Below are 57671 nucleotides of genomic sequence, written 5' to 3'. Positions count from 1 at the left end.
AATAAACTCCTCGGTACGAGCATAACGCTCATCATGTTCTGTAAAAATACCGCCATATTGACGCGCTTCTTCTGCCCACCAAGCCGAAACCACGTTTAGCGTAAAACGTCCGTTACTAATTTGATCAATATTTGCTGCCATTTTGGCTGCTACCGCAGGATTATGAAAACCAGGACGAATCGCGGTCATAATCTCAATTTTTTCCGTAACCGCTGCCAGTGCGGCGGCTGTGGACCAAGCTTCAAGAGAAGCATGCTCCGGTCCTTTAATATCATTTAAATATAATTCAGCGATTAACGTAGTGGAGTAACCCCATTTTTCAGCCGATTGAATGACCTCTTTAGCATATTCAAAGGTTGGCGGCATATTTTCATCATCCACATTTCGTAACCAGCCTCCAAAAATCGGTAACCAAAAACCATATTTCATTACTATTACCTCTCTTTTTAATAATCTAGTTTTCCCATTAGCTAAGTTGGATTTATGTATAAATTAAAAAAACTCTCCTCCAAAGAAGAGAGTTTGATAACCCTCTTCTCATCTTTCAAGCCATATGCTTGATGGAATTAGCACAGTATTCATACGAACCTGCTGCCGAGGTTTCAAAGGGCCAGTCCCTCCACCTCTCTGGATAAGAAGAAAAATATTATTTAACTTTTAATTTAATAAAGTGATAATAGTTTAAATTCAGCAAATTGTCAATCAAATATTTCTATACACTAAATAATTTCAAGTACTTTCTTCTATTCTTGTATTAGTGAGTGAGGTAATCTGACCTCTGCTCTTTATATTCCTTATTCAACACGTAATTTATTACTTAACTCCAAATTGTTCCTTTACTAGCACCGCTTCTTCGGTCGGGCTCAAGATTCCATACGCCTTTCCAACTGAGCCATTTTTCATTTTCCATATTGAGTTATGTTCCGCTACAATATTACCAAAATCGTTATTTAACCAATCAGTCACTATAGAATATCAATATTTTGATTTAATGCAGGAATTTTGAAGCCCTGTTACATTTCCTACAAATAAAAAACACTCACAAGCTTGACACATCAGCATTTGTGAGTGTTTATTTGTTTAAAAATTTCAATAGGTACCTACTTCACTATATCCTCGTTTTCCAAATCCATTGGTAATCAAAATAAAATTAATGTACGGCAGATGGGCGCTCAATGGCTTTATCTGATTCACCGGCATTTTTACGAGCACCTTCTTTGTCTTGTGCCATTTCTTCGACTGATTTAACCTTCAATCGTGCAGCGCCTTTATAATCCTTCGTTGGGATTAGTGATTGGGTGGATAAGTTCTCTTTCGCTTTTTTAATTGCTTCTGTGTACTGCGGAAGCCATTGTTCCCCGGCAACCAGCATTTCATCAACAAGCTGCCAAATTTCTTTCGGATTACACACAGCTCCCACAAGTGGATCCATCATCATTGCTTGACGTAGTAAGAAGTCATTTCCTGTTACCGCAGCTTCTACAGAAAGTCTTTGGACGGAAATACTCACATTACATACAGCCGCAGGTCCAAGTGGTAAATCGCCGATATGGGGCATGTTGATACCATTGCGGTCTACATATCCAGGAGCCTCGATAATCGCGTCATTTGGAAGATTTGAAATTACACCATTGTTAACCACATTGAAATGACCTCTATATACACGGCCGGTTTCTAGTGCTTCAATAATGTAAGATCCATGTTCTTCGCCACGATTTTCTTGATTGTATACCATGGCTGGTTCTTTTAACCAATTTGGAAAATCAGTTTTGAACCAGTTTCTGCCTTCTGTACAGACCCGTAAATATCCACCTGTTTCACCATTTATCCATGTACCAAGATCAATCCACTCATTTATCTCCTCAGGTCGTTTCCGGTACCACGGAACGTATTCACTTAAATGACCGTTTGATTCCGTACTGTAGTAGCCAAATCGTCTTAGCATATCGATTCTGACTTTCTCGGTTACTGAAAACTCTGGATGATTCTTAAACGCTTCCAGCAGTTTCCCTGTGAGATCTTCACCTTTATGCTTGATGCTTACATACCAAGTTTGGTGATTAATTCCTGCACAAATGATGTCGATCTCTTCCTTTTTTAGTCCAAATGCTTTTGCAATTTGTCTGTGTCCGCCTTGCACCCCGTGACAAAGACCAATCGTTCTTACACCGCCATATTTGTTACAAGCCCATGTTAACATCGCCATTGGATTCGCATAATTTAAAAGTAATGCGTCAGGTTCTGCAACTTCACGAATATCTTTGCAAATATTTAACATTTCAGGAATCCCACGTTGCCCGTACATAATACCGCCCGCACAAAGTGTATCCCCTACACACTGATCAATCCCATATTTAAGTGGAATATCGACATCATTTTGAAAGGCTTCAAGACCGCCGATTCGGACAACGGAAAATATGTATCTTGCATCTCTTAAAGCCTCTCTACGATTTTGTGTCGCTTGAATCTTAATATCTAACCCATTTTCATCAATATCTCGTTGGCATAGCTCTGTAACCATATCTAGATTTTGAGCACTAATGTCCGTAAACGCCACTTCAATATTTTTGAATTCTGGTACACCTAGAAGGTCTCGTAGTAGCCCCCTTGTAAACCCGATACTGCCAGCGCCAATGAAAGTAATTTTAAAAGTCATATTAGCATTCTCCTATACTATTTTATATATTAATCCTATCACCATAAGGTAGAAAACGTTTCCAATTTTATAACCTTTCTAGTAAAAAAATGTATAAAATCATAACCTTTTTAAATAACGAATCTCACTGCTGGCTGTGATTATCTACTAAATTTCACTATATCTTGACTGACAGACTTTCTGTATTCAATAGGTGTCATATTTGTGTGTTTTTTAAAGAGATTACTGAAATATTGACGACTGTTAATACCCACATAATAAGATATTTCAATCACTGGAATATCGGTATCGGCTAATAACATTTTTGCTTTTTCCATTCTTAGTGAAGTCAGATATTCCATAATCGTAAATCCTGTCTGTTTTTTAAAAATTCGGTGAAGGTATCCAGGATGAATATTTACCGTGTCACCAATATCCTTCACTTGGATATTACAGTCATAGTTATGATGAAGATACTCAATTGTCTGTTTTACATAAACATTTGCCTGTTGGTGATCCCTTTCATTCTTCCTTTCCTCAATGACCATTCTTGAAATTTGAATGAGAAGTTGTGCTAAATGGAGTTGAATCACTATTTCTTTGTCCTTTTCCTTCTTATCCAATTCGAGAACTAAATTTTTTAAAGTATAGTAGATATCATTAGGATCCTTCAATACAGCATAGGGACGACCAAGTAAAAGAAATTCAGCTAAGTTACTGTTCTCGTTAGCTAAGTCCTTTATTGATGGGAAGCAGCCTTCTTTTGGAATAAAGGAAAATTCAACGTTTAACATCCGGCAAGGAGACTCTTTTTCTACGATTAATCGGTGAGAAACATTAGAATCTAGTAAAATAAAGTCACCTTTTTTCATCGAAATTGATTCATCAAGCGTATCAACGATACATCTGCCATCAATGACATACATAATTTCTACATCTTTATGAGCATGAAATGGCATATTATAACTTTCCCACTGCTTAAAATAATAGGCAAAAACTTTAGGCTGATAATGGTTGGTTACTAATTCACGTTGGTATAAACTAATATAGTTCAAAACAACCTCCGAATATTTTCTAATTTCCGTCTAACAGGAATACTTAACTATTTTCCAGAACCCATCGTAATTCCCTTTACAAAATGTTTTTGCATGAAAAGGAATAAAATTAATATTGGAAGCGAAGAAAGAATAATACCTGCAAATCCTACATTAAAATTCGTTTCAAATGCACTAAACAAGGTCGATTGCATAACAGTAAGGGTTTTCATACTGTTGTCCGATAAAAAGAGCTGTGGCAATAGGTAATCATTCCAAATTTGTAACGATAAAATAATCGTTAGTGCAGCTGCAACTGGCTTTAACATTGGTAATACAATTATCCAAAACGTTCGCATAATGGAACACCCATCGATAAAAGCGGCTTCTTCAATTTCCTTCGGTATTGTTTTCATAAATCCTGCCATGACAAAAATAGCAAATGGAAGACTAGTACCAACATATAGAAATATGACGCCAAAAAGGTTGTTAATGAATCCTAAATTGCTGCCAAGCACAAACATCGGAACAAAAATGACTTGATATGGAATCATGATTCCTGCAATAAAGAACATATATGTCCCATTAAAAAACTTATTTCCACCTCTTACGATTGAATACGCCGCCATCCCGCTAAGTAAAATAAGGAGTAAAACTGCACTTGCTGTAATGAAAAATGTATTTCCAAAGCTTTGGAAAAAATTCAGTGCTTCAAACGCCTGGGTAAAGTTCACCAATTCTAGCTTTTCGGGTAAAGAAAAAGGAGAGGAACCAATTATCTCTTGTGGCGACTTAAACGCGTAAAGGAAAACGACTAAAAATGGGAGTAAATAAAATATTACAATAACAGACACGATACTTTGAATAAGGAATGTTCCCTTGGTGTACTTTTTACTCATGTTATAATTCAACCTCCCTCTTACGCAGCACCTTTAATTGAATGAAAGCAAATATGAGCAGGACAAGAAGAAAGACAACACTCATCGCAGAAGCATAACTGGACTGCTGTGACATGAAGGCAGTGTCATAGATGTGCATAATTGTCGATTTAGATGAATCCCCTGGACCTCCACCTGTTGAGGCGACTATTAATTCATACACTTTTAAACTTCCTGTCGCAATCCCAATGGTACATATTGTTATCGATGGCCCTAACATAGGTATTGTAATATGAATAAACTTTTGCCACCAATTCCCGCCATCCACTGTACATGCTTCATAAATGTCTTTAGGAACTGCTTGAAGTCCCGCTAAGTAAATGAGCATCCAATAGCCAATCCATTGCCAGTTGTTGGCAACAAGGAGTCCTGTTAAAACAGTATTAGGGCTTGAAAAAAGGTTAAAATTGATACTAAGGGCAAATAAGTCATTAATACTTGGTAAGATCGTCCCGTACATTTTTGTCCAGATTTGACCGACTAGAATCGGGCTTAATAAAACAGGTGCAAAAATGATCGTCCGATAGAAATTTTTTGCCTTTATACTGCTATCTAGCATGACAGCAAAAAAGAAAGCTGCAACGTTTTGAATGATTGTATTAAAAATCATAAATAATCCAGTGAATTTAAAAGATTCAATGAACATTTCGTCCTTGAAAATTTCAATATAATTAGTAAATCCAATCCAATTTTTTTCTAAGCTAATTCCATCCCAATCTGTAAAAGAATTATAAATTCCCATTATAAGAGGGATAATCATGGCCACAATAAAAAAAACCAAAGGGGGCAACAGCAATAGAAAGTATTGAATATTCCTAGCATTAACCCTTTTCTTTTTGTGCACAATAGAAGTTGGTTTACTCGAAATCGTGATACTCATCGGCTGAGTATTCTTTCCTTCAAGTCTCATAAACAACACCCCATCACAATAAAAGTAGAGAGGAGAACAATTTCGTTCTCCCTTTTTTTAACCAGTCTTTTATTTGGTAGAAAATTTCACTTTTGATTTGAAATCGTCTGATGCTTTTAGTGCTTTATCCAATGTTTTATTTCCTAATAGCCATTCTGCAATATAATTTCCACTTTGTTCTTGATATGGCCAAGGAATTTGTACGTTACCGAGGTTTGCATCAGCTGCGCCAATGCTTTTATAATTGTTGATATCTTCTACATATGGAGCTTGAACAGCGGAAACCACATCAGGTATTAAGCTTTCTGTTTGAACAATGTCAATGTACTTTTTCGCCATATCCTTATTTGTAGCAAATACTTCTAAAACTTGTTTCACTTCTTTTGGATGCTTTGTTGTCGCACTTGCTGAGAAAGTGTGGTCGGGTTGCATGATGATTTTTGTATTTTTTTCATCCGTTGCTGGAGTTGGGAAAAATCCAATTTCAAGATCGGGATTATTTTTCAACACTTGAGCAGTCGACCACGTTCCGATAATCCACATTGCCGTTTCCTCTTTTGCAAACATTTCAGCTGCCCCTGTGAAATCTAGGCCAAATGGATCTTTGTTGGAATATTTGTATATTTCTTCGAAATGTTCAAACACTGTTTTGAATTCTGGTGAAGTAGCAAATGATACCTTCCCTTTTTGTAAATCATTTCCCCAAGTTGGATTTTTTGAATACACTTCAATGGTTGCAAACTGGTTGAATGAGTTTCCAATCTGGTAATCCTTGAAATGAGAAGTAAATGGTGTAATTCCCTTACTTTTTAATGTTTCAGCTACTGCCATTAACTCATCCCATGTTTTTGGGATTTCAATGTTGTTTTCTGTAAAAATTCTTTTGTTGTAGAATACTCCTTGGAAATTCGATGTATAGGGAACTGCATAATCCTTCCCATCTATCTGCAAGGCTTTTCTGATATCTTCAGGGAATTCACTCATAAATTCCTCTGTAGAAAGGTCCATTAAATGTTCAGTGTATTTCGGATGATCTCCACCTTTAATCATGATAATATCTGGTAATTGTTTCCCGGCAATTCTAGTTTGCATAACTGAACTAAAATCGGTGTCCCAGTTTATGTATTCAAATTCAAGCTTTACATTTGGCAACTCTTTTTCGACGGTTTCTTTAATCATTTTTTCAGTTTCTTTTGTATTCGTGTTATTCCAATCCAAAACCTTTAAGGTGACTTTTCCGTCTTTTGATGTACCTGAAGAGCTTGAACTACAAGCAACAAGGAGTGACCCAATGATTGAAATAATCATGATCAAGTGTACCCATTTAAAACCTTTTTTCATTTTTTAATTTCCCCCTTTTATAATTCATTTGCTAACACATCATTAGAAACAGAAAGAACTTTAATAACTTAATATAGATTTCTACTAGTGAGAACTTGTCTAAGAAGGGTAAATAATAGATTATCATTATCATTAGAGTAAGTAACGGAGTGATAAAACGCTTACATTTTAAAAGATTCTAACCTGTTAAAACATTTATATTCTTAATTTCTAACTTCTAAGTATCTAAGACAGATGAAAGCTAGTTTTATACCTGTTAATCTCTTAGCCTAAACAAATACCTAAGGTTTTAAAATAACTGTTATGTAGGCATTCCCCCTTATTAAACATTAGTTATACTAACGTGTTCAGAAAAATCAGATTAATCTAACTAGGTTTATTATATAGTCACTTTACATACTAGGACAATACAGAATCCTAACCTATTACTTTAAATCAGGTATAAAATCCTAACCTTTACTATTTACTCAAGCCTCATATGGGATGATAGTTTCTTGATTTAATCCCCACTATTCGGTGGCCTTTTCTCACAACAGAAAGAGGATTGCATGTTATTGCAACCCTCACACGTTATGAATGTTTTACTTCACTAATTTCTCATAAAAATTCAATCTTTGCTGCGCATTCTCTTTTATGATTATATCGACATCACTGTCGACGAAGGGTTCTACATTTTCTCCTTGAATTACTTTCATGGCGGTTTCTACGCTTAAATAGCCCATATCATAAGGGTTTTGGGCAATGGTACCAGGGAGGGTTTCGTCGGCAATTAACTTAAGCATCTCGGTCAGACCATCTGGCCCAATGACAGGTATTAAAAGCCCCTGTTTCTCAAACTCCTTGATTACCGGTAATGCGATCGTGTCATGTGAGGTCACCACACCCTTAATATCAGGATGGTCACGCAAAACCATTGAGACCGCCTTATGAACTGCTTTGGGATCATCCGATATTCCCGTTTTGGTAATGGAGATTTCGATTCCTGCATTCTGTAAAGAATTGGTAGCACCTTCGAGTCGCTGCCTAAATACCGGGAAAGATATATCACCACCGATAATGGCAACCTTATCGCCTGGCTGCAGTTGGGAGGCTAAAAAGGCTCCTGCTTTCTTACCTAAGTCGTTATTATCGGTTCCAATATAAGCCTTTTTGTTTTTCATGGGAAGGTCTGTATCTACTAGCAAAATAGGAATATCCGTTAATGTTTCTAATGTCGGTCTAACAAATGAACTGTACGGAGCCGTTATGATAATATCGGGCTTTTCTTTGTATGTCTTAATTAATAATTCTACCTGTTTTTGTGGTGATGCTTCACTTGGTACCATCACTTTGCCATCAATCCCAAAGTCTTTAAACCCTTTCTCCATACCAGCTTTCATAATATGCCAATATTGTGAGTCTGCTGCTTTTAATACAACGACTACAGTGGGCTTTTTATCAGCAAACGTTACGGATATAAAACCTAGAACGATGATAAAAATGACCGTACCAATAACCAACGTAATTTTCCCTTTCTTTAACACGGCAACATCCCCCTCTCTTCTGTGTTAAAGAATGTACCTACACGGTGTTTAAGATGGGATTGATCTGAAATCGAATAGAGAAAGTGGTCCCGTCATCACCCGTTTCAATTTCAATCTGAGCGTCATGCCGTTTGGCTACACTGTAACATATGGCTAACCCCAGACCTGTTCCTGTTTCCTTTGTGGTAAAGAAAGGTGTCCCTAATTTTGATAATACCTCTGGGTTGATACCCTGGCCTTGATCTTTTATTTGCAGAACCACTGTCTCATCGTCTTGAAAGGTTTTAATCGTCAAATTACCATTGGAAGTCATGGCATCTAATCCATTTAAGGCAATATTTAAGATGAGCTGGCGGATTTCTTTTTCGTCCAGAGAGATGTCAGGACATTCTCCTAAGTCCAGCTTAAGCTGTTTATTTGAACGGAACGCTTCTGCTTGAATCAGAGGAGATAAAGCTTCAATAATAGCATTCAAGTTCTGTTTCTTTTTGACACTGATTTTATTTTTAGCTAGATTCAAAAATTCTGTGATAATTGAGTTTGCCCTGTTCAATTCCTCTAGCATTAAATCAATGAAATCAGTAGATAAATTGTCCGCTCTATTCCTAGATAATTGCAAAAATCCTTGAACGGTTGTCATCGGGTTTCTGATCTCATGGGCAATACCTGCGGCCATTTCGCCGATTAAATTTAATCGGTCCAACCGATACATTTCGTTCTCAAGATGGACCCTTTCTGTAATATCATTCAATACGACGAGGGTACATGGCTCGGAATCAATATCAATCATCTCCGTGGACAATAATCCTGAGCGGACTTCCCCGTCTTTCGTTTCATACCTGATTTTCTTATTTCGAATCTTATTTTTTAAATCAATAGGCTTCCCTGATGACTCATCAATAAAATTTTCCCGATTAATTTTTTGATGTATCAATTCGTTACTCCTATAACCAGTGAATTTTGTCCAACTGGCATTGATATCAATAAATGTCAGATCCTTCTGTAATAAAATCGCCTTTAATAAGGGACTGGAATCAAAGATTTTTCGAAACCTTTCTTGAGAACGGAACAGATGGTCGGCCATTCTTTTTCGTTCTTCAATTTCTTTTTGCAGTTTCTTGTTTGACTTGGTCAGCTCGAGCGTCCGCGCTTCGACCACATGTTCCAAATTATGAAATCGCTGTTTTTTAACTTTTTCAATTTCTTTTCTTTCCGTTACATCCCGCACCGTACAAACAAATATCTGTTCATCCTCAATAATGGTGGATGCAATTAATAGATCACCATAGAAACAGCTTTTATCCTTCCGACTGGCAACCACTTCGATGATCTTTCCAACGGACTGTCTAATCGTAGAAATAAATGAGAGGGGTGAATGACATGACACTTCATTCTCCCATTTGGGAAAAAGCTTTAAAACGTGTTTTTCCAGCAATTCCTTGGCCTGATAGCCAAACATGCTAGTGACGGCAGGATTTACGGAAAGAATACAACCTTGATTATCAAACGTGACAATGGTATCGGTTATTGTTTCACTAACGGCTTTCGATAATGCCTCAGTCCGTCGTAAATTCAGGGTGGTTCTATCCAGCCTTTTGTTAACCTTATTCAGCTCTAGTAAATGTCCTAAATCTGTTTGAATAATCGTTTCTTGATGATTTTGATGGATTTTGACAAACTGTTCAATTTTCTTTTTCAATGTTTCGGGCTGAAAGGGTTTAAAAATATAATCAATCGCACCTACAGAGTACCCTTGATGCACATGTTCGATTTCTTGACTAATCGCTGTAATAAAAATAATCGGGATATTTTTCGTTTTTTCTCTCGCCTTTATAAGTTTGGCAGTATCAAATCCATTCAGTCCCGGCATTTGAACATCGAGTAAAATCACCGCAAAATCATGTTGAAGCATGCATTTTAACGCTTCTTTTCCTGAATGTGCGCTAATTAGATTGTAGTTTGGTGAATTGAGCACTGCCTCTAATGCTAAAAGGTTTTCTGGATGATCATCCACCATTAAAATATTCACCTTTTGAGAAGGCGTTTTATTTAACTTTTTGATAGAGCCTTTCGGGTCCATCAAATTCTCCGTAACAGTCTTCATAACGTGTAAATTTAACCCCCTCTCTTTTTCCTAAACCAAGAAAACCTGACGTACTTAGGCTTTCATATATTAATTGATGAACATCATTTTGAAGGTTCTTATTAAAATAGATGAGAACATTTCGGCATATAATGATATCAAACTCGTTAAAAGAATGATCGGATACTACATTATGCTGGGCAAAAATCATATTCTTCTGAAGAAATGGGTGGAAACAAACCTTATCGTCAATGGCTTTATAATATTCAGAAAAGGCCCGTTTCCCTCCTGCTTCAATATAGTTTTTAGTATAGAGCTTCATTTCTTCTAACGGAAAGGTACCTTGATTTGCTTTTTCGAGAATATTCTTATTTATATCAGTTGCATAGATTCTTGTTTTATCGTAAATGCCCTCTTCATGAAGGAGTATCGCCATTGAATACACTTCCTCACCGGAAGAACAGCCGACATGCCAAATTTTAATAGAAGGATAATCCTTTATTAAAGGAATCACATTTGTCCGGATACTCTTAAAAAAGGATGGATCCCGAAACATCTCCGTCACATTAATGGAAAAATCGGAAAGAAATGTTGCCATCACACAAGGTTCACGAAGGATTTTTTCCTGCAGCGCGGATATACTTGAAAGTCTCTCAATGTGAACGCGATGGTTAATTCTCCTTTGGATAAAAGGAAAGGCATAGTTTCTGAAATCATACCCATAATATCGAAAGATTGCCTCAAGTAATAAATCGATTTCAATTCTCTCGACCTCTTCAGTCTGAACTAGACTACTAGTTTCATGAAATTTAACATGTGCGATTTTCTAGCCCTCCTTCGTAAACAGCCATACTTGCATTAATGAGAACAACTGTTCTAAGTTGATTGGCTTGCTAATATAGTCGGTAGCTCCAGCCTGCAGACATTCTTCTCTGCTGTGTTTCATCGCCTTTGCTGTAAGGGCGATGATCGGTATCGTTTCAAATATATTTATTCTACGAATATGTTGGATGGCTTCAAACCCATCCATTTCTGGCATCATAATATCCATTAATATCAGGTCCGTATTCGGATGCTCCTGTAAAACCTGCAGCGCTTCCCTGCCGTTTTCTGCAACCAAGATCTCCATATCATAATTCTCTAACGCAATCGTTAATGCATATACATTACGAATATCATCATCGACGATAAGGATCTTCTTGTTTTTCAGAATCGATTTCCCATGTTTGAGCATTGAACCTTCCTTTAAAACTTGATCATCATTGTTTACTAAATAGTTAGCTTCCATACTGACCGCGGCTTCCGTCCGAGCCGTAGAGATATTTACGATGTTGTTATTCATTTGACGATTCGGCAAATATAACGTAAATGTGCTTCCATTCCTAATCTCACTTGTAACTTCTATAAACCCGCCCAATAACTGAGCAAGTTCCCTGCAAATTGAAAGACCTAATCCCGTACCGCCATATTTCCTGCTTGTCGTCCCATCTGCTTGTTTGAAAGCATCAAATATACTCTCTTGTTTTTCTTCCTCAATTCCAATACCCGTATCAATCACAGAAAAAGCAAACATTCGTTCAAGTCGCTGTTCTTCTCCTTTGTTGCCGGTGATGTTTTTCATCACACTGTTGATTTGTAAGGAGACACTGCCACTTTCCGTAAATTTAAACGCATTGGCTAGAAGATTTTTTACTATCTGCTGCAGTCGTTGCTCGTCCGTAATGATCGTCATTGGTAATGCTTTGTCTATTTCGATTGAAAAATGAACTTTCTTCTTGTTCGCAATGGGTGAGAATTGACGGTAGATGATATCTCTTAACTGATTCAATTCTACTTCTTTTGATATCACATCTAGTTTACCAGACTCTACTTTGGCCAAATCTAATATATCGTTGATTAAATTCAATAAATCATTTCCGGAAGAGTAAATGGTTTTAATGTATTCCTGTTGTTTATTTGTCAGATTCCCTTCTCCATTTTCAGAGAGGATTTGTGCTAGAATGAGCAAACTATTGAGAGGCGTTCTTAGCTCATGTGACATATTAGCTAGAAACTCGGTTTTATATTTAGAACTAAGCTCCAGCTGCTGTGCTTTTTCTTCCAGTGCCGCACTGACTTCTTGTATTTCGAAGTTGTGTTGTTTAGATGCTTCATACTGTTCCTCTAGTTTCTCATTAGTTGTCCTTAGCTCTTCTTGCTGCATCTGGAGTTCCTCTGATTGGGCCTGTAGTTCTTCTGTAAGGGCTTGTGACTCTTGCAATAATTGTTCTACCTTCATGTGGTTGATAATACTATTAATCTTAATTCCTAAATTGTTATTCACTTTTTCAAGCAGCTTTATTTGTATTGGGGTTAACGTCTCAAAAGAAGCAATTTCAATCACTGCAAGTACTTGTTCTTCAAATAATACGGGTAAAATCATTATTGTTTTAGGAGAAGCTTTTCCCAGACCTGAACCGATTTTTAGATAATCGTCCGGAACTTCATTTAGATGGATGGGGCGCTTTAAAAGAGCACATTGCCCAATCAATCCCTCTCCTAAACGAAATTGCTTTCGTTCTTCTTCCTTACCCAAAGAGGCGAAGGAAGACAGTCTTGTTAAATACTGGTCACTTTTGTTAACTTCTTTTAAATAGAAGACTCCGTAGCTCGCTCCCACCATAGGTATCAACTTAGTGATGAGCATTTCGGCTAACATCTGCACATTTTCTACTTCCGGATACATTGTTGCAATTTGAGCTATTTTTCTATTCAGCCAGCTCAACTCTTCTGCTTCTTCTTTTACTTCTTTCTCGATTCTACTATGTTTCTCAAGTGCTTGGGCCATTTTATTAAAGGCTACCGCGATTTCACTCAGTTCCCCTTTTGAGGAGATCTCAATTCGTGGTAGTGTATCAAAATCACTAGCCGCTGCCTGTTTCATCACGTCTGTTACCTTGTTAAGGTTGTTGCTGGTGCTTTTTATGATCCATATGGCAAAACTTATTCCAATGATTAAGCCGATTACAAGGTATATGTAAATATTTTCAACAGCCCAATTATAGGTATCTTTGGAACGTAACAATTCATTCTTCAACCCTTGTTCTTGTATGCCATGAAGTAGCTCGGCCATTTGATCCATCCTCTGACTGGTTCGTTCCATATCAGTCAAAAAAGCAGAAGTAAGTTCAGCGTTAGGATTGATTTTTCTTTCCATCAACGCTTGCTCGCCCATATTTCGATAAGATTCATGTAAGCTTTTAAATTTACTAATGAGTTCTTGAGATTTCTCTTGGGTGTCCCTTTTCTCCAGTGATTCAATCGCAATTTGTAAACTTGAATTTGAATTTTTCCATGCATTCGTCAAATCCATATTGAGTGCAGCTTCACGATTGTTTAACAAGGCATTTAACACATTTGATGATAAGGACGTTTCATCTTTGAGCGTGGAAGCAATTTCAATTCTTTCATTTAACTCATTAATCACAACATTCATCTTAACCGTTGATTGTTCTAGCATGTTCATTAAGATCATCACAATAATCGTAATAAACAAAAGTAATGACCCTATGCTCGTATAGAGCTTCGTACGAAATCTCATAATGCCTCCCACTAGTAGAATCATATTGTTTCATTCCTAAATTACATAGACTAGTAAAAATTTTCTCATTTTTAATCATACTTTATAATCCTTACTATCGTCCATATGATATTTTAGTAAGTTATGAAGTCACCTTAAAGTAACCACCCTTGAGTGCAAACATACATTTTAAATACAATAACTGCTTCTAAAACAAAAAAACTCACAATAGTATTTGTGAGCAATTAACATTATCTTATCACTATTCACCTGACTTTGTAATTTCTTAAAAATTCAAGATAAAAATAACAGCAGTTGCCGCAACACGAATTAATACTTGTCTTTACCCTATCGTAGGTTTTTCAACCTCCGTATATTTTAGCATGTCAGGTCCGCCAAATTCAGAAATAATAACCGTTTTCATTTAGGAGTTCCTCTCTTTCTTTACTTCAGATAAATCACTTATTACCATGGGGTTCCTATTAAAACGAATATGAGCCAAGCAAGTCCTGGTCCAAGAGCAATGAAAAGACCTGCGATCATCAAGAGCTTTCTGAAGAATAAACGTTCATTCACACCTTGTACGTTTGCCATAATAAGTGCGCCGTTTGTAGAGAATGGGCTGATGTCAACAACACTAGCCGCAACCGCAAGAGCAGATACAACCCCGATTGATGACATAGTAGGATCTTGCAAGATAGGTGCTGAGAGCGGGATAACAGCAGCTAAGAAGCCTGTTGTCGAAGCGAATGCTGAGACAATCCCTCCTACATAGGAAGCCATTAGGGATGCCATTACAGGATTACCAATAGCGGCAATTTGATTCGTCATAAACTCCATTGTTCCTACCTTTTCCATAACACCAACATAAGTCATGATTCCGCAAACCATTAGCATGACGCCCCAAGGCATTTGTTTGATGATATCCCCTTGGTCTTTAGGGGCCATTAATGCCAATACAAGGCCAATCATCAATGCCCCAAAGCCCATATTCATTTTGAACGCCAGAGCCAATGTAATTAGGAGTCCGATTCCGAACAATGTGGCAATTTTATACCAAGTTGCACCATAATCATTCGTTTTGATCACTGCAGAATTTCCGCCTTCAACCGCAGCAGCTACTTCCAATACAGACCTGTTATTGTGGTGTTTAAGCAATCGAAGTCCTCCGAATGCGAGGAACACAACCACAGAAATCAATACGTAGAAAATAAAGCAGTTGATAAAAAGCATGATTGGTGAATGAGGAATCTTTTCAGATTCCATGATACCGTTTACAACTAAACCGAAGATATTTAATGGTGAGAAGGATCCGGCATACATTCCGGTAGAAATTAACGTACCCATCAAGATTGGATTAATTTTGTGCTGGAATGCTAAGCGTAAAGCGATTGGGAATAAAATTGGGCCAACTGCAACAGTAGAGGCTCCTACTGCAGACAGGAGTGCACTCAGGAAGAACAAGACCCATGGAAGCAGACCAACGTTTCCTTTTACTAACTTAAGTCCACCTGAAATGATCAGGTCGAGTGTTCCGTTTTTCAGGGCAATTGCGAATAGATAGGTAACCCCTGCAAGAAGAATAAACATATCTACTGGGAAAGCTGCGTAAAGGTCATCTATGGATAACCCACTAACATATGTACCGACGATAAATGCAGCAACAATGCCCAATACTCCCATGTTAACTGATATAACCGATCCGATGATGAACATCGATAATAAAACAATAAGAGTAATAATTTCTAAACTCATAGATTTCGCCTCCTAATTAAATTATGTAATTGCGTATTTTGTTTATCTTTTGAAACTTATGATTATAATAAAAAATGTTTTAAGCGCTTACATCTATTTAGAAAAATAATTCCCTATCAATTGATAGAATATAAGTTCTTGGGAATAAGATCTATACCATTCTATCATTTAATTACTCCAATTTTGGTGGTATACAAGATTTCCCTTATGGAAAAAGGATTTAACAACAAAAAACATAAAATAAATTAAATTCCTATCAATCCCCCAAACCTAATTTGAAGTTTATAAATATTCTGTCTATTATCACTATATTATTTTGTGTGTTTACTGTCAACAGTCTACAGTAAAAAAATAAACCTAAGTGCTTTATAACGATTTAATTTATTTATTACCAGGTTATACCTTCGATTTGCTAAAAACCTTCATCACCCGTTTCTGTGAAGCAATAAATACTAGTGGATATCCTATAACTAATAAAAACAGAATAAGAGAAATAATTCCATGCCAATGAAAATGTATCCAAAAATAGCCCCCGAAGGAACCAATTAGGCTTGATCCCAGGTAGTAAAATAGAAGATATAGAGAAGACGCCTGTGCTTTGTTTTGGGTGGCATGTTCACCAACCCAGGAACTCGCTATGGAATGGCTGGCAAAAAAACCGAACGTAAAAATAGAAATCCCCGCAATTTTCCCAATTAATGAGGGAACAAGAGAGATAAGAGCCCCTGCCAACATAATAGCCATTGATAGTTTCAAAATAGTGGAATAACCATATTCATCTGCCTTTTTCCCCATATAAACTGAGCTGTAAGTCCCACAGATATAGACGATGAAGATAAAACCTACATGTGTTTGGCTCAACGCATAGGGAGGCTCTACCAGCAAGAATCCAATATAGTTATATAATGTTACAAAACTCCCCATTAGTAAAAATGATAGCAATAATAACGAGATTAATTGTTTATTATTCAGATGTATCTTATAAGCCAGACAGACAGATTTTAAGTCCGGTTTATTTTTTGCCGTATATTGAGATTTAGGCAGAGCAATTAAAAATAAAACACTGAAAATCAGGGCTAATCCCCCTACAGCTATTAAAGCAATTCTCCAAGTAAAAATATCAGACAACACACCAATTAATATTCTTCCAGCCATCCCTCCTATCGTTGTTCCACTAATATAAAGCCCCATGATTCTGCCAATGCCTTTTGGATGAAATTCTTCCCCGATGTATGCCATGGCTATCGATGGGACACCAGCTATAAAAATTCCCAGTAAAGCGCGAAATACCAGCAGTGTGATAAAGTTCGGACTTAATGCTGTTAGCAATGCAAGAAAAGAAGTAAAGAACATGGAAAGCACCATGATCTTCTTTTTTCCTATCACATCTGATATGGCAGCCGCAACCAGCATAGAAATAGCCAACAATCCAGTCGACAAAGACACAGTTAAACTAGCCAGTGGCGCCGAAACACCAAATTCATTAGCAAAGACCGGAAGCAATGGCTGAGTTGTATAAAGAATCGAAAAAGTAACAAACCCTCCTAAAAATAGCGAAAGGCTTGCCCGAGTATATTCTTTTGATCCTTTGAGAATGTAACCCACAAGCCCCTCCCCTTCCTTATAAGAGTAAAACTCCTTATCTAGTATTTGGCACTGTTCCCAATTCACTCTGATGGTTATACAATACTTTCTCAGTAACTGCAGCTCCCACCTGTTCAGTGTTTGACGTACCTCCCATATCAGGTGTCAAAAAAATCCCTTCCACCATTACCTGTTCCATCGCATGCAGGACTCGCTTTCCCCAATCCTCATGACCGAAAAAGTCTAACATTTGGCTTGCCGACCAAATTGCAGCCAACGGGTTTGCTATCCCCTTCCCGGCAATATCTGGAGCGGATCCATGAATCGGTTCGAACATGGATGGGTATTCACGTTCCGGATTAATGTTAGCTCCCGCTGCCAGCCCCAAACCTCCGGCAATCGCTGCCCCTAAATCAGTGAGGATATCCCCGAAAAGATTAGAGGTGACCACTACTTCAAAACGCCATGGCTGCTTGATAAAGAACATGGCAGCAGCATCAACTAGATAGGAATGTGTTTCCACATCAGGATAATCTTTTGCCACTTCTTCAAACACTTGATCCCAGAACACCATCGAATAATTTAAAGCATTGCCCTTACTAATGCTTGTCAGTGATCTGCCCTGTTTCCTTGCTTCTTCAAAGGCGTAACGTATAATCCGTTCCGTCCCTACCCTAGAAAAAATTCCGGTTTGCAAAACCACTTCATGGGGCTGACCTTTATACAGCCAATCTCCTGCACCAGCATATTCGCCCTCGCTATTTTCACGAATGACTAACATATCAATTTGCTCCCTCTTAAGACCATTGAGAGGGCATGGAGCGCCTTCTAATAATGTAATCGGGCGGAGATTAACATACTGATTGAAGCCTTTGCGTATCTTTAATAACAAATCCCATAATGAAATATGATCAGGAACACCTGGAGCTCCCACTGCCCCTAGATAAATGGCATCGAAGGAACGCAGCTGGTTTAAGCCGTCATATGGCATCATTATTCCATGTTCCAAGTAATACTCACAGCCCCATGGAAAGTGAGTAAAGTCAAATTCAAACTTACCGTCCAGTTCAGCTGCTTTGTTTAAAACTTTTATTCCCTCGTTGATCACCTCCGGTCCGATCCCATCTCCGGCAATAATCGCAATTTTATATACTTTTTTCAATCTGTCGCACTCCTTTCCTATTTAACATTAATTTACGTATAGCTGATAGATATTATCGAAGAATGATGGCAATCCACTGTGTTATCCTATATTACTTATCTAAAATTTACCGGATAGTAAATGTCCAGCATTTGGTACCTCTGTTGGAAGGTTTAATTCCTTGAGAATTTTAAAAACTGTTGCAACTCCGGCAGACAACACTGGAATTCCCAAACGGTCTTGAACAGCCTGAATAGCTGGAAGAGAAGGCATCTGAACGCATGCTGATAGGACAACTGCATCTGCTCCTTCAATATTCAAACGGTCTGCATGGCCTATTAGGTTTTCCGGATCCAAGCGGCCAACTTCAAGGTTATCCGCAACTTCGAGGCTGATTGAATCAATGACTTCAATGCCAGCAGCATTTAAATATTCAATTACCGTTTTAGTTAATGGCTTCATATATGGTGTAATAATGGAAACCTTTTTCGCCCCAATCGTTTCAAGGCCCTCAATTAATGCTCCTGCACTGCTGACAATTGGAGCTGCACCACCATTGCTGACCGTAACCTTTCCTAAGCGTTCTTCAGAAATGTGATGATATCCCGGACCCTGACACATAATGGCAACTAGACATGCATAAGCCAGCACATCGCATCGTGCATCGGAAAGCTCCACTGCACAACGGTCACTATCTACATCCATTTTCTTTAATTCATCCGGATTTACATGCATCATCCGCATACGTGCAGAATGGAATGTAAAGGTTTCCTCTGGTTTAATCTGCATTCTGGAATGAAGCATAGCCGGAATTTCTGTTTCCATCGTTGTGTTAGAGCTGGGTACGATAAGGCCTACTCGATAATTTTTACTCATCATGATATCCCCCTGATTAAATTTGATTTTGAACAACCTTTATTTTATGAAAATGGCCGGTTAATTCTCGATTGGTTAATGGTTCTACCTTTTCGACGCAAGCTAGAAGTGATGAAAGATCAATTCCCGTTTCAATTCCCATTTCATTCAGCATAAAGACCACATCTTCAGTAGCCACATTACCTGCTGCTCCTGGGGCAAACGGGCATCCTCCAAGTCCGCCAATGGAGGTGTCAAATCGTGTAACATCTGCTTGGAGGGCAGCCATAATATTTGCTTGGGCTAACCCATATGTATCGTGGAAATGGGCAGTGATTAACGCATTCGGCTGTTCCTTGAAAATACGGCTGAATAAATCAAAAACCTGAGCGGGGTTTGCCCTGCCGATTGTATCACAGATGACAATTTCATCCACCCCTGAACGGTCAATTTGACGGACCATGTCCAAAACAAGCTCGGAATCCACACTTCCCTCATATGGACACCAGAATGCGGTGGCAATATTATAGCGAAGGAAATTTCCCATCTCCTTTGCCTTTTCTACGACACTAGAAAACTTATTGATTGATTCGTCCCTAGTCATTTTGACATTTTTCAAATTAAAGCTATCACTAGCCCCAACTACGAGTGAAAGGGAACGCACCCCATTTTCTACAGCCCTTTCAAATCCCTTTTCATTCGGTATTAATGCCATGTACTGAATAGATGGATCTTGTTCTATGCCTTCTAACACTTCTTTGGCATCCTTCATTTGCGGAACGTACACTGGATGCACAAATGAAGTGGCTTCCATCCGTTTAATTCCTGTTTTATTTAAGGCATTAATCATTTCAATCTTCTTTTCTGTCGGGATAAAATTCGCTTCATTTTGAAGCCCGTCTCGGGGCCCTACCTCTATAAGTTCTACCTTTTTTGGCAGTTTCATAGGTATCATTCTCCTTGTAACAAATTATGAGATTCCTAGTTTTTTCGCAAGATAAGGCTCCAAACCGCCAAGCTTTACCATTTCGATTAAATGTTCAGGCAGCTTTGTTCCTTTGTATTCTGCGCCTTTTGTATGGTTGATGATTTTTCCTTCTAGAAGGTTGATTTCAAGATCATCGCCTTCTTCTATAAGAGTGGTATCCAGCATCTCCACAACCGGCAGGCCTACATTAATGGAATTGCGATAAAAAATACGGGCGAATGAATTTGCGACAATCGCTCCGATTTGGTGGTGCTTCAATACCATTTGTGCTGTTTCTCGGCTGGAACCTGAACCAAAATTATTTCCGGCAACCAAAATATCCCCTGGTTGTACTTTTTCAGCAAATGTTGGATCAATTGCCTCCATAGCATGCACGGCCTGTTTTTCAACTGGTAAACTCATATATTGCCCTGGAGATATGATGTCAGTATTGATGTTGTCCCCATATTTCCAGACTCTTCCTCTAATGATGAATGACATTACACCATTACCTCCTTCGGCAGATACTTGCGCGGGTCTGTAATTTTCCCCTCAATCGCTGTTGCAGCCACTGCTGCAGGCGACCCAAGATAGACCTCGCCTTTTGGACTTCCCATCCGGCCTCTAAAGTTCCGATTTGAAGAAGACATAACGACTTCCCCGGCCCCGATTACTCCGCTAGTGAATCCACCGCAGGCACCACATGATGGCATGTTTACAATACATCCTGCTTCCGTCAAAATATCGAGAATTCCCTCCTTGTTCGCTTGCATCCAGATATGCTGGGATGCAGGTACTACAAGGCACCGGATGTTTTTCGAAATCTTCTTCCCTTTCAGTATTTGAGCGGCGATCCGTAGATCACTGATTCGGCCATTTGTACAGGAACCTAAATAAACTTGGTCAACCGCCTTACCTTCTACCGCGCTCACTGGATGAACATTATCTACTTCATGTGGGCAGGCTACCTGAGGTTCTAATTCAGAAGCATCGTAATGTAAAACTCGTGTATAAACGGCGTCTTGATCGCTAGAAATCATCTCAATCTCTTCCATTACACCCTTTGACCTTAAAAATTCTACCACTTTTTGATCAGGTTCAATTAACCCTGTTTTTGCGCCGGCTTCTACGGCCATATTGGATAAAACCAGTCTTTCATCCATGGACAAGTCCTCAATCGCAGTACCCGAAAATTCAATGGTTTGATACGTAGCACCCGCATGTCCAATATCCTTGATGGTTTTAAGAACGATGTCTTTTGCGTAAACTCCGTGAGGCAGCTTACCATCCCAAACCACTTTGATCGTTTCTGGAACCTTTAGCCAAGTTTCACCTGTCAATAAGACTCCGATCATTTCCGTGGAACCAATACCGGTAGCAAAAGCCCCTAATCCTCCTGCCATGCACGTATGAGAATCCGTTCCAAGGATCAATCTTCCCGGACGGACATGTCCATGTTCTACAATGACTTGGTGGCAAGGCCCTTCAAATTCATAATAATAAGGAAGCTCTTGAGCACGGGCCCAATCCCTCGTAAATTTAAGGATATCTGCCTGCTGAACCGTTGCCGGAGGCGTGCAATGATCAGATACAACTACAACCTTTTCTTTATCAAATAACTTCCCGCCTAATCGGCGAAAGCCCCCATCTACCAGCCATGGTCCTAATAAATCGTGCATCATGGCTATATCCACTTTGACCCATACAATATCTCCGGCCTTTACACTTGTCTGTCCTGAAGCTTTTGCGAGAATTTTTTCTGACATCGTCATTCCCATCAATATTCACCTCTTCCTAGATAATCCCTTTTTCCTTCAGTTTCTGTATTTCATCAGCGGAAAGATTTATTTTGTCTCCTAGCACTTCGTTCGTATGCTGTCCTAATTTAGGACCTGCCCATTCAATCGTTCCTGGTGTCTCGCTCATTTTCGGGATGATGCCCGGCATTTTCAAAGTCGTTCCGAGCTCTTCCACTTTTACTTCTTGGATCATTTGACGAGCGTGATAATGCGGGTCATTCACAATGTCTTCTATTGAGTAAATAGCGCCCGCTGGAACATTGGCATTATCCAGGTATGTCATTATTTCATCAAAGGGCATACTCTTAGTCCAATCTTCAATCAAAGAATCCAGGTATTCCGCATGCTCTGACCGTTTTGAGTTATTTTCAAAACGAGGGTCCTCAGCTACATCTTCATGGCCCATTGCATTCATCAGACGCTTGAAGATCGCATCGCCGTTTGCACCAATAACTACATATTTTCCATCCCCACACATGTACGTATTCGAAGGTGTTATACCCGGTAATGTACTGCCTGTTCGTTCCCGAATCACTCCAGCCCGGTCGAATTCAGGCAGGGTGCTCTCCATCATGCTAAAGACAGATTCATAGAGCGCAACATCGATTACTTGACCTTCCCCCGTTCCGTTCACATCGCGATGATACACAGCCATTAATGCCCCATTAACCGCAAAAAGCGCGGATAACGAATCTCCGATACTGATTCCGACACGTGTTGGCGGACGATCTGGGTAACCGGTAATATAACGGAGACCTCCCAAAGCCTCTCCTATAGAACCAAATCCTGGCTTATCGCGGTATGGTCCATCCTGCCCATAACCCGAAACACGAATCATAATCAACCCTGGATTAATAGCCTTTAAGTCTTCGTATCCTAATCCCCATTTCTCCATCGTTCCTGGTCGGAAGTTTTCTATTAAAATATCGATTTCCTTTACCAATTTGCGAATCAATTCCTGTCCTTCAGCTTCTCGAAGGTTGACCGTAATCGATTTTTTATTACGAGACTGCACATACCACCAGAGGCTTGTTCCGTTTTCAACAACGCGCCAGTTGCGGATGGGGTCGCCCTGCTCAGGAGTCTCGACTTTAATAACTTCTGCCCCGAATTCAGCAAGCATCCTAGCAGCGGACGGTCCCGCTATCAATTGCCCCATCTCCAACACTCGTAAACCTTCAAGTGCTCTTTTGCCCATTCCAAACAACTCCTAAATTAGAAATTTATATAGGTTAATACATCTTAAAAAATAGTTTCTTCAATATGTTTTAGTAAGCGATTCCATTTTTATATTAACCTCGTAATGGTAGACTGTCAACAGTTAACAATTGAAATAATCTCAATATTTTTTTTTTTCATACTTTAATTGGTCTATGCCTAAAGAAGATAAAAGTCCCGTTGGATGAAATGCTTTTATATAAAATTGAAATATAGTACACTATTTTATATAGAATATGACTGAAAAAATTTAGAGATTTAAGGCTGCAAGGATACCCATAGGAAAAAATACCGGAACCCCATTACCTTAATAATGGATACGAAATACAAGAATCATTACAACTGCAGGGGGATTTTTATGAGAGAGATTAAAAAAAACGAACCGCTTCATAGCCAGGTTTATCATATTGTAAAAGAGATGATTATGGAGGGAAAATATCAGCCAGGCGAAAGGCTCGTTGAAACAAAAGTGGCAGAAAGTTTAGGAGTTAGCCGAGGAACTGTTCGGGAAGCATTCCGAATGCTTACAAAAGATGATTTACTTGTCCAAAAAGAAAATAGCTTATTCGTGTATGACCCGAATGCACAGGATATATTAGATATTTACGAATGCCGAAAAAGCCTAGAATCTCTTTCGGCAAAACTGGCAGCTCAAAACATCACAGATGAGCAATTAGATCAATTAGAATGTATCATCAAAGAGTCAAAAGAAGCACTGTCTAATAATGATCCTCATAAGCATACTATCTTTAACCAACAGTTTCACGATACGATTGCATTCTCTTCACAAAATAAACAGCTCATTAATTTATTTGAAGTTATTAACGCAAAGGTTCTTTATATCCGCAATTGCATACTGAAGGAACGTACCGATAGCTTCGCTGTTCTAGTGGATGATCATGAACAAATTTTTCTAGCCTTGAAGGAACGTAATCCTGAAAAAGCTGTAGAAAAAATGAACAACCATATCCAAAGAAGCTTAAAAGTGGCAAATTCAGCATTACAAAATGAATTTGATAATACCGGTGGTTCTTTATAGAAACCTGGGGACGGTTCTAATGGCTAATTTGACCAGTGTACATCATAATGGAACCATCGGAACCGCTCCTCTGGTGTTTTTAAACAAAAAAAATACTCACAAAAAGGATTTGTGAGCTATTGAGGTTACTAGTATTTGGAATCTTTTCTATTCCCTATCGCATGTTCACTTAGAATTTTAGGTCGGTTCATGAAACGAATTAAAACTGTTTTGGTTTCATTATTTACCTATATTAAAGTGGACCCAGGCAGCTGGAAATCTTTCTATACCAAAAAAATCGACAAGTGCCTGTGCACTTGTCGATGATAATTATATCTCTGCTCCTCTCTTACAAAAACATACTTAAATTGATGGTGCCCAATACAGTCTGATCAGGATAGATAATACGTGAGGCAAGCTTCCATTCCCCATTTTCTTTTCGGATTACATCCTCCCTCGCTCCAAATAACTCTTCAGAAGTAAGAGCAGAACCTCGGTTCCGTTTAAATAGGAAGTTGCTTCGAACGAAATACTCCTCGTTCCCTCCCTCATTCATAACCCCTTTTTCAATAAAAACATTGCTGATAAAGTGACGTTGGCGCGGGCCTGAGATTTCAGCCCATGCAGAAGAGGTAGAATCTAACCGCTTTACTCTTGTAAGCAGCGATTGTTTTGTTTCTTCAAAGTAACGTGACTTATAATCTATATTTGGAGTATCATGCTTTCCTTCTGTTGTAATTCTGGCAGGCATTTGATAGACAATATCCTCTGCTAGTAAGTCCAGCCATCCCCGGTAATTCCGACTATCCAATAAATGTGCTTCCCTGTAGAGAAACTGAGTAATCTCATTTTGAACCTCATAACTGATGGTTAAGGCTTTTACAGCTTCTTGTTGTTTCATTATCGCACCTCCTCTTTGACAGGTGTCTCTGCCAGCAGAAGATCGATCCATCTTTTATGCATACTTCGCGATAATGTATCTAGGAAGCAGAGCGGGTACGCAACACCTGGGCCAGGAAAGTCTTCATTTGGCTGGACACGATCCATCCCCATCAAATAATTTAGGAAACTGTTATAACTTAGATCTTTATCCTGGGCCATGATTCCATTACTTGCTTGAGTCACTCGACTCCAAATCTCAGCGTCATCCTGTTCAAGCAGTCCAGAAGGACCAAAAGTACTTAGGAAGCTTACATACGATTTTTCTTTGTATTCTTGTGGTGCATCTTTATCAATCAAGTGCCAGCTCCAAACCTCCACTTTGTCCGGTGCTAATGGTCTCCAAACCCTAAAGTTCAAGAAGTTGTAAAAACCATTGTCGGAATCGAGGAGTGGAAAGGTAAATTGCAAAAATCCTAGATTAGGATATACTCCGCCTACAAAAAAGGTATCCTTCACCATATCATTTTGTTCTTTGTTTAAATTCTTTTGAAACATCGGCCACATCGATTCTGGCATTCCCTGGTATGGAATCGGAGATATCCCCGTATCATCTAATTGGACAAGATTAATTCCATGACCATTGTCTAAGACGACTTGATGACCATGACCTGGGAAGAAAGGATCATTCGGAGCAATTCCTAATTCCTTTGATGATTTATGGGTAAATTGAACATGGTAAGGGTCTGACTCGAAATTTTCGGCTGTTACTTTCCAGTTCGCTTCCACCACGTACCTTTGTGGTGATCCCTGTACCTCCATTCCTCCATCACTTCTGCCTAACATCATGTCTAAATACCATTTCATATTGCCAAGATAATCACTGAGCGATTCCGCTTTGTGATCTAAGTTCCCAAAAATCATTCCTTGGTAACTATCAACATTAGGAACTGGACGCAGATTCCAATCTTCTTTGTTCATCTCTTCCCCGTAAACCTTATTTCCAACAGCGATTCCAACAAGATCTCCTTCATTGTTATACGTCCAACCATGGAAGGGACATGTAAAGGATTTTTGTTTTCCTGAGTCAGCGGTACATAACAGCGTACCTCGGTGAGTACAGGAGTTGAGGAAGGCTTTAATTTCACCGGACTTGGTTTTGGTAAGGAGAATAGGGTCATTTGCAATCCAGCGAGTTACATAAGAACCTGGCTCTTTAAGCTCCGATTCATGAGCTAAAAATTGCCACGTTCGACCAAAAACCTGTTTTATTTCTAAGTCATACATATCACGATCAGCTAAGACCCACTGCGGCAAGACTCCAGCCTTTAGTTTCTCCTTCAAATTCAAGAGAGTTTCTTTTGTGATTCCACTTTGTTTCTCCATCTTTCAACCTCCTATTTTTTCTATTATTAAGCGCTTTCATTTTTTGCGAACTAGAAGTTCCAAAAACGCTTAATACTTATATGGATTACTATAAGCTCCATTTTCCTTTAAGAGAATATCATCGTCCCTTTATGTGGGACAAAAATTAATTTTAAAAAAGAAATCATCATGTCAGACATACTTAAATGACTGAAATGATGATTATAGATATTAAATATAATATTTAATTGGATTTATACTTTCAATAATCGTCATTGATCCACCTCAAATCAGTTTCTAACTATCAATGGACCTTTGATCACCTGCATGACGTCAGAAGCTGGCAGGTTATGTTCGAGTAATTGGACGATGACTTTCATGTAGCGGTGGATATGAGAGAAATATTTTTTATAGCCCGCACATAAATAATTTAAACCAGGCTCTCCATCATCAGAGAGAAGGAAGCGATGTTTCGGGCATTCACCATGACAAGCAAAGCGTACTTCACAGGTTTGACATTGCTTTGGCAAAGTTTCTCTTTTCACGTTTCCAAATTCCTTCTGCTCTGTAGAACTCATCATTTTCTTTAAGGAATCTTCGGAGATATTACCGAGTTTATATTCTGGGTACATAAAATGATCGCATGAGTAAACGTCCCCTGTGTGTTCGATGATCCCTGCATTTCCGCAGGTTTCTGAAAATAAACAGATGGGCGAAGGAAGACCCAGCCAAGCAGCAAGTGCCCATTCAAAATTCATCACATGAACTTTCCCCACATCATTGCGAACCCATTCATCAAAGACCTCAATCAGAAAGTCCCCGTATTGCTCGGAACCTACCGTCCAAGGAGAAACTGCCTTCTGTACTTCTGATTGCGTCAATAATGGCGGTGTTGCATGACGCAGCCCTAATTTCAAGGCTTTTGTATCTGGCAATCGTTCAACGATTGGAATAAATTGAAGATATTGAACTCCTAATTCTTTAAAGTATCGATAAATTTCTAGTGCCCGTGAAGCAGATTCCTTCGTCACACAGGTGAGGACATTGTAACTTACCTTGTACTTTTGCAAATGTGATAGACCACGAAGAACTTGATCTGACGTCGGTTTCCCTCCACGGTTCACCCTGTAATAATTATGAATATCCGGCGGCCCATCGATGCTCAATCCAACAAGAAAGTCATTCTCTGCTAGAAATGTACACCATTCATCATTTAGCAACGTACCATTTGTCTGTAAGGAATTTGATATTTTTTTGTCACCCGCATACTTTTTCTGGAATTCAACGGCCTTTTTATAAAAATCAAGCCCCATTAAGGTGGGTTCTCCCCCTTGCCAAACAAAAGGGATTTCTGGGGATTTTTGCGATTTTATGTAATTTCGGACAAAGTTTTCTAATGTAGCATCAGACATCTTATAGCTAGGTTGTCCTGGAAACAAGGCTTCCTTCTCTGTATAAAAACAATAATGGCAGTCCAAGTTACAAAGTGGACCACTTGGTTTTGCAATTATATGAAAATTATCCTCTCGTAGTTTTAATAGATTCATTTTTGTACCCCCATTTCTTCTTTCACATAATGGATTAGGTACAAAGACACTGCCTTTGTACCTCGTTATCCTGTTATTTACGGAATCGTAACCACAGCTGCTTCTTCAAATGAATATACGGCTTTCTCTATTATTCCTGTATAAGGGAATATCCCTTGGTTTTTATATTCCGGGCTTACTGGGTACAGCAAATCTTCCCCAATATCTAAGCCTTCAAAGGATACTTTGAAAGGCAACATTTTAATCTGTGTCTTCCCTACATTTTCGTCATTGACATAAAGGGTACCAGTACCTTCATTATTAGCTGTTTTATCAAATTGGAAACGCAGCGTCATTTTTCCATCCGTTAACTCTTTATCAGAAACAATTTTATATCGAGCAAATCCAGAATTATGTTCATAGATTAAATGATTGTCTTTAACATAGAAAGTGTATCCACTCTTATCATTTCCAAGGGCTAACAGAACCCCATGATCACCTTGTTTATATTCAAACGGTATCGAAATCTCGTATGACCGATTGATTGTGAAAGGTGCTGCCGATTCACTTAAGTGTGTCATTTCAGGATATAAAGTGAACGTTTTTCTTGCCCGCGGTGAATCTACCGGCAGATTCGCTAATGAATTTAGAAAATGTTCGGTAAGTGGCAGGACATTATTCTCCTTTGCTTCCTTCTCCCATATTTTAATTAGCTTTTCCAATCTCTTTGGTTCTTCGTCTGCAAGGTTATTCAGTTCCGAAAAATCTTCATCCACATGGTATAGTTCCCAAACATCATCTTCAAACGGCTGACCTTTTTTATGGAAGGCAATGGCTTTCCAGCCCTCATGATAGATCGTTCGATTTCCCGTAATTTCAAAATATTGCGTCTTCTTTTTAGACTTGGTATTGCCGTCTTTGAAAGTATAAGCAAAGCTTGTCCCAGTGACCGGCATTTGGTCGACTCCTTTTAGAGTTTTAGGAGACTTAATTTTAAGTACATCATAAACTGTAGCCGTAATATCACTCACATGCGTAAACTGAGATCTTACTTTTCCTTCCTCTTCATCTTCAATTCCTGCAGGCCAATGTACAATCATTGGTGTCCTAATACCACCTGCATATGTTGTACTTTTCACCATTTTAAATGGTGTATTGCTCACTTGTGCCCAGCCAGCAGGATAATCCGCATTTGTTGATTCCCCGCCGATCTCACCAACCTTTGGGTGCACTGATTCGAAATCTTCTTGCATCGCATTGTACGCAATAGCTTGATTTGTAGCACCATTGGGACCGCCAATTGAGCTGGCGCCGTTATCTGATATTAACACAATCATGGTATCGTCTAGTTCCCCGGTTTTCTCGAGAACATCCAACATTTTTCCAACTTGTTCATCCGTATGCGTTAAGAACCCAGCATATGTTTCCATGAAACGTGTATAGACTTCCTTTTGGTCCTTAGACAGGTCATCCCAAGGTTGAACGCCAGGATTTGGAGGAGCTAATTCAGCCTCCTTAGGAATAAGACCGATTTCCTTTTGTTTTTCAAAACGCTCTTTTCGTACCTCATCCCAGCCTTCATCATAAACCCCATCGTACTGGTCAATGTATTCTTGTGGTACCTGGTGTGGCATATGTTGTGCCCCAAATCCTAGATACATAAAAAATGGCTTCTCTGGTTGAGTAGAAACATGGTCAATAATATACTGATTGCCTTTTTCTACAATCGCTTTAGAATAATGAAAGTCTTCGTTGATAGGCGTTTCAATATGCGTATTGTCTTCTACAAGCTCTGGACGATATTGATCCGAGGAATCTTCTAGATTTCCAAAATAGCGATGGAATCCCTTTCCCAATGGCCAGTTATGATACGGCCCAGCAGGCGTAACTTCTGCTGTCGGCAGAATATGCCACTTCCCAAGTGCGTAGTTCGTAAAATTGTTTTCAGAGAGTACTTCCGCAACGGTTCCTGCTTCAGGGACTAGTTCACCTCTTCGATTTGGAAAACTTGGACCAAAGTCAAAGTTGGAAACATGCCCCATTCCTACCGCATGACTGTTTCTTCCAGTTAACAACGATGCCCTTGTTGGCGAACAAACTGGCGTCACATGAAAGTTATTGTACCGAAGTCCATTTTCAGCTAAACGATCAATATTCGGGGTCTTGATTTCTGAACCGAAGGCACCTAAATCTGAATAACCCGCGTCATCCAAAACAATGTAGATTACATTTGGGTTTTCCCCTTGTGCCTCTTCCTTCACAGGCTTCTTATTATTGGTTAATTTATCTGGATTTGAATCCGCCTTTACCACTCTTTCACCAGCAAAGTTCGCCGAGCAGCCAGCCATCATCGATAAAGCAGATCCAAAAACGGATGCTTTAAAGAGATTTGGAAAATTAGATTTAAAATCACTAATCATAAAATCAAACTCCCTCCCCATATATGCTTCTATCTCTTTTTATCGAATTAAACAATTAAAGAAGATTATTTTAAATAGATTGCAAATCATTTAGGTTTTTTCTGATCATTATCGTGACAAGAAAAAAGGCGTACAGTGCTTAATGACATACGCCTTTCTATCAATAGAATTTCAGTTCACATTAATCAGACGTCTGCAAGTTACCTATTTCAAATAGACTCTATCAATTTCTGAAACTCAATAAAATATTGTAACGATTGTGGATTTAGCAAAGAATCTAAGTTAACAGCTTGATTGATAGGAATTCCCATAAGTATTTTCTTAATGGGTACCTCAATTTTTTTTCCGTTTAATGTTTTAGGAAGTTCTTTTACACTAAAAATTTCATTCGGTACATGTCTAGGGGAACAGTTTTGTCGAATTGTTTTGTTAATATGCATTTTCAATTCCACTGAAAATGGGTTACCCTCTCTTAGAACGATAAATAATGGCATATATGATTGCTCATTATTAATCGGGATGTCGACAATTAAACTATCGTGAACTTCGGGAATACTTTCTAAAGCACTGTATATTTCACTTGTCCCCATCCGAATTCCACCCCGATTAATGGTTGCATCTGAACGACCATACATAATACCAGAACCTCTAGAGGTTATCTTAATAAAATCACCATGCCTCCAAATATTAGGGAATACATCAAAATAACTGTTTTTGTAACGTTCCCCCGTAACATCATTCCAAAAATAAATCGGCATGGATGGTATTGGTTTTGTAACCACAAGTTCCCCAATTTCATCCACTACTTCTTCTCCTGCATCATTAAAGGAAGTAACAGCAACTCCCAAAGATCGAGCTTGTAGTTCTCCAGAGTAAACAGGCATTAACAGGCTTCCCCCCAAAAAACCAGAACAAATATCTGTTCCTCCGGTAGTAGAATATAGCCAAATATCCTTCTTCACTTCTTGATAAACCCATTCAAACCCGCTTTCAGGCAATGGTGAACCTGTTGAGCCCATGCTTCTTAAGTGTGAGAGATTAAATTCTCTTGGTTTCAAATTTGATTTCATATTGGCAACTATAAAGCTTGCACTTGTGCCCATCATGGTCATTTTGGTAGATTCCGCAAACCTCCACAGGGTTTCATCATTCGGGTAGCTTGGATTTCCATCATATAAAAGGACCGTCGCACCGGTAAGCAAACTTCCAACAACAATGTTCCACATCATCCATCCTGTTGTCGTGTACCAAAAGAATCTATCTTCGCTTTGTAAATCCATTTGAAGTCCAAGGAATTTCAAGTGTTCAAGCAGGATTCCACCTTGACTTTGAACAATGCCCTTTGGTTTACCTGTGGTTCCAGATGAATATAATATCCAAAGCGGATGATTAAATGGAACAGCTTCAAAGGTTAATGGTATTTTACAATTTTCTGTTATAACCTGATTCCAAAGTACGGAATCCTTCAACCCTGTTAATTCAGGTTGATCTTGCAGGTTAGGTATAATGATGGTTTCTTCCAAAGTAGGTAATTCCGCTTGAATTCTTCCTACTAATTCAAGGCGGTCGTATTTCTTTCCTCCGTATTGGTAGCCATCTGATGCAAACATTACTTTCGGTTCGATTTGTTTAAACCGATCAATCACACTTTGGATGCCAAATTCCGGTGCACAGCTTGACCACACGGCTCCGATACTGGCACATGCCAAAAATGCAGTTACCGTTTCATGTATATTAGGGGAGTATGACACAACCCGGTCACCTGGCTTTACCCCTTTAGACCTTAGATAGCCTGCAATTGCAGCTGTATTCTGTTTAAGTTCTGCCCATGATAGTTCCTGTTGTGGACGGATTTCCGATTCATAAATGATCGCGGCTTTTTCTGGAGTTTCATTCCTGAATATATGTTCCGCATAGTTTATGGTTGAACCAGTAAACCATTCGACATCTGGCATTTTGCCTTCAGATAAAACTTCTTCATATTCTGTCTTGGCCATAATCTTATAATAATCCCAAATGGCAGACCAAAATCCCTTTACGTCTTTAACGGACCATTCCCATAACTGATTGTACTCTTCATACTTTAGCCCACGCGTTTCATCTAGCCATGACATAAATTTCATTATGTTTGATTTTTCTTGAATTTCACGCGAGGGTTCCCAAAGTAAATTTCCACTATCATTGGCCGTTTTCAATTCTATCCCCCCTATCAAAATCAATCCAATACTGTGGTAAGCATCATGCTCCAACCTTTGCAGAATTGTTATAGGTACTTGAAAAATTATTTAGAGGTAACTCTTTCTTTTAAAAAGTCTGTCTCACGTTTTTCTAGAAAAGCGGCTATCCCTTCTTTTCCCTCTATGCTGCTTGCTCTCTCAGCAAGCACTACAGACTCCTTACTCATTTGGGACTCCAGTGTTTCTTGCTGCGAGTGATAAAAGAGCTTTTTTGTTTCACCATATGCATTCATGGGTCCTTTCGCCAGATTCTCTGCTAACTCCAGGACAACTTCAAATAATTGCTCACCGGCAACTACATGGTTGATAATCCCCCACTCACTTGCCTCTTTGGCATCCAATGGACGATTTGTATACATTAACTCAAGTGCCCGTTTCATCCCGACAAGACGAGGTAAGAAATAGCTTCCTGAACCATCCGGTGTTAATCCTATCTTGTTATACGCCATGACAAATTTAGAATGTTCAGCAGCATACGCCATATCACAGGCACATACGAGACTCATTCCTGCACCCGCTGCAACTCCATTCACCGCTCCAATAAAAGGTTTATTCATTCTAGTAAAATAGGAAATCGCTTGATGCAGGTAGGCGGTAACACTTTTTAGGTGAGAACTAATTTGTTCCCCTTTCTCAGCAAAGCTTCTTAAATCCCCACCGACTGAAAACTTATTTCCAGCACCTGTAATCACTACTGCTCTAATTTCTTCGCTTTCTGAACAAAATATCGCAACATCCATCAGTTCCTTTGCCATTTCTAAATGAATGGCATTTCCAGCTTCCGGACGGTTTAATTTGACAATTCCCACATGATTTTGGATCGTTAACTGAACAAATTGATTTTCCACTTACAAACCTTCTTTCTTTTTTTATACTAGCGTTATACCCTTTCTAAAATCATGGCGATGCCTTGGCCACCGCCAATACATAGAGAGGCTAATCCATACTTTGCATTTCGTTTTTTCATTTCAAGGGCTAATGAATATGTAATTCTTGTACCGCTAGCACCAAGCGGATGTCCCAAAGCAATCGCTCCGCCATTGACATTTACTTTTTCCCTGTCAACGCCTAATTCTTTCAGAACTGCTAGAGATTGTGCAGAAAATGCCTCATTAAACTCAAACAAGTCAATATCACCTAAGGATAATCCCGCATTTTTCAGTGCTTTGATACTGGCTGGAACTGGTCCAATCCCCATAATTTTCGGGTCAACCCCTGCCACTCCCCAGGAAACAATTTTTGCAAGTGGTTTTAGTCCATGTTCAAGGACATACTCTTTTGATGCTAATAAAACAGCTGCTGCACCATCGTTTATACCACTTGCATTTCCAGGTGTAACACTTCCGTCCTTCTTAAAAGCTGGCTTGAGCTTAGACAAGTCTTCAAGTGTTACACCATCTCGAATATATTCATCCACCTCAATGACGAGCTCTTTGCCTTTTCTATCTTTCTTCACAATAGGGACAATCTCTTCTGCAAAACGTCCAGTATCCCTTGCTCTGATCGCCTTTGCCTGCGAATCAACCGAAAATTCATCCTGTTCTTCTCGAGAGATCTCATATTTCACGGAAAGATTTTCTGCCGTCATTCCCATACCACAGCCAACATATTGATCAATTAGTGATTCCCACAGCATATCAATGACCACAGGTGCCTTATTTGGCGAACCAAACCGGGTACCCTTTAATATTTGAGGAGCTAAACTCATATTTTCAGTTCCGCCCGCAGCTACGACTCTTGCCTCTCCTAATGCAATTGACTGTGCACCGGTTACGATCGACTGTAGTCCAGAACCGCATAAACGATTTAAGGTTAGTGCAGCAGAAGACTCTAGCATTCCGCTTTTCAAACCAATATGTCTTGCCAAGTAAGCAGAAGCCTCTCCCGTTTGGATCACATTGCCGAACACGATTTCATCAATATCGGATGCTGGAATACCACTTCTTTTAATGGCTTCCTTTGTTGCTGCGACGCCTAGTTCAATATCGCTGACATCCTTTAATGAACCGCCAAACGAACCAAAAGCCGTTCTTGCCCCATCTACGATATACGTTTCCATCTATTCTTCCCCCTTACAATTTCAGTTTGATGTACGAATGAATGACTCTAAAAATACGAATCTTACTTACTAGGTTTTATGTCTACCTGGATCCCTTTTTAATTTGGGACAGCATGAAACAGATACAAAAGAATTTACTGTAAGTCCGACGGGATTCCTCCATTTTTTTCACTCCTTCTATCCACTCTATTGGATTTTCTCAGTTCTACTTAACACAAAAATAAGTAAGAATAAGTAACAAGGACCTGATTTCTACCCTTTTTAGGATATTAGTCAGATCCCAATTTTATTGGTATTTAGAAGACAAATTTCTATTAAAATACTTATGATATTTCGTTTTAGTCAAATAAACTGTTAAATTAGGACGGTATTAGGCTCCTGACCACATAGGATTCGCCCGTATAACTCCAGATTTGTTGTAGGAACGATTACTCCGTGATTTGTCGCACCGCGGGCATCACGTATAATTTGTGATAAAAGGTTATTCTCTGCAATTAATGATCCGCCACTTTCAGATGCTAGGATATCAATCGCTTCCCAGCATAATCTAACAGCATAGCCAGAATCCATTCGAACACGCGCTCTATTATGGAAATCCATATATTCACCACTAGCAGCCCATCGATCGATATCATCTGCAGCACGGTATATATGCAGCATGGCAGAGTCAATTTTCATTGCAGCTTCTGCTACTTTTAAGTGGGTAACCGTTGCTTCAGCTTGCGAATTGTGCCATGTGTATTGAATTTTCCGATTAGGCAGTTTGTCTAAGAAGAGCTCCAACGCTGCACGTGCCATCCCAAGTGGAGGAGATAAGAGCACAAGGGCCAGGACAGGTACAAGTGCTGAGTGATAAAGTGTTTCTTCCTTTGAATAACCTGATTGATACTCCCCATTAATGGCCTTAGAAACCGAAATAACCCTCCGTTCAGGAATGAAGATATTCCGAACCTCAAGACTATTGCTTCCCGAGCCGCGCAGACCCGTAGTGTACCAATCGTCCTTAATCTCAACATCCTCCATTGGTAGGATCGCTAGACCATTGTCAATCATTTTCCCCTCTTCATCAACGATTGGAATCCCAAGAGCCGCCCAATTTGCATGTAGTGAGCCAGAACCAAATCCCCAAAAACCATACTCAATTACATAGCCGCCCTCAACACGACGAACTTCGCATTTTCTTGGTTCAAGTACCCCGCATGTACGGGCATTAGCTTCTCCAAAGACTTCCTGTTGCACATCCTTTGGAAAAAGAGCAGCCACAAGCCAATTACAAACGTTCGTCAATGTCGTCACCCAACCGGCAGAACCATTTCCACGTGCGATTTCAGAATTAACATCAATAAATGTCCGGATGTTTACTTGATGACCACCAAAGATTTTAGGAATAGTCAGTTTGAACAATCCCGCCTCTTTTAGCACTTCAATTGTCCCTTCAGGAATTCTGCGAATATCATCAATTTCTTTTGCCTGTGAACATAGTTGGGGAACAAGCTCTGTTGCACGTTTTACTAGCTCCTCGGCCTCATTCGTTTTGTCTTTTATAAGATTTTCATTTATCACTCTATTCAATTCCCTTCAGAGTTAATTTTGAAAAACATTACAACATTTTCTCTTAAATCTTGGCCAAATCCATTTCAAATTCTGTTCCCCAGGCACTTAATGCTTCCCATACTTTTGGTTTCATAGGGAGTTCCTCGTGCCATGGACGCGGTTCAAAAATACCAAGTTCTGGAATATACTGGTCCATATCTGTATATAACTCAACCACATTTTTTTCTGGGTCATGATGGTAGGTTGCAATATTATGTCCTGCAGTATGACGGGAAGGACCCCAAAGAATTGGATAACCCTGTTTTGATAATAAATCTGAGCTGGCATATTGATGGCTGGCATCTTTTAATTGGAAAGCGATATGATGTAATCGTGTCTCGTCTGATGCGATAATATTGAGGACATGGTGATCATTGTTACAAGTTAAGAAATTTGCAAAGCCTTCACCAATTTTATCGGTGAATGCAAAACCTAATGCATCTTTATAAAATTGAATGGTTTCATTAAAATTGTTCGCATAAAAGGCAACATGTCCTAATTTATGAGGAACAATCCCTGAAGAGCCAAAGCCAACCGTAGTTTGTTGCATCTTTGTAAATAATTCAATCGTATTTCCTGCCGGATCCTGTAACTCTATCAATCGTGAAATACCAGGTTTCGCATCGTCTTTTATCGTAGAATTGATTCCTTGTACATGCAGCTTCTCCTGTACTTCTTCTAAGCTTAGATTGCCATCTAATTGGTATCCATAGCGGCGGATACCTGTTTTATCAGAAGGGGTAATGACGATATTATGATGATCCAGCGCGTTGCTCAAGTACGTTATACCGTCCACTTCTTCTGAAATTCGATACCCCATCGTATTTGTATAATAATCCACCATGCTAACCGCATTTTTAGAATAAAAATCAATATACACTAATCTAAATACACTTACAGTAGACATATCCCATTCCTCCATTTGATTTAATTTTGAAACCTTCATAAGGAATCTGACTAGTTCAATGCTGGAATCTTAAATCTATCGAATTGCTTGGATAAATCCTCAACCAGTAAAGGCAAATCTGCTAAACTCTCAGCCCCGCCAAAGATATAGAAATCCGGGCGTACCACAACTGCTTCAAGACCTGTTTCATTAAAATATTGTTTGTATTTTCCATCAACATCGACAGCAATATCAGATAATACCTCTTTGCCTTCTAATGATTCTGAAATTTCAATAAATTTAGCACCGATGGACGCTAAAAACTCCATCTGTTCTTCCGTTAATACCTGCTTAGGATCATTCAGAGGACTCATAATCGTCCACCCATTTCCTACTACATCATCAAATAACCCTGTTTTCCCTCTATACTCTACCTGACCTTGGAACGAAAGTTTTCCCGTGTATTTATTTTTCCCATCAGTAGATTGATAGAGCATGCCTTCTGTTAGAAATGGGAATTCCGGAAATTCAGGGACACTGCCTGTAAAAAAGGCCTCATCTCTTTTTCTAGCTTCTTGTGGATCTGTTACGCAAATGACGGTTCCCAGAAACAAGGCTGCTTCAACCACTTCACGAATATGAGGTTTACGCTCCGCCGTATACGTTTTTAAAATAGAATCTGCTGCTTTTCCACTTAGAATTAGATCTAGCTTCCAAGCGAGATTCATGGAATCCCGAAGACCAGAGCACATACCTTGTCCCATGAATGGCGGCGTTAAGTGAGCTGCATCTCCTGCTAAAATAAGCCGTCCTTTTTGCCATTCATCTGCCCATAATGCCTTAAATGTATAAACAGCATGCCGTTCCAATACAGCGTTACTAGAATTTATATCCCAAGGTTCAAGCAAGCGCCATGCTACATCTTCATTGTTAAGTTTTTCTTTTGTCTCACCAGGAAGAGCCATGAATTCCCAGCGCCTTTTCCCTGGGCCGCCTGAGACAACGGTTGTAGGGCGGGCTGGATCACAAAGCTGCAAATTCATCGGGTTCCATTCTCTTTCTTCTTTTGTAACGATATCAACCACTAGCCAATCTGCAGCAAATCCAAGGTCCGTTATCGTTGGATCCATGGTTTGTCGAACAAAACTGTTCGCACCGTCACACCCAACCACGTACTTTGCATGAATGGTACGAACTTCCCCCTCCTGGTCCTTCACCGTCAGCTCTACATGATCATCAAATTCCCTTAACGAAATGGCTTCTTTTCCCATATTCACATTTACGGTTGACTGATTACTGCAAGCAACATCCATTACTTTTTCAAGCTCTGGCTGATTGAAAAATAAATGTCCAGGCCACCCGGAAATACCTTCTTGAGAAAAATCAAGGGCCAACAATAATTGCCTTTCAGCATTTCGCCATTCATATAAATCAGGGACTGGCTGTAAAATTCTTTCTAGTTCACTTTTTGGAAGAATCGTTTGCAGCATTCTAGCTACCTCATCATCCAAATGAACAGCACGGGGAAGTGGATAGGCTTCAGAAAATCTTTCATATACCCCAACCTTCCAACCTTTATGACCAAGTAATGCAGTTAAAAGCTTGGATACAGGTCCATAACCAACAATTGCAACGTCAACCATTTCTTGTTTCATGATCCACACCCCTATATAAATATCCTCACATTTAATCAAAACCCTAAATTGTAAACGCATACATTCGTGCGAACAATCAAACTAATTTACTTCATTTACATGGACGTTAAATTTATTATGTAAGAACTAGAGGTTGCTGGGATCGAAAATCCCAGCATCTTGAATAATTTAGGAAATTGCTACTCTACTAGGAACCACCTTATTTACTTGTTCACCTAAATCAATTTTTCCATCTCTACTCTTTATTTGACAACGAATCACATCTCCATCATTCAGATATTTTCCGTTATTGATTTGACTTTCAACAAGTAAATCTACTTTTTCCGCGTAAGGGACCTGATGGCTTGATATTTGTCCGAGTATCTCTGGAGTAAGAGTGAGTGCCACTCCCCCAGTTGTACCGGTAATAACCAAATCACCTTTTGAAAGATCCATTATTTCGGATAGCTCTGTCAGAGTTTCAGCAGGTTTATATAATAATTGATTCGTATTTGCTGATTGACGTAATTCATCATTTACCCATAAATTCAATTCTAGATCATGAATGAGTGGAACCTCTTCTTTATCAAGTAAGTATAAAAACGGTCCTGTAGGTCCAAATGTACGGTAACTCTTCCCTTTTAACCATTGCCCCTCAGTGAGTTGTACATCTCTTGCAGAAACATCATCCATAATCACAAGCCCGGCAATATATAGGTGAAGGTTTTCATCTGTGACTTCAACGGATGAAGAAATCTCAGTTCCAATGACTAGTCCGAGCTCAATTTCATAGTCTAATAGCTTCACATGAGACGGACGAATAATCTCTGTATAGGGACCACAAAGTGTGCTATCTGCTTTACTAAAAAACATATTATAAGGCGGCCGAGTTGCTTCCATTCCAGATTCTGCACGATGAGAGGAATAATTAGCACCCTGGCATACAATTCTTGCTGGTTTAGTAACAGGGCTTAGGATAGTCACCTCAGTTAATGATAGAGATTCACCTTGTCCTAGTTCCTTTAATGTTCTAGCTTCTTCTACCCCCTCTTCTAAAAAATGGGCTAATGAAGAATAGCTATCCCTTAATACCAAAATACGATTATTTGCTACAACTCCCCACTGTTCTTTATTTTCCTTTTCAAATCTCACTACTTGAATTCCCACATTTAACGCCCCCTACTTTTTTTGTTTGTGCAGGTTTAGAGAAACTAAGAATATATTTTTTCCAATATCCTTTTAACCCGCAGGATTAATTCAATCATTTTATCATGTGCCAATTTTTCATCACGCACCATGATGGCTTCATATATAGAACGGTGTCTTTCTAATACTTCGCTGGTCGGAGTATCAAATGGAGATTCCGGATAATCCTTCGCTGCGTGTAAGGTTTTTTCCCGGCTAAATACGAGTGCTTTCCGGAGCGTTCTAACTGTATTGATGATTAAATCGTTGTAAGAAGCACATAATATTCTTTCATGAAAATCATAGTCGGCAATAGCCCATGCCTTCTCATCTCCGATTGATTGTTCAAGTCGATTGAAGGCATCCTTAATGCTCGCCAAATCCTCCTCGTTTGCTCTCTCTGCTGCTAAAGCTGCTGCCATGGGTTCTAACCCCATTCTAACCTCGGTTAAATGCAGGAGAAAATCTCGATTATTCTCATCATCAAGCACCCAGTTAATGAGTTCTAAATTCCACCATTGCCACTCCGAGCGTGGAAGAACAATTGTACCAGCCCTTTGATTCGATCTTACAAGCCCCAAAGTAGATAACGTTTTAAGGGATTCACGGACTACCGTTCGACTTACATTATATATTTCACCTAAATCCTCTACCTTTGGGAGGATTTCTCCACGTTTTAACTCACCAGTTACTATTTTACGTCCAATCTCACTAACTAATTGTTCACTTCGATTTTTCATAAAGCGCAAACACTCCTATCCTTACTATGTCTTAACCATACCACAACCAACAATGGTATTCCGACTTTTTGGGATAGAAGGTAAAAAATTAAGATTCGAATTTTGAAAACGGATTCATTTTAAATCGAAAGTCAATAACACCCCCTTGTGATTAAGGCGATTTGAAGAGTACATCTTGTTGTAATAAATATTATTTATCTGATTATTATAATAAATAATATTTATTATTTCGTCAATCTATTTTTCAGATTTTTCTTACCTCTTCTCCTCTGGATTTTCAAGCATCTTCTTTCGACCGGCTAAAAACGAGAGCTGCTCCATTTATTTAAACAATTTTGCTGTAAGTACTGCATCCTACTTTCATAAAATTTCATTTGGACTAGCAACTACTATCGCAAATAAAAAAAAGGGGGAGTCCCCCTTCCGAGATTCATTCTATAAATTACCTATTTCAAAGCGATACAAATATTTTTCGCTTCTGTGAAAAATTCCATGCTGTGATGGCCGCCTTCACGTCCGACGCCGCTCTTTTTGAAACCGCCGAATGGAGCACGGAGATCACGAACAAACCAGCAATTCACCCAAATCGTACCCGCACGTACAGAATGTGAAATCCGGTGAGCGCGCTGGAGATTCTCTGTCCAAACCACACCATTTAATCCGTATTCTGTATCATTAGCAATGCGAAGGGCTTCTTCTTCGGTATCAAATGGAATGATCGTCACGATTGGGCCAAAAATTTCCTCCTGGCAAATGCGAGACTTAGGATTTTCTTGAAGATAAACAGTAGGCTCTAAATAGTAACCATTTTGTAAATACTCCGGTAAATACGGACGTTTTCCACCACAAATTAGCGTGGCATTTTCTTCATTGGCAATCTCAAGATAACTGGTGACCTTTTTATAATGCTCTTCACTCACCACTGGTCCCATTTTGGTTTCGACATTTTGCGGATCACCGACTTTTAGTTCCATTGCGGCTTTCTTAAATCTTTCAAGGAACTCATCTAAGATCTTGCGCTGCACTAAGATTCTTGACCCTGCAAGACAGACTTGACCGGAATTCATGAACGCTGCATGAATCGATACAGGAATGGCTTTATCAAGATTGGCATCTTCAAATACTATATTCGCCGCTTTTCCGCCTAATTCAAAAGAAACCTTCTTTAACGTGTCGGCGCCGCTCTTCATAATTCGCTTTCCTGTAGCGGTTGAGCCCGTGAAGGAAACGAGATCTACTTCCGGGTGGGTAGTCAGAGCCGTCCCAACTACTCCTCCTTGACCATGCACAACATTGACTACGCCATCCGGAATACCTGCTTCCTTCGCAATTTCTCCAAGAAGTGAAACAGAAAGCGGAGTCATTTCAGCTGGTTTAATAACAGCTGTGTTTCCCGCCGCAAGACAAGGACCAAGCTTCCATGTAGTTAGCATAAACGGAACATTCCAAGGGGTAATGAGTGCAGCTACCCCAACTGGTTCGTATCGAGTATAATTTAGATACTCTTCGCCCATTGGATACACTTCTCCGCCTTGCTGCTCCATGAAGTCCGCAAAGAATTTGATATTATTGGCTGCGCGTGGAACTTCATGGTGGACTGTAGAATGATATGGTTTTCCGACATCTGTCGCATCTAAGCGAGCGATTTCTTCTTTGCGCTCAAGTATGATTTCGGACATACGACGAAGCTTTGCACAGCGCTCCGCTACAGTCATCGTTCTCCACGGACCATTTTCAAAAGCGTCCCGTGCAATCCGGCAGGCACGATCCACATCTTCTTGTGAGGCTTCACTGACTTTCGCAATGATTTCCTGTGTCGCAGGATTTTTCACTTCAAAAGTAGCACCATCGCTTGCTTTTACATATTCCCCGTTTATATAAAGACCTACTTCTCTAATTCCAGTCTGAACGTTTGTCATTTTGAAACCTCATTTCTCTTTTTCACTGATTCTCCAGCAATGCCCCAATGTTCAGGTTCTATTTCATTGATCATCACACGAACACTTTGAATGGGAGCATCTAACACATCTGATACCAAGTCAGAAACTTCTCTTATTAATCGTTCCTTTTTTTCAGGTGTTCTGCCTTTAAGAATGTTAATCTGAATAAATGGCATAAAAACCTCTCCCTTCACCTTGAAGTTTATTCCGTGAATACCGCCTCAACACTGCCTAGTCCGTCAAACCCAGCGGTGAAATGGTCACCTGCTTCAATTTTAATTGCTGCTGATAAGGAGCCGCTTAACACAACTTCTCCTGGTTGAATACTTTGCCCAACTTTGTATAATCGATTGGCTAACCAAGCAATGGCTCTTGCTGGATGCCCCATTACCGCTGCACCCGCGCCTGTCGCCACGACTTCTCCGTTTTGTCTAAACACCATTCCCATCAATTTCAAATCGAAATCCTTCGGTGAATAGAACCTTTCGCCGATAATAAATCGGGAAGAAGATGAGTTATCTGCCACCGCGTCAGGTAAGGTAAAGCTGAACCCATGGAAGCGGCTGTCTATGATTTCAACTGCCGGTGCAATATATTCCGTTGCATGAAGTACATCCGCTACTGTTACATGCGGACCTTTCAATTCTTTATTAAAAATAAAGGCAATTTCCGGCTCCAGCTTGGCGTGGATGAAAGGTGCGAGCGAAATCTTTTCCCCTTCAAACAGCTGCATCCTTTCAAGCAAAACCCCGTAAGATGGCTCGTGTACGCCCATCATCTCTTGTTTCGCTTTACTCGTTAATCCGAGCTTCCAGCCGATTCTTTTAGTGTTTTCTTGTTTGCATTTCATTTCGACTAAGCGTTCTTGTACTTGGTAAGCTAGCGCTTCATCCAGTTCAGGATAGGCATCAACAAACTTGCCTACTGCTTTCTTCTGTGTTTCAGCCAGGTAAAGTTCATAAGCAATTTGATCGATTACTTCTGTTTTAATCATGTTATCACCCAGTTTCTTTTGATTTCCCATTGATCGGGGCGGGATCAAGCCCCGCGCGATCGAGATACCAGTTTATTCTTTAAACCTTGTTAAAGCTGTTGTTGATTTACTGTGTTTGAAAAATAAACGGAAAAATTCCGGCTAAATTGGGAAATACCGATATTCCCTTAAAAATAAGAGGAGTTTTTCCGCTTATATGATCCAAATCTTTAGATTTGGTCATATTTAAAGCAGTTAACCGGAATATCTCCGCTTATATCTGCTTCAAAAGCTTCTTCTATATACATTAACCGGAAATTCTCCGCCTAAGAATTCTCATACCTATACGAAAGCAACAATGAATCCTAACAGAGCCTATCTAATAAATGACGTCGTGACTGAACCAATATGGGCAAACTCCGCCGTAAACGTATCATTTTCCTTCACTTCAATCGCACTGGTTAAAGCACCCGAAAGAATGATTTCCCCTGATTTAAGAGAAACATCGTACTTACCTAATGAATTGGCCAGCCAAGCGACCGAACGAAGTGGATTTCCAAGGACGGCTGCCCCTGCTCCAGAATCAATCATTTCTCCATTTCGATAAGCGACCATCCCGATATGAGTAAGGTCTAAACCATCAAGTTTTGTCGGTTTCCCGCCAATAATCGCACAAGCAGAGGAGCCGTTATCTGCAACCGTGTCTTCAAACTTGATTTTCCAATCTTCAATCCGGCTATCAATCACTTCAATGGCAGGAACAATATAATCAGTTGCCTCGATGACATCAAGGATAGAAACATTCGGGCCTTTTAAATCCTTTTTTAATATAAAGGCAATCTCAAATTCTACTTTCGGTTGAATATAGTGTTCTAGTGAAATCGCTTCGCCTTCCACAACCATCATATCTGCTAATAAATGACCGTAATCAGGCTGATTGACACCAAACATATTTTGAATCGCTTTGCTTGTTGCGCCAATTTTTTTCCCCACGATGATTCCACCATTTTCAACTTTTCTACGGATAATCTCTAACTGCGTATGATATGCTTCATCTACAGTAATCCCTGGATAGGATACTGTTAACGGCTTGATCACCTGCTTTGTTTCCTCTGCTTCCAATAAACGAGTGGCTGCTTCTTGAATGATCGACACACCTGTCTCCTCCTACCCCTGGAACTATACTGTAATCCCTTTTTTCTCTGCTAGTTCAACCGCAACATCTAAAATCCAGTCCTCTTGGCCAGCAACAGTTTGCCTTTTGCCAAGCTCTTCCATAATTTCGGATACGCCGACACCAAACTTTTCGGCAGCGTGTTTTACGTGTAATAAAAAGCTGTTATATACTCCGGCATAGCCGCTTGATAAGTTGCCGCGATCAATTACGATTGGAGTCTGCATAAGCGGAGCTACCTTTTCCTCTGCAGCATCCATTAATATTGCTAGGTTGATTCCGGTTTCGATGTCCATTTTATTTAGTACCGCAACAAGGATTTCCGTTGGTGCATTTCCAGCTCCCGCACCTAGACCTCTTAGTGTTCCGTCAATTTGGTCGGCACCAGATTCTAGTGCCGTTATCGTATTACCGATCGCCAAGCCAAGGTTATTATGAGCGTGGAAACCAACTTGAATGGACAACGCTTCTTTTAAAGCAGACACTCTTTCGCGAACGCCGCTTTGAACAAGGGCACCTGCAGAATCAACCACATAAACGCAATCGGCACCATACGATTCCATTAACTTTGCCTGCTCCACAAGCACACTAGCAGGCTGGGTATGAGACATCATGAGGAAACCAACGGTTTCAAGTCCTAATTCTTTGGCTAAGCGGAAGTACTGCTCGGTAACATCTGCTTCCGTACAATGTACGGCAATCCGGAGTACCGAAATACCGAGTTCGGCCGCTTCTCTTAATTCTTTGCTCGTCCCGATCCCCGGAACGAATAAAGAAGCAATTTTAGCTTGTTTCGCAGTTTCAACTGCTACTTTAATCAAGTCATATTCAGAATGAATAGAGAACCCTTGCTGAATCGTCGAGCCGTTTAATCCAGAACCATGGCTCACTTCAATAACTGGCACACCTGCTTCATCTAAATCTTTTACAATTGCCCGTACCTGTTCAGGTGTATAACTATGGCTAACCGCATGATCGCCATCTCGTAGGGTAGTATCTGTCAGTCTAGGAATCTTCATTGTGTTACCTCCTTAACTCCAAGAAAATGTGCGGCATAGACATCTCCGACTCGGTAGGCGGAAGCCGTCATGATATCCAAATTACCGGCATAGGTAGGGAATAAATCCCCTGCTCCAATTACTTCATTCATGATGACCACGGTTGGCAAGCGGCCCCAAGGAGTTTCACGATAATCAACAAACGGCGTACCTTTTAAGCGATAGCCTGGAACATAGCTAGAAATCTCAGCGGCAATCGATTGAACCGACTCAATGACTGCAGCCTCATCGAATGCTTCTTTAATGACTGCATAGACAGAATTCGTCATATTAATAGGCGGCTGCGCAGGATTAAATACAGGGATGGCTCTTGCGATTTTCGCTCCGCCAATTTGTTGAACCGCATTTGCCGTTGTGCGAACAAACTCGTCGACATTTTGTCTTGTTCCCGGTCCAATCGATAAACTGGCCGCTGTCGCAATGACTTCTGCATAATGAACAGGTACCACGCGGTTGACGGCGTAAACAAGTGGTGCCGTCGCCTGGCCGCCGCAAGAAATCAAGTTAACATTCATTGCTTCAAGATGGTCATGTAAATTAACGGTTGGCACAACAAACGGTCCAACCGCCGCCGGTGTCATGTCAACAGCTAATTTCCCTTGATCTCGTAGTGCTTGCGCATTCAGCTTATGGGCTTTCGCGCTTGTTGCATCAAACACAATCTTAATTTCTGGATCTTCTAGAATTGCATCAATTCCATGATGGCTAACTGCAATTCCCTTTTCCTTCGCTCTTTTTAGACCCTCAGAATTTGGGTCAATCCCTGATACTAAGGCTAACTCCATGTTTCCATCATTTTTTAAAATTTTATACATTAAGTCTGTCCCAATATTTCCAGATCCTAAAATCGCTGCTTTTACTTTCGTCAAGACCCTGCACCTCGCTTTCTAGTAATGAATGAATTAAGGTTTTACAACTTCTTTTTCAACAGATTCACTAGATGTTAGTGGTGTTCCTTGCGTCCACCAGGATACTGGGAATTCGGTCCCAATCCAAGTATCGCCGTTGCCCGGAACGTCTTTCATGTCCCAAATCACTGGTTTCCAAGCTGGATCGGTAATGATATAGCCTGCATCTCCGAACAATTCGATGCGGTTGCCTCCTGGTTCAATCACATACATACAGAATGCTTGGGAAACACCATGCTTATTAGGTGGAACTTCGATCTTAAAATCATGATCTTTAAGCAGATCAGCCACGTCATAAAGGTTTTGCGGAATGCCATACCAGTAGCAAAGATGGTGCAGTTTTCCTTTCACGCCATTTGGCTCTTGCATATAGGCAATTTCATGAACTAGATTGGAGACACTGATCCAGCTTCCAAGCACATGTCCGTTATCTTGAATTTGCTCTCTTAAACGGAAACCGAGTTTGTCGATTAAAAAGTCCGTATCGGTTCCAGGATTGGAAGTCATAAGATTGATATGATCCAAGCGGCGAACCGGTACACCACGATCTGGACGTTTAGATGGGCGGTTTAATAGTTTTGAGCGCTGCTCTTCTGAAACATTGTAATATTCGACTTCCCAAAGAATTTCCATTAAATGACCATCAGGTGTAGTAAACTGATATGCTTTTCCATGACCGATATCTCCGTCAATCCAGCCTTTGCCTAAGCCTGTTTTTTCAATTTCTTCTACTCGGCGCTGTAGTGCTTGAGGGGATGTTGCACGCCAGGCAACATGACCAACCCCTGCTTGTTTTGATTCAGTGATTATTAATGTATTATGGTAAAAATCCTCATAAGCACGAAGATAAACGGAACCTCCAGAACGAGCCGTTACTTCCATTCCAAGAAATCTAGTAAAAAATTCAACAGATTGTTCTAGTTTTGGAGAAAGAATCTCCACGTGTGCGAGTTGTGCTACATCAAAAATTGGTTCTTTAAAAATAGTCATGTCCGTTCCTCCTAAAATTCCCTTTTTAATTTTTTTAGTTTTGTAAAACATGAACAAACTATATTGACGAAATATACTGAATAGTGATACCGTTTTCATTATATTCGGTACCAAATTCTTCTTCATTTGTCGAAAACCTGATGTATGCTTCAATCTTAAAGGGTTGGTACGATGCTCACAATGACAGTGTCCCTTTATGCGGGACACTTTCTGAATTTTTATATAATTTTTACTATTTGGAGGAAAATAAGATGCAAGAACAAGAAAAGCTGCTCTCTTCTGTAAAAAATGCAATTAGAATCCTGCGTGCTTTTAAAATGAATCAACCACAAAAAGGGGTACGTGAGCTAGCGAATGAGCTTGGATTAGGAAAAAGCAGTGTCCAAAGAATACTTACAACACTTGCATCCGAAGGTTTAGTACAAAAAAATAAAGAGACCAATAAATTTCAGTTAGGTCTCTCCGTTGTTGAATTGAGCTCCATTGTCCTAGGCAACATCGATCTGCATACAGAATCACATCCGATTCTAACCGACCTTGCCAATAAATGCGGGGAAACCGCCCATCTGGCAATCTTAGATGGAAATCATGTGGTCTATTTAGACAAAGTCGAAAGTAAAACCTCCAATAAAGTACCATCTCACTTGGGATTACATAATTATGCTCACTGTACAAGTTCAGGAAAACTTCTTCTTGCCCATAGTGGAAACTACTTGGTCGATCTAGTGATTCAAAATGGACTCATTCCCATCACACCGAAGACCATCACAGATCCAGATGTGTTCAAGGAAGAATTGAAAACAATCTTAAAGAACGGCTATTCCGTTAGTGTCGATGAATATACCATTGGACGGACATCTGTGTCCGCACCTGTTAGAGACCATACCGGAAAAGTCATTGCTGCTATTAATCTAGTAGGACCTAGTCCACGAATTTCCAAACAACGAATTCAGTATTTTGCGAGTGAATTGATCACTTCCGGAAATTTAATTTCTGAGAGACTTGGTTACTGGAAAAGATAAGTTCCCTCATAGACCCACTAAAGAGGAGCTTAAATAGACTTGTCTTGAAACCTCTTCGTGAACAAACCCTTTAGGCAATCGTTTCTTCCAAGAAAGTCGAACACTTTCCCATTCATAAAAAGGAAACCATTGCCCTTGTAGTAAAGTAAGCCTTCCGTCTTGAACGACCGCGATTTGCGTGGTCGTCTCCTGGTGAAGGTTTACGGTGACTTCATACCAGCCTGAAGCTGGCATCAAATAATAAGGATGGAGTACTACCTCTACATGTTTTTTACGGAATACAATTCTGCCCTCAATTTGATAATCATTCCCTAGATATGAAGCGATTCTTTCCATTTCACCAGCCAAAACCAGATTTCGAATGAGCGTAGAACTGATTTTTTCCCCTTCACACTCTATTTTATCCACCTTGATTCCCTCAATTTTTCCATCTGAATCGCTTTTCAAGGTACCCATATTGCCTTCTCCCCGGTGTCCATATGTAAAGTCAAAACCAGCTGCCACCTGTTTTGCTCCAAAGTCTAAAAGATAGGTTTGAACAAATTCCCTTGGAGATAACCCAGCAAATTCCTTCGTAAACTGAATCAAATAAAAATAATCTGCTCCTAACTCTTCAAAGATTCTTCGTTTTTCGTTTATCGGCATGAGATAAGGGATGATTTTCTTCCCATTTGATAGGACCTCTTTCGGATGAGGGAAAAAACTCATAATCACCAAAGGGAGTTCTTGCTCTTCCGCAGCCCTTTTAGCCTCTTTTATCACCTGCTGATGACCTAAATGAACTCCATCAAAAAATCCTAGAGCCATCACACAGGGCTTTGTTCGTAAAAGAGTTTGTTCGCGGTTGTTGCTTGTCACATGAATGAATTCCAAGATAGCTCCCTCCATTGTTCACAATATACTTATCTCTTTATGCACTTCACATATAAATCTATTAGGACTTCATGACTTCCTCTGTTTTCACAGGTGTGAGCGGTGTTCCCTGCGTCCACCATGATTGTGGGAATTCGGTTCCAATCCAAGTGTCGCCATTGCCAGGAACGTCCTTCATATCCCAAACCACCGGCTTCCATGCTGGGTCCGTGATGATATATCCTGCATCTCCGAATAATTCAATGCGGTTTCCGCCTGGTTCAATCACATACATACAGAACGCTTGGCTGACTCCATGCTTGTTCGGTGGAACTTCAATTTTAATACCATGATCTTTAAGCAAATCTGCCACATCATAAAGATTTTGAGGAATTCCATACCAGTAGCAAAGATGATGCAGCTTTCCTTTTACTCCGTTAGGCTCTTGCATATAAGCAATTTCATGAACAAGATTAGAAACACTAATCCAGCTCCCTAGCACATGACCATTATCTTGGATTTGCTCTCTTAATCTAAAACCGAGAGTATCGAGCATAAAGTCTGTATCGGCTCCTGGATTCGAAGTCATGAGATTGATATGATCCAAGCGGCGAACGGGCACGCCACGATCTGGGCGTTTGGATGGTCGATTTAATAGTTTTGATCTTTGTCCTTCTTCTACATGGTAATATTCAACGTCCCAAAGAATTTCCATTAAATGACTATCAGGATTTGTAAATTGGTAGGCCCTTCCATGTCCGATATCACCATCAATCCAGCCTTTGCCGAATCCTGTCTTTTCAATTTCCGCTACACGTCGCTCTAGCGCTTGCGGAGAAGTAGCACGCCAAGCCACATGGCCTACTCCCGCTTGTTCGGATTTTGTAATGATTAACGTATTGTGATAGAAATCCTCGTAAGCACGAAGGTAAACGGATTTTTCAGAACGAGCGGCTACTTCCATTCCTAAAAATCTTGTAAAAAATTCAACTGATTGTTCAAGCTTCGGAGAAAGTAGTTCCACGTGGGCAAGCTGTGCTACATCAAAAATTGGTTCCTGGTAAGAAGTCATGGTAATCCTCCTATTAGATATTTTTTGATTGAAATAGACTACTTATTTGTGAGACTCACTTCAGACGATAAAGAGCGATATTGACCATTAAAGAACATGAGCGGCTCTCCCTCTTCAAGCTTAATATCGAGGACCTTTCCGATAAATAAGGTATGGTCTCCTTCGATATGTTCATTTACCACTTCGCATGCTACCTGTGCGATGGCTCCTGCTAAGACTGGCAGTCCAGCAAGATTATCGAAATCGATTTCTCTTTTTTCTTTTATCTGACCTGCAAAGAGCATTGAGTATTCTTTCTGCTCTCCTGATAAAATATTGACAGCAAACTTTTTACTGCTCTTGATTTTTTCAAGCATTTGCGCTCTTTCTCCGATGGAAATCACCACTAGATTTGGATCAAGAGAGACCGACATGAAGGCATTAGCCGTCATGCCGTGAACCTCTCCTTCTACTTCAGTCGTAATGACAGTGACACCCGTAGCGAATTTCCCCATAGCCTGGCGAAAATGACGATCATCCATTCTGGTTCCTCCTATAAAACTATTTGATAACCCTTTCTTTTTCTGCTGCCTCTGCCCATGTTTTGTTTGTCCAGCCCTTAAGGTCATAATCGCTTAATGCAGAATCGACGAATGCTTTTTGCTGATCGGCAGCACCTGTTGCCTCATAATGGAATAATGCTTCCATATTTATGTTTTCATGGTTTCCACCATAGTTGACTTCATATAGTTCATGACGGCCGCCAAACTCTGTACCGATCGTATCCCAAACCATTTTTAATAATTTCACGCGTTCTTCAGCGCCAATCCCTGTACCGCGGTAATAGGTGTCCAAATAAGGTTTTAAATCTTCATTGAGGAAATCTTTTGAACTTGAAGGCAATTGAATTAAACCGCCAGCTACGACTTGCTCAAAAATATTTTTCACTTTCACCCAAGCCAATGGAGCTAATGCGCGATAAGCTGAACTTGAATAAGAGTTTGGAATCACTAATCCATTGGGCCCTTTTTCAGGATCCGTTGCCATTGCGGTAGAAAGGCCCCAGAACATATTTCGTAATGCAACGACTTCGCCAATTTTTGCCTGAACCCCACGGAAATCTTTCGTTCCTGCTCCTTCTGTTGCTTTCAATAGCAGCCCCGTCATAAAATCTAATTTTACGGCGAGACGAGTACAGCCATGGAAGGTATAGCGCGGAATGAAACCGCTTACTTTTGCGAAGTTATTCGACACCTCAATATTTCGATATGCCAACACATTTTCCCAAGGGATGAATACGTTATCGAGCACAATCACTGCGTCATTTTCGTCAAAGCGGCTGGATAACGGATAATCAAAGGGAGTCCCGTTCTTGGCAGCATGTAATTCGTAGGATTGGCGACTAATCATGCTAAGGCCTTCCGCATTCATAGGAACAAAGAAGATCAGTGCATGACTATCATCGCCGCCGCCTAAATCTTTCGGTCCATAGTTCGCAACAAAGTTATAATGAGTCAATGCAGAAGCTGTTCCTACCATTTTGGCACCGCTTACAATAATGCCGTCATCACGCTCCGCAACCGCACGAACAAAGACATCTTTATTCTCGTGTAATGGTTTTGAGCGATCCACCTGCGGATTAATAATTGTATGATTAATGAATGGTACTTCCTTTGTTGATTTTTTGTACCAAGCTTTCGCATTGTCTTCGAAACCTTCATAAAAATGACCAAACGCATTTAGGTGACCAGTAAAAGAAGCTTTATAATCCGGGGTACGTCCCATAAATCCATAGCTTAGCTTTGCCCAATGAGCAATGGCATCTCTTGCCTCTAACAAATCCTGAGCGCTAGTAGGAGTTTTGAAATATTTATGTGTTCTGTCGCCATATTCGCTTGTGGTTGTTAAGATATCACGTGTCGCTGGATCATGAAGAGCATCGTACATTCTTGCATAGGAACGAGCAGCATTCCGATAAGCGGGATGTGTTGTGACATCTTTAATTTTTTCTCCGTTTAAATAAACTGCCCTGCCGTCATTGAGACTTTCCAAATATTCTTTACCTGTGTACATTTCTTCAACTCCATTCTTAAAATTTTACTATTTTTATTGTGACTGATTTGTTCATCACTAGTTTTATGATAATTTATCTGAAAATTCTTAACAATAACACAAGATGACAGAAAACATAGTAAATACTGCCACTTCGTGTCAGTTACGTAAAAAAAGCCAGACCCCCCACTACTGTGAGAAATCTGGCAAATAGATAGAAGAATAGGTTTTATGTTTTTTTGTTTTCGAATCAATCCATTTACTCTGCTTGAATTTTTTTGATTCTTTCATACTCAACAATTTTCAATGCTTTTAACGCCATCATCAATTGAAATTGTCTTTGTGGATCTCGTAAGTCACGATCAAGAAGGTCGGTAATTTTGTTGAGGCGGTAACGAAGTCCGCTTTTAGAAAGTGCTAGTGATTCCGCTGTTTGATCCAAGTTTCCGCCTTGCTCAAGAAAATGGTAGAGTGTTTCAATCAACTCTAGCTTATTCTTATCAAGATTCTTATACAGAACACCAAGTTGTTCTCGGATCATTTTCTTGATGGCTTGTTCATTTTGGTCATTGATTAAGATTCCAAGCACGCCTAATTCACTAAAAAATGTAATCGGTTCATCCCTGGAAGAAAGGCGCACTGCGGAACAAGCTTCTTCCATTGCAGCTCCAGCTTCCAGGATGTTACTGTTTTGCGAGCTTATTCCTGCTAAGAATAGAGCATTTTTTATTTGCTTCTTTAAAAATATTACTAAAGTCCGAATCTTTTTCTCCAAGTTTTCCTGACTGACTTGTTTTTCCGTAATCAGGAGAAGTAATGTGTCAGGCCGCTGCCCGATTAACACATTGAGGTTTTCTTCTTCACGTAAGTAAGCAGACACCGTTTCAAATGTTTTTTTATGAAGTGTGAATTCCTTTTCATCATATGAATTTAAAAACTTGTAGTTCAATGCCACAATATGATAGTGATCGGATAAATCTAACTGAATAAAATCCGCTTTTCTCATTATTTCTTGCTGCGTATATTTCCTACTCATTATTTCTTCTAGAAAATGACCTTTCACTTGTTCCATTGATTCTACTTCTGTTTTTTCCTTTAAAAACAAAAGCGAGCAAATCGACGCTAAGCGATCAACAATCATCGAGTCAATCTCATAATTCGGGGTTAACTCTCTTTCGTATAGAAAAGAGCAATACCCTACAATCTTGCCTAAGAGATAAATCGGAGTCTTCAGACTAATCCCCTTTTCAAAAGAAAAAATACTCACCTTAGAATGGAATTGTTTTTTATCTGGAATCTCAGAAAATGTATCTTTAATAGATTCAAATTCTTCTAGGGTAATGCCTTTATAGGCTATAACATTTTGACGACTATCCTCCACGACTATTGGCACGTGATTTTGCTTATGTAAAATATCGAGAATCGATTCGATGCTATTGCCTTCGATTAGTTTATTGGTCATCTCATTATACGTTTTCGACACAAGTGCGAGATTATTTCTTTCCAGCATTAGCTTTTCGTTTGTTTGCTCCAGTTCCTTTAAAATCGGCAGTTCTTTACTATAAGAAAAGAATTCCTCCGACTCTTCCTTCCATTCTGAAACAAGTCGCCCTTCCCATACACAGCACGGTGCCCCTTGTCCCTGACATTGCAATTCTTTGAAAAAGACGTCCACTCCAACCACACGAGTAACATATCCCGTGGCATAACCAGTTAACGTATAACAAACCGGGCCTTGGCTTATTCCAAAATTTTGAAGATGTTGTTCAGCTTCAAAAGAATTTTCCCAAATTCCTTTAAAACGAAACGATACAATTTGGTTTCCATCCACTTCAAAATCCTTTTCAGTAATGCGGGATTTCGCATGTCCTTTTAATGCATGAATGATCGGACCATATTCGATCTTTTCAAGTGAACTCAGAGAGTCTCTTTTTGCTACCTCTTCAGCATCTTCAACTCCCAATTGATAGCCATACTTAAAGAAAAAGGTTTTCATCCGATTAATGCCAATATTCTGAATTAAATCTCGTTGCATCGCCCCAAATGCCCTTGTTGAAACAAAAACAGATCGTTCATTGTTTGCATACCATAACTCATTCTCTTGGCGAATATGTAATAAGTCATTTAGTTTTAGTGTTTTCATTCCATTGCTCCTTTATTTCTTATTTCGTTAAGAACAAAGTAAATCTTACCTGCGAGTGAATGAAAGAATATTGACTTATGCTTTTTAAGAAGATTAATAGTTTTTATTATACTGAAGGATTCAATATATGAAAAGGCTTTCAAATACTAACAATATACTTCTAAAAACCTTAGGGACGGTTCTAATGGTTTTTTTGAACAGTGTTAATCATATTTGAACACCAGAATCGTCCCTCAGGCGTTTTTAAAACGAAAAAATACTCACAAAAATCATTTGTGAGCAATTACAATTCTATTTTATGATCTCTTTTCCATTTGCCATTGCATGTTTACTTAGAATATTGGTCAACTTCTCTTTTGTTTCTTCTGAAGTAATGATACAGCTTATCGGAAAGAGTTTTGTCTTAATTTTCAATTCATATCCGTTGTTGATCTCTTTTGAATAGCCATAAAGCCTATGATTTGCATCAATGGGGATAATATCAAATGATTTTATTGTCCGCCAAGCAACAAAACGACTTCCACTCAGCACGCCACCATTAACGATTGCAAATACGTTTAATAGATTATGTGAATAGATTAAGGGGAGGAATAACAACAAGTAAAATGACCAATCCATATTTTTATTTACTACCCCGATCATAAGCATCACCACTAAGTATATAAGCATAAAAAAATATACTATAATTCCAACTTTATGTTTAGAATAGGCCAGTTCAACAACTGCTTTCTGAGGATATTTCCTAATTGTTAACAATTCCTCATTCGTTGTTGGCAGGAAAATATTTTGTTTCATTTTTATCAAGAGTTGAACAAACCTAAAGCTTTGATACACAATGATCAATAAGAGAATAACACTAAGCAATAATTTCATCTAATCCCCCGTTTCTAAGGTGGCCACCCCGATAGGTAGAGACGCTATTATGAATACCTACGAATCAAAACAGATTTGGTTTCGTTTTTTACCTATCTCATAGTGGACCACAAAGCAAAAGTCCTTTTACCCACGTGCAATGAAATTCCAATAGTTAACACAATATAAATTATGTGCAATCAAATATTAAAACATTTTTTCCGTACTAAAGGTTTTTTGAAGAATTGTAATAGTAATTGAACCACCAGAACCGTCCCCCTGGCTCACTTAACCCAAAGAAACCTCCACTATTCCTAACTGGCTAAACTCTGCTGTAAAGACATCTCCCTTTTGAGCTGTAGCAGCTGCAGATACGGCGCCAGATAGAATGACTTCCCCATCTTTTAACGTGCGGTTCTTAAAGGAGACAATCGAAAGTTTTGCGTGGAAAAAGGCCTGACTAGCGGGTAGGTGCTAGTCAGGCCTTTTATTGCATTGTTTCAACTAGAATGGAACTTTTTTATAATACCTTCTGGTTGTCAGTGGATGATTCCGTTGTGTTTCTAAATGACAACTTACTCTTTCTAGTAAGGTCGCAAGTACGATTGGGGAGATAAAGCGTCTTAACTCTTCTGAAATTCCAGTAAATTCATAATCCTTCGTATCAAAAACCGTTAATTCATTTGTGTAATGGTCCGCAAAGTGTTCGACTCTTTCGGTAAGCGCGCGTGAACGATCTTCACCTTTTAATAGAATAATACTGGTATCATGTTCAACCAATTCTAGCGTCCCATGGAAAAAATCTGATGCATGTACTGGTCTAGTTTTAATCCATTGCATTTCTTCTAAGATACACATTCCATAATAATAGGTCTGACCCCAATCAATACCTGTTCCAGAAAGAATGTGGTAAGGAGTATACTTATGTTTTTGGGCAAATGCTGCAGCACGCTGCTCCGTTGCTTTTTTTACATTTAATAGAGCCTCAGGAAGTTTTTTCATTTCTTCAGTAAATTGATGATACTGAGGGAATTCATTCCGCTTATACATTAATCGAAACGCGATTAAATAAGACTGGATATAAAACGATTCACAAGAGGTATCATCTGCTGCATAGTTTACAAGCGTATAATCTGTTAAATTAGCTAATGGAGTGTTGGCATGTGCTACTAAACTAATGGTTGTTGCTCCTTTTTCTTTACAAAATTTCGCAGCTTCAACCGTTTCTTTTGTCGTACCAGATAGTGAAGGCAAAATCACTAAAGAACGCTCACCGAGGTGCTGGTGATCCATCAACATTAGCTCAGACGAGATTTCAGTATAAACAGGTAAGGTGGAGTGGTTTTTTAAGATAAATTCAGCCGGAAACATGAGAATCGCCGCCCCGCCTGTACCTACAAAAAATACATTTTCCAAGCCTTTTTCGAAGACAGCATCTATCACCTGATCAAGCTCATCCTTTAAAGCTACTGCACCATTTTGTATTCTTAAAAACCTCTCAGCATCAAAATTTAACATCCCTAACCTCCTTAATATGCCATTTTACGATAATATCTTCTAAGTTCTAATGGATGATTCCGCTCACGCTCAAGGTACACGCTGATACGGCCGGTTAAAGCCCAATTCAGGTTAATAGCAAGATGCTTTCGAAACTCCTCGCTAATACCTTCTAGTTCATAATCCTTTGTATCCAGAATAAAAAGTTCCTTTGTAATTGTTTCAGCAAATCGTTCAACGCGATCCACTAACGTGCGTGTTTCATCTTCCCCCTT

At 39.5% G+C, this 57671-nt stretch carries 48 protein-coding genes and 1 riboswitch (2 of these 49 running past the window's edge); of the genes, 2 read left to right on the top strand and 46 right to left on the bottom strand.

Annotated features, from left to right (window positions below):
* From F4694_RS20495 to F4694_RS20405, 19 genes are all read right to left on the bottom strand, one after another.
* Window positions 1–429, bottom strand: the 5' end (the start) of a protein-coding gene (locus tag F4694_RS20495) for an LLM class flavin-dependent oxidoreductase (protein WP_179601379.1). The gene continues 621 nt to the left of window position 1, outside the view; the window shows 429 of its 1050 coding nt (coding positions 1–429); its start codon is at window positions 427–429; its stop codon lies off the left edge, out of view.
* Between the two features lie 105 nt (window positions 430–534).
* A riboswitch (SAM riboswitch) is annotated at window positions 535–638 on the bottom strand.
* A gap of 175 nt (window positions 639–813) precedes the next feature.
* Complete coding sequence (locus F4694_RS32355) at window positions 814–966, bottom strand: DUF6241 domain-containing protein (protein WP_179601377.1); 153 nt, start codon at window positions 964–966, stop codon at window positions 814–816.
* Between the two features lie 184 nt (window positions 967–1150).
* Window positions 1151–2656, bottom strand: coding sequence for an alpha-glucosidase/alpha-galactosidase (melA, locus tag F4694_RS20485; RefSeq protein WP_179601375.1), 1506 nt, complete (start codon window positions 2654–2656; stop codon window positions 1151–1153).
* Between the two features lie 140 nt (window positions 2657–2796).
* A complete protein-coding gene (locus F4694_RS20480) occupies window positions 2797–3690 on the bottom strand; it encodes an AraC family transcriptional regulator (RefSeq protein WP_257029329.1) in 894 nt (297 codons plus the stop codon).
* A 47-nt stretch (window positions 3691–3737) separates the two neighbouring features.
* Window positions 3738–4568, bottom strand: a complete 831-nt coding sequence (locus F4694_RS20475; protein ID WP_179601373.1) for a carbohydrate ABC transporter permease — start codon at window positions 4566–4568, stop codon at window positions 3738–3740.
* Window position 4569: 1 nt separating this feature from the next.
* Complete coding sequence (locus tag F4694_RS20470) at window positions 4570–5517, bottom strand: carbohydrate ABC transporter permease (protein WP_179601371.1); 948 nt, start codon at window positions 5515–5517, stop codon at window positions 4570–4572.
* Between the two features lie 69 nt (window positions 5518–5586).
* Window positions 5587–6858, bottom strand: a complete 1272-nt coding sequence (locus tag F4694_RS20465; RefSeq protein WP_179601369.1) for an ABC transporter substrate-binding protein — start codon at window positions 6856–6858, stop codon at window positions 5587–5589.
* A gap of 581 nt (window positions 6859–7439) precedes the next feature.
* A complete protein-coding gene (locus tag F4694_RS20460; protein WP_179601367.1) occupies window positions 7440–8381 on the bottom strand; it encodes a sugar ABC transporter substrate-binding protein in 942 nt (313 codons plus the stop codon).
* 37 nt (window positions 8382–8418) lie between these two features.
* Window positions 8419–10485 (bottom strand): PAS domain S-box protein, encoded by a 2067-nt coding sequence (locus tag F4694_RS20455; protein WP_257029328.1) that lies wholly within the window; start codon window positions 10483–10485, stop codon window positions 8419–8421.
* Window positions 10427–11221, bottom strand: a complete 795-nt coding sequence (locus F4694_RS20450) for a CheR family methyltransferase (protein WP_308806473.1) — start codon at window positions 11219–11221, stop codon at window positions 10427–10429. The genes F4694_RS20455 and F4694_RS20450 overlap by 59 nt, the downstream gene beginning before the upstream one ends.
* A gap of 69 nt (window positions 11222–11290) precedes the next feature.
* Window positions 11291–14044, bottom strand: coding sequence for a response regulator (locus tag F4694_RS20445; RefSeq protein WP_179601363.1), 2754 nt, complete (start codon window positions 14042–14044; stop codon window positions 11291–11293).
* 444 nt (window positions 14045–14488) lie between these two features.
* A complete protein-coding gene (locus F4694_RS20440) occupies window positions 14489–15778 on the bottom strand; it encodes an SLC13 family permease (protein ID WP_179601361.1) in 1290 nt (429 codons plus the stop codon).
* Between the two features lie 396 nt (window positions 15779–16174).
* Window positions 16175–17383 carry an MFS transporter gene (locus F4694_RS20435; RefSeq protein WP_179601359.1) on the bottom strand — a complete coding sequence of 403 codons (1209 nt, stop codon included), beginning with the start codon at window positions 17381–17383 and terminating at the stop codon, window positions 16175–16177.
* A gap of 34 nt (window positions 17384–17417) precedes the next feature.
* Window positions 17418–18524 carry a tartrate dehydrogenase gene (locus tag F4694_RS20430; RefSeq protein WP_179601357.1) on the bottom strand — a complete coding sequence of 369 codons (1107 nt, stop codon included), beginning with the start codon at window positions 18522–18524 and terminating at the stop codon, window positions 17418–17420.
* A 99-nt stretch (window positions 18525–18623) separates the two neighbouring features.
* A complete protein-coding gene (locus F4694_RS20425; RefSeq protein WP_306458499.1) occupies window positions 18624–19382 on the bottom strand; it encodes a maleate cis-trans isomerase family protein in 759 nt (252 codons plus the stop codon).
* 13 nt (window positions 19383–19395) lie between these two features.
* Window positions 19396–20304, bottom strand: a complete 909-nt coding sequence (locus F4694_RS20420; RefSeq protein WP_179601355.1) for a hydroxymethylglutaryl-CoA lyase — start codon at window positions 20302–20304, stop codon at window positions 19396–19398.
* Between the two features lie 24 nt (window positions 20305–20328).
* The gene (locus tag F4694_RS20415; RefSeq protein ID WP_179601353.1) at window positions 20329–20826 is read right to left on the bottom strand and encodes a LeuD/DmdB family oxidoreductase small subunit; all 498 of its coding nucleotides are present in this window, start codon (window positions 20824–20826) and stop codon (window positions 20329–20331) included.
* A complete protein-coding gene (locus tag F4694_RS20410; protein ID WP_179601351.1) occupies window positions 20826–22103 on the bottom strand; it encodes a 3-isopropylmalate dehydratase large subunit in 1278 nt (425 codons plus the stop codon). The genes F4694_RS20415 and F4694_RS20410 overlap by 1 nt, the downstream gene beginning before the upstream one ends.
* A gap of 16 nt (window positions 22104–22119) precedes the next feature.
* Window positions 22120–23322 (bottom strand): CaiB/BaiF CoA transferase family protein, encoded by a 1203-nt coding sequence (locus tag F4694_RS20405; protein ID WP_179601349.1) that lies wholly within the window; start codon window positions 23320–23322, stop codon window positions 22120–22122.
* A gap of 378 nt (window positions 23323–23700) precedes the next feature.
* Between F4694_RS20405 and F4694_RS20400 the strand changes: the two genes are divergently transcribed.
* Entirely contained in the window at window positions 23701–24381 is a 681-nt protein-coding gene (locus tag F4694_RS20400) for a GntR family transcriptional regulator (RefSeq protein WP_179601347.1), read from the top strand.
* Window positions 24382–24709: 328 nt separating this feature from the next.
* Here the strand turns inward: F4694_RS20400 and F4694_RS20395 are convergent, their stop codons facing one another.
* The 19 genes from F4694_RS20395 to F4694_RS20305 form a co-directional block, all read right to left on the bottom strand.
* On the bottom strand, window positions 24710–25261 hold the full coding sequence (locus tag F4694_RS20395) for an aromatic-ring-hydroxylating dioxygenase subunit beta (protein WP_179601345.1): 552 nt from the start codon (window positions 25259–25261) through the stop codon (window positions 24710–24712).
* On the bottom strand, window positions 25261–26625 hold the full coding sequence (locus tag F4694_RS20390; RefSeq protein ID WP_179601344.1) for an aromatic ring-hydroxylating oxygenase subunit alpha: 1365 nt from the start codon (window positions 26623–26625) through the stop codon (window positions 25261–25263). The genes F4694_RS20395 and F4694_RS20390 overlap by 1 nt, the downstream gene beginning before the upstream one ends.
* A 269-nt stretch (window positions 26626–26894) precedes the next feature.
* Window positions 26895–28151, bottom strand: a complete 1257-nt coding sequence (locus tag F4694_RS20385) for an anaerobic sulfatase maturase (RefSeq protein WP_179601342.1) — start codon at window positions 28149–28151, stop codon at window positions 26895–26897.
* Between the two features lie 77 nt (window positions 28152–28228).
* Window positions 28229–30550: an arylsulfatase gene (locus F4694_RS20380; RefSeq protein ID WP_179601340.1), complete on the bottom strand. Its 2322-nt coding sequence runs from the start codon at window positions 30548–30550 to the stop codon at window positions 28229–28231.
* Between the two features lie 209 nt (window positions 30551–30759).
* Window positions 30760–32745 carry an acetoacetate--CoA ligase gene (locus F4694_RS20375; RefSeq protein WP_179601338.1) on the bottom strand — a complete coding sequence of 662 codons (1986 nt, stop codon included), beginning with the start codon at window positions 32743–32745 and terminating at the stop codon, window positions 30760–30762.
* Between the two features lie 86 nt (window positions 32746–32831).
* Window positions 32832–33635 (bottom strand): enoyl-CoA hydratase/isomerase family protein, encoded by an 804-nt coding sequence (locus tag F4694_RS20370; RefSeq protein ID WP_179601336.1) that lies wholly within the window; start codon window positions 33633–33635, stop codon window positions 32832–32834.
* A 32-nt stretch (window positions 33636–33667) separates the two neighbouring features.
* The gene (locus F4694_RS20365; protein ID WP_179601334.1) at window positions 33668–34846 is read right to left on the bottom strand and encodes an acetyl-CoA C-acetyltransferase; all 1179 of its coding nucleotides are present in this window, start codon (window positions 34844–34846) and stop codon (window positions 33668–33670) included.
* A 354-nt stretch (window positions 34847–35200) separates the two neighbouring features.
* The gene (locus tag F4694_RS20360; protein ID WP_218895755.1) at window positions 35201–36409 is read right to left on the bottom strand and encodes an acyl-CoA dehydrogenase family protein; all 1209 of its coding nucleotides are present in this window, start codon (window positions 36407–36409) and stop codon (window positions 35201–35203) included.
* Window positions 36410–36461: 52 nt separating this feature from the next.
* Window positions 36462–37346, bottom strand: a complete 885-nt coding sequence (locus tag F4694_RS20355; protein ID WP_179601332.1) for a VOC family protein — start codon at window positions 37344–37346, stop codon at window positions 36462–36464.
* A 50-nt stretch (window positions 37347–37396) separates the two neighbouring features.
* Window positions 37397–38980, bottom strand: a complete 1584-nt coding sequence (mhpA, locus tag F4694_RS20350; RefSeq protein WP_179601330.1) for a bifunctional 3-(3-hydroxy-phenyl)propionate/3-hydroxycinnamic acid hydroxylase MhpA — start codon at window positions 38978–38980, stop codon at window positions 37397–37399.
* 168 nt (window positions 38981–39148) lie between these two features.
* The gene (locus F4694_RS20345) at window positions 39149–40126 is read right to left on the bottom strand and encodes a fumarylacetoacetate hydrolase family protein (protein WP_179601328.1); all 978 of its coding nucleotides are present in this window, start codon (window positions 40124–40126) and stop codon (window positions 39149–39151) included.
* 44 nt (window positions 40127–40170) lie between these two features.
* Window positions 40171–40884: a FadR/GntR family transcriptional regulator gene (locus tag F4694_RS20340; protein WP_179601326.1), complete on the bottom strand. Its 714-nt coding sequence runs from the start codon at window positions 40882–40884 to the stop codon at window positions 40171–40173.
* Window positions 40885–41330: 446 nt separating this feature from the next.
* Window positions 41331–42803, bottom strand: a complete 1473-nt coding sequence (locus tag F4694_RS20335) for an aldehyde dehydrogenase (RefSeq protein WP_179601324.1) — start codon at window positions 42801–42803, stop codon at window positions 41331–41333.
* Complete coding sequence (locus tag F4694_RS20330) at window positions 42800–43000, bottom strand: tautomerase family protein (protein WP_179601322.1); 201 nt, start codon at window positions 42998–43000, stop codon at window positions 42800–42802. The genes F4694_RS20335 and F4694_RS20330 overlap by 4 nt, the downstream gene beginning before the upstream one ends.
* Before the next feature lie 26 nt (window positions 43001–43026).
* The gene (locus F4694_RS20325) at window positions 43027–43818 is read right to left on the bottom strand and encodes a 2-keto-4-pentenoate hydratase (RefSeq protein WP_179601320.1); all 792 of its coding nucleotides are present in this window, start codon (window positions 43816–43818) and stop codon (window positions 43027–43029) included.
* A gap of 354 nt (window positions 43819–44172) precedes the next feature.
* Window positions 44173–44952, bottom strand: a complete 780-nt coding sequence (locus tag F4694_RS20320; protein WP_179601318.1) for a 2-keto-4-pentenoate hydratase — start codon at window positions 44950–44952, stop codon at window positions 44173–44175.
* A 24-nt stretch (window positions 44953–44976) separates the two neighbouring features.
* A complete protein-coding gene (gene dmpG / locus F4694_RS20315) occupies window positions 44977–45990 on the bottom strand; it encodes a 4-hydroxy-2-oxovalerate aldolase (RefSeq protein ID WP_179601316.1) in 1014 nt (337 codons plus the stop codon).
* The gene (locus F4694_RS20310) at window positions 45987–46898 is read right to left on the bottom strand and encodes an acetaldehyde dehydrogenase (acetylating) (RefSeq protein ID WP_179601314.1); all 912 of its coding nucleotides are present in this window, start codon (window positions 46896–46898) and stop codon (window positions 45987–45989) included. Before F4694_RS20310 ends, dmpG begins: the two co-directional genes overlap by 4 nt.
* A gap of 33 nt (window positions 46899–46931) precedes the next feature.
* Window positions 46932–47927, bottom strand: coding sequence for a catechol 2,3-dioxygenase (locus F4694_RS20305; RefSeq protein WP_179601312.1), 996 nt, complete (start codon window positions 47925–47927; stop codon window positions 46932–46934).
* 251 nt (window positions 47928–48178) lie between these two features.
* On the opposite strand from F4694_RS20305, the gene F4694_RS20300 reads away from it, so the two are divergent.
* Complete coding sequence (locus F4694_RS20300) at window positions 48179–48949, top strand: IclR family transcriptional regulator (RefSeq protein WP_179601310.1); 771 nt, start codon at window positions 48179–48181, stop codon at window positions 48947–48949.
* A 6-nt stretch (window positions 48950–48955) separates the two neighbouring features.
* On the opposite strand, the gene F4694_RS20295 is transcribed toward F4694_RS20300, so the two are convergent.
* The 8 genes from F4694_RS20295 to F4694_RS20260 form a co-directional block, all read right to left on the bottom strand.
* On the bottom strand, window positions 48956–49822 hold the full coding sequence (locus F4694_RS20295; protein ID WP_179601308.1) for an FAD synthetase family protein: 867 nt from the start codon (window positions 49820–49822) through the stop codon (window positions 48956–48958).
* Window positions 49823–49883: 61 nt separating this feature from the next.
* Window positions 49884–50873 carry a catechol 2,3-dioxygenase gene (locus F4694_RS20290; RefSeq protein WP_179601306.1) on the bottom strand — a complete coding sequence of 330 codons (990 nt, stop codon included), beginning with the start codon at window positions 50871–50873 and terminating at the stop codon, window positions 49884–49886.
* A 38-nt stretch (window positions 50874–50911) separates the two neighbouring features.
* Window positions 50912–51394 (bottom strand): flavin reductase family protein, encoded by a 483-nt coding sequence (locus F4694_RS20285; protein WP_179601304.1) that lies wholly within the window; start codon window positions 51392–51394, stop codon window positions 50912–50914.
* Window positions 51395–51413: 19 nt separating this feature from the next.
* Window positions 51414–52925: a 4-hydroxyphenylacetate 3-hydroxylase family protein gene (locus F4694_RS20280; RefSeq protein ID WP_179601302.1), complete on the bottom strand. Its 1512-nt coding sequence runs from the start codon at window positions 52923–52925 to the stop codon at window positions 51414–51416.
* 238 nt (window positions 52926–53163) lie between these two features.
* Complete coding sequence (locus tag F4694_RS20275; protein ID WP_179601300.1) at window positions 53164–55047, bottom strand: helix-turn-helix domain-containing protein; 1884 nt, start codon at window positions 55045–55047, stop codon at window positions 53164–53166.
* Window positions 55048–55338: 291 nt separating this feature from the next.
* Window positions 55339–55920 carry a hypothetical protein gene (locus tag F4694_RS20270; RefSeq protein ID WP_179601298.1) on the bottom strand — a complete coding sequence of 194 codons (582 nt, stop codon included), beginning with the start codon at window positions 55918–55920 and terminating at the stop codon, window positions 55339–55341.
* A 483-nt stretch (window positions 55921–56403) separates the two neighbouring features.
* Window positions 56404–57417 carry an SIS domain-containing protein gene (locus F4694_RS20265; protein WP_179601296.1) on the bottom strand — a complete coding sequence of 338 codons (1014 nt, stop codon included), beginning with the start codon at window positions 57415–57417 and terminating at the stop codon, window positions 56404–56406.
* An 11-nt stretch (window positions 57418–57428) separates the two neighbouring features.
* Window positions 57429–57671 carry the final stretch of an SIS domain-containing protein gene (locus F4694_RS20260; protein ID WP_179601294.1) on the bottom strand. 771 nt of this gene lie beyond the right edge of the window, so 243 of the gene's 1014 nt are visible here — the last part of the coding sequence; the start codon falls outside the window, past its right edge; its stop codon occupies window positions 57429–57431.

Origin of the sequence: Neobacillus driksii (assembly GCF_013409995.1) — a bacterium.
Classification (GTDB): Bacteria; Bacillota; Bacilli; order Bacillales; family Cytobacillaceae; genus Neobacillus; species Neobacillus driksii.
Note: the sequence above shows the minus strand (reverse complement) of the source record. Positions and strands in the feature narration are given on the sequence as shown.

Bases quoted from the DNA above. Each gene is read 5' to 3' on its own strand.
- F4694_RS20425 (WP_306458499.1), bottom strand. From the start codon at position 19,382: ATGATGAGTAAAAATTATCGAGTAGGCCTTATCGTACCCAGCTCTAAC.
- F4694_RS20445 (WP_179601363.1), bottom strand. From the start codon at position 14,044: ATGAGATTTCGTACGAAGCTCTATACGAGCATAGGGTCATTACTTTTG.
- F4694_RS20385 (WP_179601342.1), bottom strand. From the start codon at position 28,151: ATGAATCTATTAAAACTACGAGAGGATAATTTTCATATAATTGCAAAA.
- F4694_RS20455 (WP_257029328.1), bottom strand. From the start codon at position 10,485: ATGAAGACTGTTACGGAGAATTTGATGGACCCGAAAGGCTCTATCAAA.
- mhpA (WP_179601330.1), bottom strand. From the start codon at position 38,980: ATGAAACAAGAAATGGTTGACGTTGCAATTGTTGGTTATGGACCTGTA.
- F4694_RS20470 (WP_179601371.1), bottom strand. From the start codon at position 5,517: ATGAGACTTGAAGGAAAGAATACTCAGCCGATGAGTATCACGATTTCG.
- F4694_RS20405 (WP_179601349.1), bottom strand. From the start codon at position 23,322: ATGGGCAAAAGAGCACTTGAAGGTTTACGAGTGTTGGAGATGGGGCAA.
- F4694_RS20300 (WP_179601310.1), top strand. From the start codon at position 48,179: ATGCAAGAACAAGAAAAGCTGCTCTCTTCTGTAAAAAATGCAATTAGA.
- F4694_RS20335 (WP_179601324.1), bottom strand. From the start codon at position 42,803: ATGACAAACGTTCAGACTGGAATTAGAGAAGTAGGTCTTTATATAAAC.
- F4694_RS20440 (WP_179601361.1), bottom strand. From the start codon at position 15,778: ATGAGTTTAGAAATTATTACTCTTATTGTTTTATTATCGATGTTCATC.
- F4694_RS20290 (WP_179601306.1), bottom strand. From the start codon at position 50,873: ATGACTTCTTACCAGGAACCAATTTTTGATGTAGCACAGCTTGCCCAC.
- F4694_RS20410 (WP_179601351.1), bottom strand. From the start codon at position 22,103: ATGGGAATGACGATGTCAGAAAAAATTCTCGCAAAAGCTTCAGGACAG.
- F4694_RS20275 (WP_179601300.1), bottom strand. From the start codon at position 55,047: ATGAAAACACTAAAACTAAATGACTTATTACATATTCGCCAAGAGAAT.
- F4694_RS20390 (WP_179601344.1), bottom strand. From the start codon at position 26,625: ATGGAGAAACAAAGTGGAATCACAAAAGAAACTCTCTTGAATTTGAAG.
- F4694_RS20355 (WP_179601332.1), bottom strand. From the start codon at position 37,346: ATGTCTACTGTAAGTGTATTTAGATTAGTGTATATTGATTTTTATTCT.
- F4694_RS20280 (WP_179601302.1), bottom strand. From the start codon at position 52,925: ATGTACACAGGTAAAGAATATTTGGAAAGTCTCAATGACGGCAGGGCA.
- F4694_RS20475 (WP_179601373.1), bottom strand. From the start codon at position 4,568: ATGAGTAAAAAGTACACCAAGGGAACATTCCTTATTCAAAGTATCGTG.
- F4694_RS20420 (WP_179601355.1), bottom strand. From the start codon at position 20,304: ATGAAACTGCCAAAAAAGGTAGAACTTATAGAGGTAGGGCCCCGAGAC.
- F4694_RS20400 (WP_179601347.1), top strand. From the start codon at position 23,701: ATGAGAGAGATTAAAAAAAACGAACCGCTTCATAGCCAGGTTTATCAT.
- F4694_RS20380 (WP_179601340.1), bottom strand. From the start codon at position 30,550: ATGATTAGTGATTTTAAATCTAATTTTCCAAATCTCTTTAAAGCATCC.
- melA (WP_179601375.1), bottom strand. From the start codon at position 2,656: ATGACTTTTAAAATTACTTTCATTGGCGCTGGCAGTATCGGGTTTACA.
- F4694_RS20265 (WP_179601296.1), bottom strand. From the start codon at position 57,417: ATGTTAAATTTTGATGCTGAGAGGTTTTTAAGAATACAAAATGGTGCA.
- F4694_RS20340 (WP_179601326.1), bottom strand. From the start codon at position 40,884: ATGAAAAATCGAAGTGAACAATTAGTTAGTGAGATTGGACGTAAAATA.
- F4694_RS20285 (WP_179601304.1), bottom strand. From the start codon at position 51,394: ATGGATGATCGTCATTTTCGCCAGGCTATGGGGAAATTCGCTACGGGT.
- F4694_RS20465 (WP_179601369.1), bottom strand. From the start codon at position 6,858: ATGAAAAAAGGTTTTAAATGGGTACACTTGATCATGATTATTTCAATC.
- F4694_RS20395 (WP_179601345.1), bottom strand. From the start codon at position 25,261: ATGAAACAACAAGAAGCTGTAAAAGCCTTAACCATCAGTTATGAGGTT.
- F4694_RS20415 (WP_179601353.1), bottom strand. From the start codon at position 20,826: ATGTCATTCATCATTAGAGGAAGAGTCTGGAAATATGGGGACAACATC.
- F4694_RS20330 (WP_179601322.1), bottom strand. From the start codon at position 43,000: ATGCCATTTATTCAGATTAACATTCTTAAAGGCAGAACACCTGAAAAA.
- F4694_RS20270 (WP_179601298.1), bottom strand. From the start codon at position 55,920: ATGAAATTATTGCTTAGTGTTATTCTCTTATTGATCATTGTGTATCAA.
- F4694_RS20305 (WP_179601312.1), bottom strand. From the start codon at position 47,927: ATGACTATTTTTAAAGAACCAATTTTTGATGTAGCACAACTCGCACAC.
- dmpG (WP_179601316.1), bottom strand. From the start codon at position 45,990: ATGAAGATTCCTAGACTGACAGATACTACCCTACGAGATGGCGATCAT.
- F4694_RS20325 (WP_179601320.1), bottom strand. From the start codon at position 43,818: ATGATTAAAACAGAAGTAATCGATCAAATTGCTTATGAACTTTACCTG.
- F4694_RS20365 (WP_179601334.1), bottom strand. From the start codon at position 34,846: ATGGAAACGTATATCGTAGATGGGGCAAGAACGGCTTTTGGTTCGTTT.